The sequence below is a fragment of the Synechococcus sp. HIMB2401 genome, from assembly GCF_042883245.1.
Classification (GTDB): domain Bacteria; phylum Cyanobacteriota; class Cyanobacteriia; order PCC-6307; family Cyanobiaceae; genus Parasynechococcus.
Window position 1 is genome coordinate 446455 of sequence record NZ_JBDJKK010000002.1, and the last position, 55515, is coordinate 501969.

General features: G+C 59.9%; 54 protein-coding genes, 1 tRNA gene, 1 other RNA gene, 1 pseudogene and 1 riboswitch (2 of these 58 cut by a window edge). Of the genes and pseudogenes, 33 read left to right on the forward strand and 24 right to left on the reverse strand.

The window, feature by feature from the left end:
• From AAXE93_RS07145 to thiC, 5 genes are all read left to right on the forward strand, one after another.
• Nucleotides 1-162, forward strand: partial view of a tetratricopeptide repeat protein gene (locus AAXE93_RS07145; protein WP_114988051.1) — the 3' portion only. 606 nt of this gene lie to the left of the window's left edge; the window shows 162 of its 768 coding nt (coding positions 607-768); its start codon lies beyond the left edge, outside the window; its stop codon occupies nt 160-162.
• Nucleotide 163: 1 nt separating this feature from the next.
• Entirely contained in the window at nt 164-1345 is a 1182-nt protein-coding gene (locus tag AAXE93_RS07150; protein ID WP_390129497.1) for an amidohydrolase, read from the forward strand.
• A complete protein-coding gene (locus AAXE93_RS07155; protein WP_115131543.1) occupies nt 1342-1569 on the forward strand; it encodes a DUF3188 domain-containing protein in 228 nt (75 codons plus the stop codon). The genes AAXE93_RS07150 and AAXE93_RS07155 overlap by 4 nt, the downstream gene beginning before the upstream one ends.
• Nucleotides 1566-2180 (forward strand): HEAT repeat domain-containing protein, encoded by a 615-nt coding sequence (locus tag AAXE93_RS07160; RefSeq protein WP_390129499.1) that lies wholly within the window; start codon nt 1566-1568, stop codon nt 2178-2180. Before AAXE93_RS07155 ends, AAXE93_RS07160 begins: the two co-directional genes overlap by 4 nt.
• Before the next feature lie 31 nt (nt 2181-2211).
• A riboswitch (TPP riboswitch) is annotated at nt 2212-2318 on the forward strand.
• Nucleotides 2319-2363: 45 nt separating this feature from the next.
• Nucleotides 2364-3767 carry a phosphomethylpyrimidine synthase ThiC gene (gene thiC, locus AAXE93_RS07165; protein ID WP_114988169.1) on the forward strand — a complete coding sequence of 468 codons (1404 nt, stop codon included), beginning with the start codon at nt 2364-2366 and terminating at the stop codon, nt 3765-3767.
• A gap of 141 nt (nt 3768-3908) precedes the next feature.
• Here the strand turns inward: thiC and tkt are convergent, their stop codons facing one another.
• The 3 genes from tkt to acpP are packed head-to-tail and all read right to left on the reverse strand — an operon-like array spanning nt 3909 to nt 7471.
• Nucleotides 3909-5918, reverse strand: coding sequence for a transketolase (gene tkt / locus AAXE93_RS07170; RefSeq protein WP_390129502.1), 2010 nt, complete (start codon nt 5916-5918; stop codon nt 3909-3911).
• Nucleotides 5919-5972: 54 nt separating this feature from the next.
• Nucleotides 5973-7220, reverse strand: a complete 1248-nt coding sequence (gene fabF / locus AAXE93_RS07175; RefSeq protein WP_390129504.1) for a beta-ketoacyl-ACP synthase II — start codon at nt 7218-7220, stop codon at nt 5973-5975.
• An 8-nt stretch (nt 7221-7228) separates the two neighbouring features.
• Nucleotides 7229-7471, reverse strand: coding sequence for an acyl carrier protein (acpP, locus tag AAXE93_RS07180; RefSeq protein ID WP_011363161.1), 243 nt, complete (start codon nt 7469-7471; stop codon nt 7229-7231).
• A 146-nt stretch (nt 7472-7617) separates the two neighbouring features.
• On the opposite strand from acpP, the gene psaC reads away from it, so the two are divergent.
• On the forward strand, nt 7618-7863 hold the full coding sequence (gene psaC / locus AAXE93_RS07185; protein ID WP_006850103.1) for a photosystem I iron-sulfur center protein PsaC: 246 nt from the start codon (nt 7618-7620) through the stop codon (nt 7861-7863).
• 54 nt (nt 7864-7917) lie between these two features.
• Nucleotides 7918-9807 carry a glutamine--fructose-6-phosphate transaminase (isomerizing) gene (gene glmS, locus AAXE93_RS07190; RefSeq protein ID WP_390129507.1) on the forward strand — a complete coding sequence of 630 codons (1890 nt, stop codon included), beginning with the start codon at nt 7918-7920 and terminating at the stop codon, nt 9805-9807.
• A gap of 3 nt (nt 9808-9810) precedes the next feature.
• Here the strand turns inward: glmS and AAXE93_RS07195 are convergent, their stop codons facing one another.
• Together AAXE93_RS07195 and rimM are read right to left on the reverse strand one after the other, a co-directional pair.
• A complete protein-coding gene (locus AAXE93_RS07195; RefSeq protein WP_390129509.1) occupies nt 9811-11271 on the reverse strand; it encodes a mannose-1-phosphate guanylyltransferase/mannose-6-phosphate isomerase in 1461 nt (486 codons plus the stop codon).
• Nucleotides 11272-11339: 68 nt separating this feature from the next.
• Nucleotides 11340-11873, reverse strand: a complete 534-nt coding sequence (gene rimM, locus AAXE93_RS07200; RefSeq protein WP_390129785.1) for a ribosome maturation factor RimM — start codon at nt 11871-11873, stop codon at nt 11340-11342.
• Between the two features lie 55 nt (nt 11874-11928).
• On the opposite strand from rimM, the gene AAXE93_RS07205 reads away from it, so the two are divergent.
• Both AAXE93_RS07205 and AAXE93_RS07210 read left to right on the forward strand, forming a co-directional pair.
• On the forward strand, nt 11929-12114 hold the full coding sequence (locus tag AAXE93_RS07205; protein WP_114988059.1) for an NAD(P)H dehydrogenase subunit NdhS: 186 nt from the start codon (nt 11929-11931) through the stop codon (nt 12112-12114).
• A 4-nt stretch (nt 12115-12118) separates the two neighbouring features.
• Nucleotides 12119-12946: pseudogene (locus AAXE93_RS07210) on the forward strand (ion transporter).
• Here AAXE93_RS07210 and rnc read toward each other — a convergent pair.
• Together rnc and rnpB are read right to left on the reverse strand one after the other, a co-directional pair.
• Nucleotides 12904-13629 (reverse strand): ribonuclease III, encoded by a 726-nt coding sequence (rnc, locus tag AAXE93_RS07215; RefSeq protein WP_390129512.1) that lies wholly within the window; start codon nt 13627-13629, stop codon nt 12904-12906. The pseudogene AAXE93_RS07210 and the gene rnc overlap by 43 nt on opposite strands.
• Nucleotides 13630-13656: 27 nt before the next feature.
• Nucleotides 13657-14047: RNase P RNA component class A (rnpB, locus tag AAXE93_RS07220), an RNA gene on the reverse strand.
• A 38-nt stretch (nt 14048-14085) separates the two neighbouring features.
• On the opposite strand from rnpB, the gene AAXE93_RS07225 reads away from it, so the two are divergent.
• The 3 genes from AAXE93_RS07225 (at nt 14086) to AAXE93_RS07235 (ending at nt 15084) form a co-directional block, all read left to right on the forward strand.
• Nucleotides 14086-14159: transfer RNA gene (locus tag AAXE93_RS07225), tRNA-Arg, on the forward strand.
• A gap of 93 nt (nt 14160-14252) precedes the next feature.
• Entirely contained in the window at nt 14253-14579 is a 327-nt protein-coding gene (locus tag AAXE93_RS07230; protein WP_025362017.1) for a hypothetical protein, read from the forward strand.
• A gap of 37 nt (nt 14580-14616) precedes the next feature.
• Nucleotides 14617-15084: a hypothetical protein gene (locus AAXE93_RS07235; protein ID WP_390129514.1), complete on the forward strand. Its 468-nt coding sequence runs from the start codon at nt 14617-14619 to the stop codon at nt 15082-15084.
• 63 nt (nt 15085-15147) lie between these two features.
• Here AAXE93_RS07235 and AAXE93_RS07240 read toward each other — a convergent pair whose 3' ends face one another.
• Complete coding sequence (locus tag AAXE93_RS07240; RefSeq protein WP_390129516.1) at nt 15148-17670, reverse strand: glycogen/starch/alpha-glucan phosphorylase; 2523 nt, start codon at nt 17668-17670, stop codon at nt 15148-15150.
• Nucleotides 17671-17881: 211 nt separating this feature from the next.
• Between AAXE93_RS07240 and AAXE93_RS07245 the strand changes: the two genes are divergently transcribed.
• Nucleotides 17882-19258 (forward strand): cation:proton antiporter, encoded by a 1377-nt coding sequence (locus tag AAXE93_RS07245; protein WP_390129789.1) that lies wholly within the window; start codon nt 17882-17884, stop codon nt 19256-19258.
• Between the two features lies 1 nt (nt 19259).
• Here AAXE93_RS07245 and AAXE93_RS07250 read toward each other — a convergent pair whose 3' ends face one another.
• Nucleotides 19260-19610 (reverse strand): hypothetical protein, encoded by a 351-nt coding sequence (locus AAXE93_RS07250; protein WP_390129518.1) that lies wholly within the window; start codon nt 19608-19610, stop codon nt 19260-19262.
• Between the two features lie 20 nt (nt 19611-19630).
• Between AAXE93_RS07250 and AAXE93_RS07255 the strand changes: the two genes are divergently transcribed.
• Together AAXE93_RS07255 and AAXE93_RS07260 are read left to right on the forward strand one after the other, a co-directional pair.
• Nucleotides 19631-20542 carry an alpha/beta fold hydrolase gene (locus AAXE93_RS07255; RefSeq protein ID WP_390129520.1) on the forward strand — a complete coding sequence of 304 codons (912 nt, stop codon included), beginning with the start codon at nt 19631-19633 and terminating at the stop codon, nt 20540-20542.
• 26 nt (nt 20543-20568) lie between these two features.
• Nucleotides 20569-21423, forward strand: coding sequence for a galactose mutarotase (locus AAXE93_RS07260; RefSeq protein WP_390129522.1), 855 nt, complete (start codon nt 20569-20571; stop codon nt 21421-21423).
• Here AAXE93_RS07260 and AAXE93_RS07265 read toward each other — a convergent pair.
• On the reverse strand, nt 21408-22559 hold the full coding sequence (locus AAXE93_RS07265; RefSeq protein WP_390129524.1) for an FAD-binding oxidoreductase: 1152 nt from the start codon (nt 22557-22559) through the stop codon (nt 21408-21410). The two genes, AAXE93_RS07260 and AAXE93_RS07265, sit on opposite strands and share 16 nt — an antisense overlap.
• Before the next feature lie 14 nt (nt 22560-22573).
• On the opposite strand from AAXE93_RS07265, the gene AAXE93_RS07270 reads away from it, so the two are divergent.
• Nucleotides 22574-23920 carry a four-carbon acid sugar kinase family protein gene (locus AAXE93_RS07270; RefSeq protein WP_390129526.1) on the forward strand — a complete coding sequence of 449 codons (1347 nt, stop codon included), beginning with the start codon at nt 22574-22576 and terminating at the stop codon, nt 23918-23920.
• Here AAXE93_RS07270 and AAXE93_RS07275 read toward each other — a convergent pair.
• Together AAXE93_RS07275 and AAXE93_RS07280 are read right to left on the reverse strand one after the other, a co-directional pair.
• Nucleotides 23819-25177, reverse strand: a complete 1359-nt coding sequence (locus AAXE93_RS07275) for a (Fe-S)-binding protein (RefSeq protein WP_390129529.1) — start codon at nt 25175-25177, stop codon at nt 23819-23821. The genes AAXE93_RS07270 and AAXE93_RS07275 overlap by 102 nt on opposite strands.
• 34 nt (nt 25178-25211) lie before the next feature.
• The gene (locus tag AAXE93_RS07280) at nt 25212-26636 is read right to left on the reverse strand and encodes an NADP-dependent isocitrate dehydrogenase (RefSeq protein WP_390129531.1); all 1425 of its coding nucleotides are present in this window, start codon (nt 26634-26636) and stop codon (nt 25212-25214) included.
• Nucleotides 26637-26718: 82 nt separating this feature from the next.
• Here AAXE93_RS07280 and AAXE93_RS07285 point away from each other — a divergent pair, with 82 nt between their 5' ends.
• Nucleotides 26719-26916, forward strand: a complete 198-nt coding sequence (locus AAXE93_RS07285) for a glycosyltransferase (RefSeq protein WP_390129533.1) — start codon at nt 26719-26721, stop codon at nt 26914-26916.
• A gap of 67 nt (nt 26917-26983) precedes the next feature.
• On the opposite strand, the gene AAXE93_RS07290 is transcribed toward AAXE93_RS07285, so the two are convergent.
• Nucleotides 26984-27739 carry a 5'-methylthioadenosine/adenosylhomocysteine nucleosidase gene (locus tag AAXE93_RS07290; protein ID WP_390129535.1) on the reverse strand — a complete coding sequence of 252 codons (756 nt, stop codon included), beginning with the start codon at nt 27737-27739 and terminating at the stop codon, nt 26984-26986.
• Between the two features lie 113 nt (nt 27740-27852).
• On the opposite strand from AAXE93_RS07290, the gene AAXE93_RS07295 reads away from it, so the two are divergent.
• The 5 genes from AAXE93_RS07295 (at nt 27853) to AAXE93_RS07315 (ending at nt 33427) form a co-directional block, all read left to right on the forward strand.
• Entirely contained in the window at nt 27853-28260 is a 408-nt protein-coding gene (locus AAXE93_RS07295) for a hypothetical protein (RefSeq protein ID WP_390129538.1), read from the forward strand.
• 72 nt (nt 28261-28332) lie between these two features.
• Nucleotides 28333-29046 carry a heme oxygenase (biliverdin-producing) gene (locus AAXE93_RS07300; RefSeq protein ID WP_115131557.1) on the forward strand — a complete coding sequence of 238 codons (714 nt, stop codon included), beginning with the start codon at nt 28333-28335 and terminating at the stop codon, nt 29044-29046.
• 18 nt (nt 29047-29064) lie between these two features.
• The gene (locus AAXE93_RS07305) at nt 29065-30111 is read left to right on the forward strand and encodes a glycosyltransferase (RefSeq protein ID WP_390129541.1); all 1047 of its coding nucleotides are present in this window, start codon (nt 29065-29067) and stop codon (nt 30109-30111) included.
• 194 nt (nt 30112-30305) lie between these two features.
• Entirely contained in the window at nt 30306-32138 is a 1833-nt protein-coding gene (locus AAXE93_RS07310) for an ABC transporter ATP-binding protein (RefSeq protein ID WP_390129545.1), read from the forward strand.
• 44 nt (nt 32139-32182) lie between these two features.
• On the forward strand, nt 32183-33427 hold the full coding sequence (locus AAXE93_RS07315; protein ID WP_390129548.1) for an O-antigen ligase family protein: 1245 nt from the start codon (nt 32183-32185) through the stop codon (nt 33425-33427).
• A gap of 22 nt (nt 33428-33449) precedes the next feature.
• Here AAXE93_RS07315 and AAXE93_RS07320 read toward each other — a convergent pair whose 3' ends face one another.
• A complete protein-coding gene (locus tag AAXE93_RS07320) occupies nt 33450-34334 on the reverse strand; it encodes a glycosyltransferase family 2 protein (protein ID WP_390129551.1) in 885 nt (294 codons plus the stop codon).
• Between the two features lie 315 nt (nt 34335-34649).
• On the opposite strand from AAXE93_RS07320, the gene AAXE93_RS07325 reads away from it, so the two are divergent.
• Nucleotides 34650-37034 (forward strand): UvrD-helicase domain-containing protein, encoded by a 2385-nt coding sequence (locus tag AAXE93_RS07325; protein ID WP_390129553.1) that lies wholly within the window; start codon nt 34650-34652, stop codon nt 37032-37034.
• A gap of 71 nt (nt 37035-37105) precedes the next feature.
• Nucleotides 37106-38332: a CCA tRNA nucleotidyltransferase gene (locus AAXE93_RS07330; RefSeq protein ID WP_390129556.1), complete on the forward strand. Its 1227-nt coding sequence runs from the start codon at nt 37106-37108 to the stop codon at nt 38330-38332.
• Between the two features lie 17 nt (nt 38333-38349).
• Here the strand turns inward: AAXE93_RS07330 and selD are convergent, their stop codons facing one another.
• Together selD and galE are read right to left on the reverse strand one after the other, a co-directional pair.
• Complete coding sequence (selD, locus tag AAXE93_RS07335; protein WP_390129558.1) at nt 38350-40377, reverse strand: selenide, water dikinase SelD; 2028 nt, start codon at nt 40375-40377, stop codon at nt 38350-38352.
• Nucleotides 40374-41435: a UDP-glucose 4-epimerase GalE gene (gene galE / locus AAXE93_RS07340; protein WP_390129560.1), complete on the reverse strand. Its 1062-nt coding sequence runs from the start codon at nt 41433-41435 to the stop codon at nt 40374-40376. Before galE ends, selD begins: the two co-directional genes overlap by 4 nt.
• A gap of 84 nt (nt 41436-41519) precedes the next feature.
• On the opposite strand from galE, the gene hisS reads away from it, so the two are divergent.
• The 4 genes from hisS to AAXE93_RS07360 are packed head-to-tail and all read left to right on the forward strand — an operon-like array spanning nt 41520 to nt 46279.
• The gene (gene hisS, locus AAXE93_RS07345; protein ID WP_390129562.1) at nt 41520-42812 is read left to right on the forward strand and encodes a histidine--tRNA ligase; all 1293 of its coding nucleotides are present in this window, start codon (nt 41520-41522) and stop codon (nt 42810-42812) included.
• A 55-nt stretch (nt 42813-42867) separates the two neighbouring features.
• Nucleotides 42868-43827, forward strand: a complete 960-nt coding sequence (locus AAXE93_RS07350) for a UDP-glucuronic acid decarboxylase family protein (RefSeq protein WP_390129564.1) — start codon at nt 42868-42870, stop codon at nt 43825-43827.
• Nucleotides 43824-45260: a nucleotide sugar dehydrogenase gene (locus AAXE93_RS07355; RefSeq protein ID WP_390129566.1), complete on the forward strand. Its 1437-nt coding sequence runs from the start codon at nt 43824-43826 to the stop codon at nt 45258-45260. Before AAXE93_RS07350 ends, AAXE93_RS07355 begins: the two co-directional genes overlap by 4 nt.
• The gene (locus AAXE93_RS07360; RefSeq protein WP_390129568.1) at nt 45257-46279 is read left to right on the forward strand and encodes an NAD-dependent epimerase; all 1023 of its coding nucleotides are present in this window, start codon (nt 45257-45259) and stop codon (nt 46277-46279) included. The genes AAXE93_RS07355 and AAXE93_RS07360 overlap by 4 nt, the downstream gene beginning before the upstream one ends.
• Nucleotides 46280-46379: 100 nt before the next feature.
• On the opposite strand, the gene AAXE93_RS07365 is transcribed toward AAXE93_RS07360, so the two are convergent.
• The 6 genes from AAXE93_RS07365 to AAXE93_RS07390 form a co-directional block, all read right to left on the reverse strand.
• Complete coding sequence (locus AAXE93_RS07365) at nt 46380-46580, reverse strand: photosystem II reaction center protein J (RefSeq protein WP_011363231.1); 201 nt, start codon at nt 46578-46580, stop codon at nt 46380-46382.
• Between the two features lie 10 nt (nt 46581-46590).
• Entirely contained in the window at nt 46591-46710 is a 120-nt protein-coding gene (locus AAXE93_RS07370; protein WP_006852026.1) for a photosystem II reaction center protein L, read from the reverse strand.
• Between the two features lie 8 nt (nt 46711-46718).
• Entirely contained in the window at nt 46719-46859 is a 141-nt protein-coding gene (gene psbF / locus AAXE93_RS07375; RefSeq protein WP_006851435.1) for a cytochrome b559 subunit beta, read from the reverse strand.
• 3 nt (nt 46860-46862) lie between these two features.
• Nucleotides 46863-47111 carry a cytochrome b559 subunit alpha gene (gene psbE, locus AAXE93_RS07380; protein WP_006850675.1) on the reverse strand — a complete coding sequence of 83 codons (249 nt, stop codon included), beginning with the start codon at nt 47109-47111 and terminating at the stop codon, nt 46863-46865.
• Between the two features lie 71 nt (nt 47112-47182).
• Nucleotides 47183-48184, reverse strand: coding sequence for a photosynthesis system II assembly factor Ycf48 (locus AAXE93_RS07385; protein WP_390129573.1), 1002 nt, complete (start codon nt 48182-48184; stop codon nt 47183-47185).
• 9 nt (nt 48185-48193) lie between these two features.
• The gene (locus AAXE93_RS07390; protein WP_390129576.1) at nt 48194-48592 is read right to left on the reverse strand and encodes a rubredoxin; all 399 of its coding nucleotides are present in this window, start codon (nt 48590-48592) and stop codon (nt 48194-48196) included.
• Between the two features lie 83 nt (nt 48593-48675).
• On the opposite strand from AAXE93_RS07390, the gene AAXE93_RS07395 reads away from it, so the two are divergent.
• Genes AAXE93_RS07395 through AAXE93_RS07405 form a run of 3 tightly spaced genes read left to right on the forward strand, consistent with a single transcriptional unit; the run spans nt 48676 to nt 50344 of the window.
• On the forward strand, nt 48676-49038 hold the full coding sequence (locus tag AAXE93_RS07395) for an NAD(P)H-quinone oxidoreductase subunit 3 (RefSeq protein ID WP_038551549.1): 363 nt from the start codon (nt 48676-48678) through the stop codon (nt 49036-49038).
• A gap of 2 nt (nt 49039-49040) precedes the next feature.
• Complete coding sequence (locus tag AAXE93_RS07400; protein WP_390129578.1) at nt 49041-49781, forward strand: NADH dehydrogenase subunit K; 741 nt, start codon at nt 49041-49043, stop codon at nt 49779-49781.
• A complete protein-coding gene (locus tag AAXE93_RS07405; protein ID WP_390129580.1) occupies nt 49778-50344 on the forward strand; it encodes an NAD(P)H-quinone oxidoreductase subunit J in 567 nt (188 codons plus the stop codon). Before AAXE93_RS07400 ends, AAXE93_RS07405 begins: the two co-directional genes overlap by 4 nt.
• On the opposite strand, the gene yvcK is transcribed toward AAXE93_RS07405, so the two are convergent.
• A complete protein-coding gene (gene yvcK / locus AAXE93_RS07410) occupies nt 50338-51693 on the reverse strand; it encodes a uridine diphosphate-N-acetylglucosamine-binding protein YvcK (RefSeq protein ID WP_390129791.1) in 1356 nt (451 codons plus the stop codon). The genes AAXE93_RS07405 and yvcK overlap by 7 nt on opposite strands.
• A gap of 149 nt (nt 51694-51842) precedes the next feature.
• On the opposite strand from yvcK, the gene AAXE93_RS07415 reads away from it, so the two are divergent.
• On the forward strand, nt 51843-52601 hold the full coding sequence (locus AAXE93_RS07415; protein WP_170951471.1) for an ABC transporter ATP-binding protein: 759 nt from the start codon (nt 51843-51845) through the stop codon (nt 52599-52601).
• 5 nt (nt 52602-52606) lie between these two features.
• On the forward strand, nt 52607-53467 hold the full coding sequence (locus tag AAXE93_RS07420; protein ID WP_390129582.1) for an MlaD family protein: 861 nt from the start codon (nt 52607-52609) through the stop codon (nt 53465-53467).
• Between the two features lie 50 nt (nt 53468-53517).
• Here the strand turns inward: AAXE93_RS07420 and AAXE93_RS07425 are convergent, their stop codons facing one another.
• On the reverse strand, nt 53518-55515 hold the 3' portion of the coding sequence (locus AAXE93_RS07425; RefSeq protein ID WP_390129584.1) for a magnesium chelatase subunit D family protein. The gene runs 111 nt beyond the window's last position; only the last 1998 of its 2109 coding nucleotides appear in the window; its start codon lies off the right edge, out of view; its stop codon occupies nt 53518-53520.

The following is a 55515-nucleotide window of genomic DNA, read 5'->3' on the forward strand; positions in this document are numbered from 1 at the left end:
CTCTGGCGTGAAGGATCCAGTGGTGAAGCCGAAAGCCACTGGACCGCTGCGGCCGGGTTGGATCAGCGTTACCGCCAGGCCGACTGGCTGCAACAGGTGCGCCGCTGGCCACCGCAGCCGACGGCGGATCTGATGGCGTTCCTGGCCTTGGAGGCGTCCTGAGATGACCCACGCGGCGTCCCTTGCCGATCGACTCAGCCGTGAGCTGCCTGAGCTGCTGCAGCTGCGCCGGCATCTTCATGCTCACCCTGAACTCAGCGGTGAGGAACACCAGACCGCCGCCCTGGTAGCCGGTGAACTGCGTCAGCTGGGTTGGCGGGTCCGTGAAGGCGTTGGCCGTACTGGCGTGGTGGCCGAGTTGGGACCTGATCACGGCCCCACGGTGGGCTTGCGGGTGGACATGGATGCCTTGCCAGTAGAAGAGCGCACCGGGCTGAGCTATTCCTCCACCCGGCAGGGTCTGATGCACGCCTGTGGCCACGATTTGCACACCTGCACGGGCCTGGGGGTGGCGCGGTTGCTGGCTCAGGAGCCGGCTTTGGGGGCCCGGGTGCGCTTGCTGTTTCAACCCGCGGAAGAGCTGGCCCAGGGAGCGGTGTGGATGCGGGATGCAGGGGCGGTGGAGGGCCTTAACGCGTTGTATGGCGTGCATGTGGTTCCGAATCTTCCGGTGGGCACCGTGGGGATCCGGCGGGGCTGTCTTACGGCAGCGGCCGGCGAGCTGGAAATCCTGGTGCAGGGAGAGGGCGGCCATGGTGCTCGTCCCCATCAGTCGGTGGATGCTGTTTGGCTGGCGGCTCGGGTGATCACGGAGCTTCAGCAGACCATCGCCCGCCGCTTGGATGCGTTGCATCCGGTGGTGATCAGTTTTGGCAAGGTGGAGGGCGGCCGCGCCTTCAATGTGATTGCCGATCAGGTGCGTTTGTTGGGCACGGTGCGCTGTCTGGATCTGCAGCAGCACGCCCAGCTGCCGGCTTGGATCGATGAGACGGTGCAGGGGATCTGTGCCACTGGAGGGGGTACGGCAGTGGTGAATTACCGCTGCATCGCGCCACCGGTGCACAACGATCCGCAGCTCACGACCTTGCTGGAACGTTGTGCGGTGGAGTGTCTGGGGCGCGACAAGGTGCTGCCGGTGGAGCAGCCCTCCCTGGGGGCGGAAGACTTTGCTGAGCTGCTTCGGGATGTGCCGGGAATGATGGTGCGGCTGGGCGTGGCCGGGCCCGAGGGGTGTGCGCCGCTTCACAACGGAGCGTTCGCACTGGAGGAGGATGCCCTCGGTGTTGGTATTGCGGTTCTCACGGCCACCGTGCTGGCGTGGATCTCGGAGAACACCTCGGCATGAACCAACGTCGTGCGGTGATTTGGGTTTCCCTCGGGGCTCCATTGCTGATCCTGCTCGCGTTGCTGGCCACCAACCAGCGCCAGGGCAAGGACCGGGTGCAGGTGTTGCCCGGGATATTGGTTGGTTCAGGTCTGATCATCAGCAGCGCTCTCGGTCGGCAGCGCCGCCGCGCCAGGCTGTTGGCCGATCTTCAACGGGCACGCACCCCTGGCAGCAACCCATGAACGAGCCCGATCCGCAACGCCCTGATCTCGAGGAGGTCCGCCAGGCCATTGCCAGTGGGGATCCGGTTCAGGCGATGCCGGCGATCACAAAGCTCCGCCATTGCTCGGATGCTGAGGCTGTGCCGTTGCTGGTGCTGGGCACGGAGCAGAAGCCCTTTCTGGTGCGTTCTTTGAGCTGCAGTGGATTGGGCTACAAGCGCACCGAACAGGGCTGGACTGTGCTCAGTGCGTTGATCACTGCCGATGAAGACCCCAATGTTCGGGCTGAGGCAGCCAATGCCCTCGCCAGCTACGGGGTCGAGCGGGCCTGGCCTTTGCTGCGTACGGCCTTTGAAGTTGATGCTGCTTGGTTGGTGCGCTGCAGCATCTTGTCCGCCTTGGCGGAACAGCCCGATATTGATCTGGGTTGGTTGCTGGACTTGGCAACCATGGCGATTGCCGATGCTGATGGCACGGTGCGGGTGAGTGGGGCTGAAATTCTCAGTCGGATTGTTCGGGAGGGGGGGACCGATCCCATTGCGGTGCAGGCCAGAGGCCTGTTGCAATCTCTGCAGCAGGACAGCGATCACCGGGTGGTGGCTGCGGTGCTCAATGGTTTGCAGGTCAGCTGAACGGGCCTTTGGGCAACGCTTGCTAGCGTTCAAACATCACTAGGGGTGTCTGGGTTTCACCATTAACTCAGACTGAGATCACACCCTCCGAACCTGATTCCGGGTCATGCCGGCGCAGGGAAGTGCTTGTGCGTGATCTTCGGCCAAACGTCGACCCCTGGGCTGTCCGTCGCACCTCAGATCATGCGCGCTTCCTGGGTTGAGTCCCGCAAGGGTCAGGCCAACGTCTCTCAGATGCACTACGCCCGTCAGGGCGTGGTCACCGAAGAAATGGCCCATGTGGCCAAGCGGGAGAACTTGCCCGAATCGCTGGTGATGGAAGAAGTGGCCCGGGGGCGGATGATCATCCCGGCCAACATCAACCACACCAATCTGGAGCCGATGGCGATCGGCATCGCCAGCAAGTGCAAGGTGAACGCCAACATCGGCGCCTCCCCGAATGCGTCTGATGCGGCCGAGGAGGTGAAGAAGCTGAAGCTGGCGGTGAAATACGGCGCCGACACCGTGATGGATCTCTCCACCGGCGGCGTCAACCTCGATGAGGTGCGCACCGCGATCATCGGTGCATCCCCCGTTCCGATTGGCACCGTGCCTGTTTATCAGGCCCTTGAGAGCGTTCACGGATCGATCGAGAAGCTGGATGAGGACGACTTCCTCCACATCATCGAGAAGCACTGCCAGCAGGGGGTCGACTACCAGACCATTCACGCCGGCCTGTTGATCGAGCACTTGCCCAAGGTGAAGGGCCGCATCACCGGCATCGTCAGCCGCGGCGGCGGCATCCTGGCTCAATGGATGTTGTACCACCACCGTCAAAACCCGCTCTACACGCGGTTTGACGACATCTGCGAGATCTTCAAGCGCTACGACTGCACCTTCTCCCTCGGTGACTCGCTGCGCCCCGGTTGTCAGCACGATGCGTCCGACGCCGCTCAATTGGCTGAACTGCACACCCTCGGTGAATTGACCCGTCGCGCCTGGAAGCACGACGTGCAGGTGATGGTGGAGGGTCCCGGCCACGTTCCCCTCGATCAGATCGAGTTCAACGTGAAGAAGCAGATGGAGGAGTGCAGCGAAGCACCCTTCTATGTGCTCGGCCCCCTGGTCACTGACATTGCTCCCGGCTACGACCACATCACCTCAGCCATCGGCGCGGCCATGGCCGGTTGGCATGGCACGGCGATGCTCTGTTACGTGACGCCGAAGGAGCACCTCGGTCTGCCCAACGCTGAGGATGTGCGCGAAGGCCTGATCGCTTACAAGATCGCTGCTCATGCGGCAGACATCGCCCGTCATCGCCCCGGTGCCCGTGACCGTGACGACGAGCTCAGCCGCGCCCGCTACAACTTCGACTGGAACAAGCAGTTTGAGCTGTCCTTGGACCCTGAGCGGGCCAAGGAATATCACGACGAAACCCTGCCGGCTGACATCTACAAGCAGGCGGAGTTCTGCTCCATGTGCGGACCCAAGCACTGCCCGATGCAGACCAAGATCACTGATGAAGATCTTGAGGGCCTTGAGAAGGTGCTCGAAACCAAAGGAGGAGCCGCCGAGCTCACATCGGTCAAGCTCGACAAAGCTGATTGATTGTGTTGACTAAAGTCAGCAGTTGGCCCGGCGTCCTTTTGGACGTCGGGCTTTTTTGCGTAAGGCCATTGATTGGGTTGGCGGCATAAAAAAAGACCCCCTGTCGATGCAGGAGGCCTTGTTGTTGAAGTGTTCTGGTGATCAGCCGAGCAGAGCCTTGGCTTTGGCCACCACGTTCTCAACCGTGAAGCCGAATTCCTTGAGGCAGGTGCCGCCGGGGGCGGAAGCGCCGAAGCGGTTCATGGTGACGCTGTCGCCATCCAGGCCGATGAAACGGTGCCAGCCGAAGGATTCAGCAGCTTCGACCACCATGCGCTTGCGCACGGTGGTGGGGAGCACCTCTTCCTTGTAGGCGTCGGTCTGCTCGTCGAACAGCTCGACGCAGGGCATGGAGACCACGCGGACCTTCTTGCCTTCAGCGGTGAGCTGCTTGGCGGCCTGGACGCAGAGGTCCAGTTCGGTGCCGGTGCCGATCAGGATCAGATCGGGAGTGCCGGCGCAGTCTTCCAGCACGTAACCACCCAGGGCCACCTTGTCGATCGAGGAGTTGGCCTGGTTGGCCATGCCCTGGCGGCTGAGGCAGAGGGAGCTGGGGCGCTTGCGGTTTTGGATGGCCACCTTGTAAGCGCCGCTGGTCTCGTTGCCGTCGCCAGGACGGAACACCAGCATGTTCGGCATCGCCCGCAGGGAGGGGATGGTTTCGATCGGCTGGTGGGTGGGGCCGTCTTCGCCGACGCCGATGGAGTCGTGGGTGAGCACGTAGATCACTCCCAGCTCACTCAGGGCTGACAGGCGCATGGAACCGCGCATGTAGTCGGCGAACACCAGGAAGGTGCCGCCGTAGGGGATCAAGCCGCTGTTGTGATAAGCGATGCCGTTGAGGATGGCGGCCATGGCGTGCTCGCGCACACCGAAGTGCAGGTAGCGCTTCTCAGGGCTGCTGGCCTGATAAGAGCCGGTTTCACCCTTGATGTCCGTGTAGTTGGAGTGGGTGAGGTCTGCGGAGCCGCCGATCAGTTCGGGCAGGTTGGGGCCCAGCGCACCCAGGCAGATCTGGGAGTGCTTGCGGGTGGCCAGGCCACCGTCTTCGGGGGTGTAGGTGGGCAGGTCCTTGTCCCAGCCCTGGGGCAGCTCACCGCGCAGCATCCGCTCGAACTCGGCGGCCTCGATGGGGTACTTGGTGCGGTAGGTGGCCAGGGTCTGGTTCCACTCGGCCTCGAGGCTGGCACCGCGGTCGATGGCCTGGCGGAACTGGTCGTAGGCGTCCTGGGGTATTTCGAAGGGTGCGTAGTCCCAACCCAATTGCTGACGGGTCAGGGCTGCTTCCTCTTCGCCAAGAGCTGCACCGTGAACACCGGCGGTGTCGGCCTTGTTGGGGGAGCCGTAGCCGATGGTGGTGGTCACCTTGATGATCGACGGCTTGTCGGTCACGGCCTTCGCGGCTTCGATTGCCTTGGCAATGGCATCCACGTCGGTGTTGCCCTCGGCCACGTGCTGCACGTGCCAGCCGTAGGCCTCGTAGCGCTTCAGCACGTCCTCGGTGAAGGACACATCGGTGCGTCCGTCAATGGTGATGTTGTTGTCGTCGTACAGGGCGATCAGCTTGCCCAGCTTCAGGTGTCCAGCCAGGGAGGCCGCTTCAGAAGACACACCCTCCTGATTGCAGCCGTCGCCCATGATCACGTAGGTGTAGTGATCCACCACGGTGGCGTCGGCCTTGTTGAACTTGGCCGCCAAGTGGGATTCAGCGATGGCCAGGCCCACAGCGTTGGAGATGCCGGCACCCAGAGGGCCGGTGGTCACTTCAACACCAGGGGTCTCGAAGGTTTCGGGGTGACCGGGAGTCTTGGAGCCCCACTGGCGGAACTGTTTGATGTCCTCGATGGAGACCGAGTCGTATCCGGTGAGGTGCAGCAGCGCGTAGAGCAGCATGCAGCCGTGGCCGGCCGACAGCACGAAGCGGTCGCGGTTGAACCACTTGGGGTTCTTAGGGTTGTGCTTGAGGAACTTGTCCCAGAGCGCATAACCCATGGGTGCGCAGCCCATCGGCAGGCCGGGGTGGCCGCTGTTGGACTTGTTGATGGCGTCGACAGCCAGCATCCGAATGCTGTTGATGCAGAGCGTGTCGAGTGACGCGGGCGCAGCGACCATGGTGTTAAGAGGAAAAGTTGAAGCGATTTTGACGCACGACGTGAGCGCGAAGGCTCAGCTGGCGCGTTTGAAAGCCAGGCAGACGTTGTGGCCGCCGAAGCCAAAGGAGTTGGACAAGACGGTTCCAAGTGTCTGATCCCGTGCCTCGTTTGGCACGACATCCAGATCACAGTCGGGATCCGGGGTGGTGTGATTAATCGTGGGGGGCACGACGCCGTGTTGTAGCGCCAGCACACAGGCCACCGCTTCGATACCACCGGAGCCACCCAGCAGGTGACCAGTCATCGATTTGGTGGAGCTCACCGGAATCTGCAGCGCCCGCTCACCCAGGGCGCTTTTGATCGCCGAGGTTTCGTTTTTGTCGTTCGCTGGAGTGCTGGTGCCGTGGGCATTGACGTAGTCAATCTCAGAAGGATCAATGCAGCCATCGGCCAGGGCTTGGCGCATGGCCTCGGCACCGCCGACGCCGCCCGGTGTGGGTGATGTGATGTGGTGGGCATCGCAGGTCATCCCGTAACCCACCACTTCGCCGAGGATCGTGGCGCCACGGGCCTGGGCGTGCTCGAGGGTTTCAAGCACCAACACACCGGCACCTTCGCCGATCACAAAGCCATCGCGTTCCTTGTCGAACGGACGGCTGGCCGTGGCCGGATCATCGTTGCGGAACGACAGGGCCTTGGCGCTGGCGAAGCCGGCCACCCCCAAGGGAGTAATCGCCGATTCGGCGCCACCGCACACCATGGCGTCAGCCTTGCCCAGCTGCAGCAGCCGGAAGGCATCGCCAACAGCATTGGAGCCGGCAGCACAGGCGGTGGCCACCGCGGAGCTGGGCCCCTTGGTGCCCAGGGCAATGGCGGCTAGGCCTGTAGCCATGTTGGGGATCATCATCGGCACCGTGAACGGACTCACCCGTCCAGGCCCTTTGCCCTCCAACACATGGGCCTGCGTCTCCATAGTCAGCAGGCCACCGACGCCGGAACCGATGATCGTGCCGATCCGATCCGCATTGGCGTCGTTGATCTCAAGGCCGGCATGGGCCACAGCCTGTTTGGCTGCAACAACGCCGAACTTGCAGAACCGATCCCAGCGCTTGGCTTCCTTCGGTTCGATGAAGCCGGACGGATCGAAATCCTTCACCTCCGCTGCAAAGCGGCAGGCGTGTGCGGATGCATCGAACAAGGTGATGGCGTCCACTCCGTTGGTGCCGGAGGTGAGGCCCTTCCAGTAGTCCTGAACCGTGTTGCCGATCGGTGTGACCGCGCCGAGGCCGGTGATGACGACGCGATGGAGACCATCCACCATTGCGTTGCTCAGGCCTGCTTGTCTTCGATGTATTTGACGGCGTCACCAACGGTGGTGATGCCCTCAGCTGCTTCGTCAGGAATCTCGATGTCGAAGGCCTCTTCCAGGGCCATCACGAGTTCCACGGTATCCAGAGAATCAGCACCCAGATCGTTCTGGAAGTTGGATTCGGGCTTCACTTCGCCGGAGTCAACACTCAGTTGCTCCGCAACGATTGAACGCACCTTTTCGAGAATCGCTTCCTGGGACATAGCCGTGGCAACGGGACGCTGCATCTTACGGGCACGCCTTCAGTGTCTCCTCATCAACAACTGTGCCGTTAACAACGGTGACGGCATGGCCATGGACCGGCGAAGGACGGGTACGTTTGCCGCAAGCCTTCGTATGCATCGGGCACATGTCCCACGCCGTCAAGATCTACGACACCTGCATCGGCTGCACCCAGTGTGTGCGTGCCTGCCCTCTCGACGTGCTTGAGATGGTTCCCTGGGACGGTTGCAAGGCCGGCCAGATTGCGTCTTCTCCTCGTACTGAAGATTGCGTTGGTTGCAAGCGCTGCGAAACTGCCTGCCCTACCGACTTCCTCAGCATCCGCGTTTATCTCGGAGACGAGACAACGCGCTCCATGGGTCTGGCCTACTGATCTGGCCAGTTTTACCTCATAAGCTCGGCCCGGCTTCAGCCGGGCTTTTTTTGTATGTGCGGAATCGTTGCCCTGGTGGGTGCCCGAGAAGCGGCGCCTCAGCTCCTGGAAGGCTTACGGCAGTTGGAGTACCGCGGTTACGACTCCGCTGGGATCGCCACGGTGGCTGCTCAGGGGCAGCTGACCTGCCTGCGGGCCAAAGGCAAGCTGCGCAACCTCACCGCTTGTTTTGAGGCAGAAGGTGCCCCCGGGCAATGCGGCATTGGCCACACCCGCTGGGCCACCCATGGCAAACCGGAAGAGCGCAATGCCCACCCGCACCGCAGCAATGACGGGGCGGTGGCTGTGGTGCAGAACGGAATCATTGAGAACCACCGGGCCCTGCGGGAGCAGCTGGAGGCCTTAGGGGTGGTGTTCCAGTCGGAAACCGACACCGAGGTGATTCCCCATCTGTTGGCTGCAGAACTGCAGCAGCTGCAATCTGCGGGTGGAAGACCAGGCGGTGGGCTGTTGCTGGAGGCCCTTCAGCAGGTGCTGCCCCGGCTGCAGGGGGCCTATGCCCTGGCGGTGATCTGGGATCAGGCGCCGGGGGCATTGGTGGTGGCCCGTAAGGCGGCACCGCTGTTGATCGGTCTGGGGGAAGGCGAATTCCTCTGCGCCAGCGACACGCCGGCCCTGGCGGGCTTCACCCGCACGATCCTGCCGATGGAAGACGGCGAGGTGGCCCTGCTCTCCCCCCTCGGGGTTGAGCTCTACGACGCGGCAGGGGTGCGCCAGCAACGCATGCCCACCCAGCTCAGCGGAGTGGATCACGTTGCCGACAAGCGCGAATTCCGCCACTTCATGCTCAAGGAGATCCATGAGCAACCGGAGACCGCAGAGTTGTGGGTGGCGCGCCATCTCCCCCAGGGACTGCCGCCGGAACAGCCGGTGGCGCTGCCGATGGACGATGCCTTTTACGCCGGGATTGAGCAGATTCAGATCCTGGCCTGTGGCACCAGCCGCCACGCCGCGATGGTGGGGGCCTACCTGCTGGAACAGTTCGCCAGGATTCCCACATCGGTGTACTACGCCAGTGAGTTTCGCTATGCGCCGCCGCCGCTGGCTCCCCACACCCTCACCATTGGGGTGACCCAGTCCGGAGAAACGGCCGACACCCTGGCTGCCCTGGCCATGGAGGCGGAGCGGCGTCTGGCCCATGGGGATCCAGCATTTGCCCCCCGCCAGCTGGGGGTGACCAACCGTCCGGAGAGCTCCCTGTCACGCCAGGTGCCCCACATCCTCGACATTGGGGCCGGCATCGAAGTGGGCGTGGCGGCCACCAAGACCTTCCTCGGTCAGCTGCTGGCCTTCTATGGCCTGGCCATGGCCTTTGCGGTTCGCCGTGGTGCTCGCCCCGCGGCTGAGATCAATGCTCTGGCGGACGAACTGCGCGGTCTGCCCCAGCAACTGCGCCAGCTGGTGGATCTGCACGATCAGCGTACTGAGGCATTGGCTCCTCGTTTTGCCGACACCCAGGATGTGATCTTCCTGGGCCGGGGCATCAATTATCCGATCGCTCTGGAGGGAGCCTTGAAGCTCAAGGAGATCAGCTACATCCACGCCGAGGGCTATCCGGCCGGGGAGATGAAGCACGGTCCGATCGCCCTGCTCGATTCCCGGGTGCCGGTGGTGTCGATCGCTGTGCCCGGTGTGGTGTTTGAGAAGGTGCTCAGCAACGCCCAGGAAGCCAAGGCCCGCGACGCCCAGTTGATCGGTGTGGCGCCCCAGGGGCCCGACACTGAACTCTTTAATGAATTGCTGCCTGTGCCCACTGTGAGCGAGTGGATCAGCCCTCTGCTCACAGTGGTGCCGATGCAGTTGCTGAGTTATCACATTGCCGCCCATCGGGGCTTGGACGTGGATCAACCCCGCAACCTGGCCAAGAGCGTCACGGTGGAGTGAGCCTCAGCTTGCGCTGATGTTGAGGTCGCTACGGCCATAGCGATCCTGGAAGCGCACGATGTCATCCTCACCGAGATACTCCCCGCTTTGCACTTCAATCAGCTCCACAGGGATTTTCCCGGGATTACTGAGCCGGTGTTTGCATCCCAGGGGGATGTAAGTGCTCTGGTTTTCACCCAGCAGTTGCTCCTCTCCGTCGCGTTCGACGATCGCAGTGCCATGCACAACGATCCAGTGTTCGGCGCGATGGTGGTGCATCTGCAGCGAAAGGCTGGCGCCAGGCTTGACAGAGATTCGTTTCACCTGCCAGCGGCTGTCATTCACCACACTGGTGTAGTGGCCCCAGGGGCGATAAATCTTGCGGTGGGCCTTGCCCTCTGGGCTGCCGGCGGCCTCCAGCTGCTTCACCACTTTTTTGATGTCCTGGGCTTTGGAGCGATCCGCAATCAATACGGCGTCGTCGGTTTCCACTACCACGAGGTTTTTAACCCCTAGCCCCACCACCAGGCGGTGTTCGCTGCGTAGGTAGCAGTCGCGACTGTCTTCGCTTATTACGTGGCCCTGCAACACATTGCCTTGGGAATCCTTGTGCTCTGAGGTTTCCCAGAGGGCGCTCCAGCTGCCGACGTCACTCCATCCCGCATCCAGCGGCAGCACACTACCCAGTTCCGTTTTTTCCATCACGGCCACGTCAATGGCCACGTTGGGGCACTTAGCAAAGGCCTCTCGCTCCAGCCGCTGGAATTCCAGGTCAGCCGTGTCCTGCTCCAGAGCTGCCCGGCAGCAGCTCACCACTTCCGGGGCCAGTCGCTCCAGTTCCGCCAGCATGGCGCTGGCGCGGAACAGGAACATGCCGCTGTTCCAGGTGAAGCGGCCGGTGGCCAGGAATTGCTCCGCCGTGGCCTGATCGGGCTTCTCCACGAAACGCTTGATCGGCAGATGGGCCGGTCCCCCAAGGGAGAAAGGTTCGCTGGCTTCGATGTAGCCGTACCCGGTTTCGGGGGCCGTCGGCACGATTCCAAAGGTCACCAGTCGCCCTTCTTCGGCAGGCTGACGACCAGCGTCGATGACTTGGCGGAATTGGGAGCCCTCGCGAATCAGGTGATCCGCCGCCAGCACCAGCAGTAGGGGATCACTTCCATCTGCGGTGGCCTGCAGTGCGGCCACCGTCACCGCTGGAGCGGTGTTGCGGCCCATCGGTTCCAGCAGGATTGCGTTCGGCTCGACCCCGATCTGCCGCATCTGTTCGGCCACGATGAAGCGATGGTCCTCGTTGCAGATCAGCAGGGGAGCCTCCAGGGCATCCAGGCCTTGGAGCCGCTGTTGGGTCTGCTGCAGCAACGTTGCCTCGCCGTTACCGCTCAAAGGCCAGTACTGCTTGGGGTAACTCGCCCGCGAGAGCGGCCACAGCCGTGTGCCGGTTCCTCCGCAAAGGATCACAGGAATCAGCGGTGTGGCGGCCATCACGTCCTGAAAACGGTGACTCAGAATCGCTTGCCCCAGGGGGTTCTGTCGATGCCCAGAGAAATCTTTCAGAGCTCCAGCAGGCCCGGCGGTGGGGTGAGCAGCAGCCAGCCGTCCTCCAACTGCACCTCTGGCACGATCTCCTCCACAAAGGGAATCAACAGCTTGCGGCCTTCCGCTGTGGTGATTTCCAGCAGGTCGTTGCCGCCGCTGATCAAATCGCTCACGGTGCCAACGGCAGGTCCATTGGCTGCGAGACGTGCCTCCAGGCCCAGCAGATCGAGCAGGTGAAATTCCCCCTCGTCCAATTCGGGCCGGTCATCCGCTGACACCAGCAGTTCCTGGCCCACCAGAGTTTCGGCAGCGCTGCGGCTGTCGATTCCTTCAAGCCGCACCACGAAGAGCGACTTGCCGGGCAGTTGCCGGCCTTTCTTGAGTTGGATCTCTGTCGGCTCAACCCCCTTGCGACTGCGCAGCCAGCGGGGCCCCGGCGCTGTGAAACGCTCGGGAAACTCGCTGGCGGGGTTCACCCTTAGTTCCCCTTGCAGCCCCTGGACCCCCACGATTTTGCCGACGCTGAGCCAGTCGTCGCTCTCCGCCATGCCATCCGCCACGCACTCTGCCGATAATGGCGCCAAACCCGTCTGTGAACGAGCCATGGCGCCTGCAACCGCTCCGATCCTCCCCGGCTCCACCGTCACCGTGGCGGATGCCACCTCGATCTACAACGGTTACACCGGCTTCGTGCAGCGAATCAGCGGCGACCGTGCGGCTGTTTTGTTCGAAGGTGGCAACTGGGACAAGTTGGTGACCCTGCGGTTGAAGGACCTCCAGCCGGCCTGAGGCGATGGAGATCCACCGAAGCCTGCGACAACGGCTGCAGTCCACGGTGCTGGAAGCCAGCACCCCGGCGGGCAAGACCTACAACGTCGTCATTTTCGGGGCGATTCTGCTGAGTGTTTTGGCGCTGCTGCTTGAACCCGACCCCCTGGGCAACTCAGCCCTGCGCCAAACCAATGTGCCCTGGATCGATCTGGTTCAGAAAGTTTGCTTGGCGGTGTTTGCGGCGGATTTCGTTCTTCATCTGGCCTTGGTGGAGAGGCCTCGCCGTTACCTGTTCAGCTTCACCGGGCTGATTGACGCCTCGGCAGTCCTGTTTTTCTTCGTGCCGCAGGTGCGCAGTGAACTGCTGCTGTGGGTGTTCAAGTTCGGCCGCATCCTGCGGGTGTTCAAGCTGCTCAAGTTCATCTATGAAGCCCGCGTGCTGGGGCAGGCCCTGCGGGGAAGCGCCCGCACCATCAGCGTCTTCTTGTTCTTTGTCTTCCTGCTGCAGGTGGTGCTCGGCTACAGCATTTTTGTGATCGAGAGTGCCCGGCCTGATTCCCAGTTCCAGACGGTGGCGAGCGGCGTCTACTGGGCGATCGTCACCATGACCACCGTGGGTTATGGCGACGTGGTTCCCCAGACGGAATTGGGGCGGCTGCTGGCCTCAGTGGTGATGCTCTTGGGTTTCGGCATCATTGCCATTCCCACAAGGATCCTGACGGTGTCGGGGGTGCGCCATCACCAGTAGCGGTCGGCTGAGCTGGTCTGCAGCAGCTGTGGGCGTCAGGGGCACCGCAGGGATGCCCGTCACTGCGATGCTTGCGGTGAGTCGCTGCCCTCCAGGGCCTGAAGAGCGGCTGTTGCCGCGTTCTGCTCAGCCTCCTTGCGGGATCGGCCTTTGGCCTCCGCCAGATCTTGGCCTTGGATGCTCACCCGGCAGCGGAAGCGTTCGGGGTCGCCGTGTTGGCGGCTGCATTCTTCGGTGGTGTAGCTGGGCAGTCCCAGTCCCTGGCCTTGGCTCCACTCCTGCAGGGCTGTTTTGCCCGCGAACTGATGGGGAGTCGCCAGCACCGCTTCGGCAGTGGCGCACCAGTGCGGGGTGAGCCAGCGGTGAATCGCTTCAACGTTGCCGAGGGCGCTATACAACGCACCGATCAGAGCTTCGGTGGCATCGGCTCGCAGCCTGGATTCTGCGGAACGATCCCCCTGGGCGTGCCGCCCCAGTAGCAGATGCTGTTCGATGCCAAGTGCTGCACCCACGTCCGCCAGCCAGCGATCGCTCACCAGCTGGGCCCGCAGGTTGGAGCAGGCACCCACCGCCAGATCGGTGTGGTGGCGATCAATGAATTCGGTGGCGGCGAGCCGCAGCACCGCATCACCAAGGAACTCCAGCCGTTCCAGGTTGCGGGCCCGGCCGCTCGACACGTGGGTGAGGGCCTGATCCACCAGAGCGAGTAGCTCAGCGTTGATGGGGATCTCAGCGTCGAGCTGCTGGATGAAGTCGGTGAGCTCTGCGGCGCGGGATGGATCCATCAGGACTCCTGAGCAACGCTGAAAAAGGGGTGAAAGCAGGACATAAGCCGGGTTCTGTTCACGCCCCACAGAGGTTGGTCTGCAGAGGGTGGGTGGTTATCTATCTGGGACCGCCGTTGCCGACGGCCTCAAGCGGCGCGTTCAAGCGGAACGGGGCCAATGGCCAGCCGTCGTTCCTTGGCCTTGCTCCCAGCCGGGGTTTACCGAGCCAGCACCTCTCGATGCTGCTGGTGCGCTCTTACCGCACCTTTGCACCCTTGCCTGTGCCGGCGAACCGGCCATCGGCGGTGTGTTTCTGTGGCACTCTCCTCACGGTCACCCGCACTGGGCGTTACCCAGCAAGCCTGGCCATCAGGGAGCCCGGACTTTCCTCAGCCGACACTCAAAGAGATCGGCCGCAACCACCTCGCCTGCTTTCAGATCTCATCATGCCTCGTGGGCATAATTCAGAGGTCTGGGGCTGTAGCTCAGCTGGATAGAGCGGCGGTTTCCTAAACCGTAGGTCGTGGGTTCGAGTCCCGCCAGCCCCGTGAGACTTGCTCAAGAGGTAGTGAGCGCTACATCTGGTGGGGTGTTCAGATTGTTCACCACCGCTAGGGTTAGTGCAACCGGGTTTGGGTGCCATGACCCAGCTTCACGATCTCCGTCTCCGGCTGTTGGTGCAGCAGGAAAGTGAGCGGATTGCGGAATCCCAGCCCACGGATCTGGATTTATCCGTGGTGCAGGCCCGCTGCCTTTGTTGGCTTGCTCTCCTGGCGGAAGCCCACGAAGACCAGGCCAGTGACGCGGAACGTCGCGGCGACACGGAACAGGCCATGGGCTGGTTCGCCGATTCGATGCGGCTGCGGGATGTGATTGGTGTGGTGTCGTCCATTGAGATCCCTCTGCCCGACACCGCTGGTGAGGATGGCCCTCAGGCCGAGGAGGATCTGGGGCCACAGGCGGCTTGATCGGTGGCATAGTGGGGAATGACCGCGAGGGACTGCATTGCCGGAAGAGCCCTGCCAGTGCCCGGATTGCCAACGGTTTTACCGGGAGCATGACCGGCTGATCCGGGAGTCCCCCACGCTTCGTCAGCAACAGGAGCTCAACTGGGCAGCACTCCAGTCGTTCCGCACCCTGTCGGGCCGGGTGCTCGAGGATCTGCAGAAGCAGCATGGCTCCCGCCAGACCGCCGATGCAGGCGCTTCGAAGCCCGCAGCATCCGGCACGCCTGTGCCGGAGGATTCAGGTGATGGCATCCAGCAGGCCATTGCCGATCTGGAGAACATCAACGCCCATCTGTTCTCGATCGAGGCGTTGATGGAGCGGGTGTTTGATGTGCGCGTCCCGGAAGAAATCGAGCAGAAATTCCGTGAACTGGCCGGTGAGCTGGCTCCAGACCCCTTGAACGTGGACCGTCTGCGGCTCAACCGCCTGTTGCACCAGACGCCGGACTTACCCGATCGAAGCTGACTGAAGTACTTGCTTTTTGGTTTAAGCCCTGGACATGAATCCAGGGCTTTTTTGTGGTCGTTTTCAGCGCACGTCGCAGGTGATTTCCACGTTGAGTGGATCCACGGCCCAAATGTTCTTGCAGTACTCGCCGATGGAACGGTCGGAGGAGAAGAACCCGGTGCGGGCCGTGTTCAGCAGTGACATCCGATTCCAGTGCATCCGGTCGCTCCAGGCACGGCTCACCGCCTCCTGGGCCCGCAGGTAGTCGGCGTAGTCGGCCATCACATAGAAGGGGTCGTTCCCGGTGAGGTTGTCGAGCAGGGGGCGGAACAGTTCGCCGTCGCCGTTGCTAAAGTGCCCCATCTCGATCAGCCGCAGGGCCTCCTCCAGTTCCGGCAGTGCGGCGATCACATCGCCAGGGCGGTAACCGTCCTGCTGCAGGGCCGTGATCTCTTCAACGGTCTTGCCGAACAGGAAGAAGTTCTCGCTTCCCACCAGCTCGCGGATCTCCACATTGGCCCCATCAAGGGTGCCGATGGTGAGGGCCCCATTCATGGCGAACTTCATGTTGCCGGTGCCGGAGGCTTCCTTGCCGGCGGTGGAGATCTGTTCGGAGAGGTCGGAGGCGGGATACACCTGTTCCCCCAACTTCACGTTGTAATCCGGCAGGAACACCACCCGCAGCAGGCCATCCATGTCCGGATCGGCATTGATGGTGTCGGCGATGCCGTTGAGGAAGCGGATGATCAGCTTCGCCATGTAATAGCCGGGAGCGGCCTTGCCGCCGAAGATCACGGTGCGGGGCGCCATGCCGTCGGTCTGGCCGTTTTTGATCCGCAGGTATTGGGTGATCACCTGCAGGGCATTGAGGTGCTGACGCTTGTACTCGTGGATGCGCTTCACCTGCACGTCGAACAGGCTGGCGGGGTCCACCAGCACACCGGTGTTGCGGTGGATGTAGGTGGCCAGCTTGCGCTTCACCGACAATTTGGTGTTGCCCCAGAGCTCGAGGAAGCCCTGGTCGTTCTGCCGCTCCTCCAGCTTGCGCAGGCTCTCCATGTTGGAGATCCAGTCGGGGCCAACGTGCTGATGCAGCAGAGCCGACATCTCGGGGTTGGCCAGGGCGACCCAGCGGCGCGGGGTGACGCCATTGGTGACGTTGGTGAATTTCTCCGGCCACAGCGCCGCGAACTCAGGCAGCAGATCGGTTTTCACCAGATCGGAGTGCAGCGCAGCCACACCGTTCACATGGTGGGCACCGATTGTGGCCAGGTGGGCCATGCGCACGGCCTTGCTGCCCTCTTCATCGATGATCGAGAGCTTGCGCTGGATCGCGTCGTTGCCGGGGTAGCGCAGCCTCACCTGCTGCAGGAAGCGCCGGTTGATCTCGTAGATCAGCTCCAGATGGCGCGGCAGCAGACTGCTGAAAAGGTTGAGGTCCCACTTCTCCAGCGCTTCGGGCAGCAGGGTGTGGTTGGTGTAGGCCACGGAGCGGGAGGTGATGTCCCAGGCCCGGTCCCACTCCAGATGCCGATCGTCGATCAGCAGTCGCATCAGCTCCGCCACGGCGATGGCCGGGTGGGTGTCGTTGAGTTGAACCGTCCAGTAGTTGGGGAAGTCCTCGACGGACAGTCCGCGGTTGTCGAGGCTGCGCAGCATGTCCTGCAGCGAGCAGCTGACGAAGAAGTGCTGCTGCTTCAGGCGTAGACGCCGGCCTTCGTCGGTACCGTCGTTGGGGTACAGCACTTTGGAGAGGGTTTCGCTGCCCACCTTTTCCTCAACGGCGCCGTAGTAGTCGCCGATGTTGAAGGCATAGAAGTCGAAGCTTTCGGTGGCATCGGCACGCCAGAGCCGCAGCCGGTCGCAGATGTTGACGCGATAGCCCAGCACCGGCACGTCATGGGGAATGCCGATGGCGTGTTCCGCCGGGATCCAGCGGGAGCGGTAGTTGCCCTTGTCGTCGATGTAGCTCTCGGTGCGGCCGCTGAAGCCCACGAAGCAGGCCTCATCGGGCTGGGGCAGTTCCCAGGGCCAGCCTCCCTTGAGCCATTTGTCGGTGATCTCCACCTGCCAGCCGTCGCGGATCAGCTGATCGAAGATGCCGAACTCGTAGCGGATGCCGTAGCCGGTGGCCGGGATCTTCAGGCTGGCCAACGACTCCATGTAGCAAGCGGCCAGACGGCCGAGGCCTCCATTGCCCAGGCCCGGTTCCTCCTCCACATCCAGGATCTGCTGCAACGACTCGATGCCGAAATTCTTCAGTGCCTCTTCGGCTTCCTTCTGAATTCCCAGATTCAGCAGGTTGCTGTTGAGCTGTGGGCCGATCAGGAATTCCGCCGACAGGTAGGCCACCGATTTCTGCGGGCGGGCCCGCATCGCTTCAGTGGTGGCTAGGTAGCGCATCATCAGCCGATCACGCACCGCATAGCTCAGGGCCATGTAGAGGTCATGGCGGCTGGCGGTGGGGGCGAGCTTGCCGAGCGTGAAGAACAGGTGTTCCGTCATGCCGTCGAACACGCTCTTGGCATCGAGGCCGGCGCGTTCTGGGTCGTTGTGACAGCCGGGGGTCGGCAGACGCAGATCGAACGGTTGTGACGTGGTCATGGGGGTTCAGCGAGCCATGGAGCGTGGAATCACCGTCAGGCCAGGGGTGCTCGGAGCCCAACTCAATGAATTACCCGGACCGTAGCCATCACAACTGGGGCTGCCTGAAAAAAAGCGCTTAATACAGCATTCCCGGTCAATTGGGATCATCCAGCGAACAGTTCAGCGGCGGAATCACCATTAAGGTTCGGCGTGAGACATGCCCGGCTTGATGCTGTTGCCCACCCTGCTGAGCGAAATCAGCAGTCACGACCTCGAATTGGCGGAAACGCTGATCGGCGTCCTTCGCTTCATGCTGATCTTCGTGGCGGCCCGCACCCTCGCTGAGGTGCTGGTGCGCTTTGAGCTCCCCACGATTCTTGGGGAACTCCTCGCTGGCGTGCTGATTGGTGCTTCGGGCCTTCACCTTCTGGTGCCACCGGAGACCCAGGTGCAACTTTCCGGAGCTTTCTCCGAGGTGGTGGCCGGCCTTTCGCATGTGCCAGTGGATGAGATTCCGGCCCTCTACAACGAGAGCTTCGGTGCCTTGCAGGTGGTGGCCACGCTGGGGCTTTATTCCCTGCTCTTCCTCACGGGTCTTGAAAGTGAGCTGGAGGAACTGATGGCGGTGGGGGGCCAGGCCTTCAGTGTTGCCGTGGTCGGCGTGGTGCTGCCCTTCGCCCTCGGCACCCTTGGCTTGATGGCGATCTTCCATGTGGATGCGATCCCGGCCATCTTCGCCGGTGCTTCGATGACAGCCACCAGCATCGGCATCACCGCCAGCGTTTTCGGTGAACTGGGCTATCTGCGCACCCGAGAAGGCCAGATCGTGATCGGCGCCGCCGTGCTTGACGACATCCTCGGCATCGTCATCCTGGCCATCGTCGTGTCCCTGGCGGCCGGCGGAACTCTGGAGATCGGGCCCATCGTTCAGCTGGTGGTGGCGGCCGTTCTGTTTGTGGTGGTGGCCTTGTTTTTGAGCCAGAAAGCTGCCCCAGCTTTCGACTGGGTGATTGACCAGCTCAAGGCTCCCGGTGACAAGCTGATCGGCTCCTATTTGCTGCTGGCCGTCAGCTGTTTCGTCGCTTCAGCCATCGGACTGGAGGCAGCCCTCGGGGCCTTCGCTGCCGGCTTGATTGCCAGCACATCCAAACACCGCCACGAGATTCAAGCGGCGGTCACCCCCATCGTTGGGTTGTTCGCCACCGTCTTCTTCGTGTTGGTGGGTGCAGGAATGGACCTCTCAGTGATCAACCCCTCTGATCCGGGGGCCCGTTCCGCCCTGGTGGTGGCAGCCTTCCTGTTTGTGGTGGCGATCATCGGCAAGGTGGCTGCAGGCTGGGCCATCTTCAGTAAGGAAAAGACCAACAACCTGGTGGTGGGGCTGGGAATGATGCCCCGCGGCGAAGTTGGCCTGATCTTTTTGGGCCTGGGCACCGCTTCAGGGCTGCTCAGCCCTGGCCTTGAGGCGGCGATTCTGCTGATGGTGATCGGCACCACGTTCCTCGCACCGGTGCTGTTGCGCATCGTCCTCAAAGACAAGCCCCCTGAAGACGGCAATCAGGTTCCCGACGAATTCGCTGCCGATCCCCTGGCGGGTGCTTCCTGAATCAGTCGTCTTTTCCAGCATTGGCGAGGACGATCAGAACACTCCAGCCCACGGCCACAACACCAAGGCTGGAGGCCCAGCTAGGACCCAGCACCCAACTGAATCCGAGCTGGGTGACGATGCCGGTGCCTACTGCAAGCATCAGGCTGCTGATCACCAGGACTGGTTGACGCACCGCTTCGGGGAGCCCACCCTCCTCCAGGCTGGATTCCAATGTGCTGAGCGGTGCGCTCAGCGGCACGTAAAGGGCGATGGCCCAGAGCAAAGTTCCGCGCCAGACGGATGCGTCCGCCAGCGGTCCGCCCATTACCTCGTAGCTCACCATCCAGGCCGCTTCAGTGCTGCTTAGCATCGCGTCCTTCGCAGCCGGCTGTGGATCGCGTCACCTGGAGCCATCTCGGCCACGCCGTGCATACGGTGCAGCAGCATCCCGAGCAAGACAGCACCGATCATCCGGCGCTTCTTTTGGTGCATGGGTTCGGGGCATCCACCGATCACTGGCGCCACAACATTCCTGTGTTGGCCCAGACCCATGCCGTGCATGCGATTGATCTGCTGGGCTTCGGCAGAAGTGCCAAGCCGGCGGGTCTGAATTACGGCGGCGCTCTGTGGCGCGATCAACTGGTGGCCTATGTGCGCGAGCGGATCGGCCGTCCGACGGTGATCGCGGGCAATTCCCTCGGTGGTTTTGCGGCCCTTGCTGCCGGGGCCGCGTTGGGATCGGACTGTGCGGGCGTCGTGCTGCTCAATGCCGCCGGTCCTTTCAGTGATGAGCAGAAACCGCCGCAAGGCTGGGGCGCCATCGCCCGCCAGAGCATCGGCACGGCCCTGCTGAAGAGTCCGGTGCTGCAGCGGTTGCTGTTCGAAAACCTGCGCCGACCCGCCACGATCCGCCGCACCCTCAATCAGGTGTACGTCGACAAGACAAACGTCGACGATTGGCTGGTGGAGTCGATCCGGCGCCCCTCCCTCGATCCCGGCGCCTTCGGGGTGTTCCGCACGGTCTTTGATATCCCTCGCGGTCAGCCCCTCGATGAGCTTTTTGCGGAACTGACGGCGCCGCTGTTGCTGCTCTGGGGCATTCGTGATCCCTGGATCAACGCCCCCGGTCGCCGCTCCACCTTCCAGCGCCATGCTCCTGAGGCCACCACTGAGGTGGTTCTGGAGGCCGGGCACTGCCCCCACGATGAGGTGCCGGATCAGGTGAATGCGGCGTTGCTGCAATGGCTGGAGAGCCTCAAGTTGGCCCCGGCACCGACAAATGCGGATCTGCTGGCTAAGTGAATGGATGAGCCACCCCGCATCGGCGGATGCCCATGACCCTCACCCAGCAGTCGGCCCCCTACGCCCACTGGGACTTCGTGCATCCCAGCAGCGGTGATCGGTTGCGAATCATTCCCGAGCGGGGTGGTTTGGTGAGTGGTTGGTCTTGCGGGGGGCGGGAGATCCTGTATTTCGATCAAGAGCGTTACGCCGATCCCAGCAAAAGCATTCGCGGCGGCATTCCGGTGTTGTTTCCGATCTGCGGCAATTTGCCCGGAGATGTTCTGCCGGTGGATGGCGTCGACTATCCCCTCAAGCAGCACGGCTTCGCCCGGGATCTTCCCTGGCAGCTTCAGTTGTTGGAGGATCAGTGCGGTGTGTGCCTCAGCCTCTCCAGCACCGACGAAACGCTGAAGGCCTATCCCTTCCCCTTCCGTTTGGAGATGGAGCTGCGCCCGGTGGCCTCTGCCTTGCAGATCTCCACCACGGTGCACAACTGCGGTGATACCGCCATGCCGTTCAGTTTCGGCTTGCACCCCTACTTCAACGTGAGCGATCTGGCCCAGACCCGGCTCACGGGTCTGGCAGAGCGCTGCCTCAATCATCTGGAGATGGCGGAGGCCGCCACCGCCGATCAGCTCAAGCGCTTGCCCGAAGGGGTGGATTTCCTCTGCCGGCCTGCGGGTCCTGTCAGCCTGATCGACGACGCCACCGGCGTGACGCTGCAGCTGCAGCATCAGGCACCGCTGGACCTCAGTGTGGTTTGGACCGAGCCCCCGCGGCCAATGGTTTGTCTGGAACCGTGGACCGGTCCGCGCCAGGCCCTGGTGAGTGGTGATCGAAAACTAGTGCTCGAGCCCGGTGCAATGCAGACCCTCGCCTGTCGCTACAGCGTCTCCTGATTCACCCCCGGCAGGCGGCCGCGGCTGAGCTGCAGCTTGGGGTCGAACTGGCGTTTCACCGCTTCGATCAGCGGTCGGGAAGGACGGTCAAGCCAGACCGGCACTGTTGATCCGGCCGCCCGTTTCAACAGCGTCATTTCGCCGCCGAGGCTGATCACGCTGCGGCGTAGCGCCTCCAGCTGGTGATCCGCTGTCGCCGCGTCGCACCAGCCATCACCGCAGCCGGCTCCTGCGGCCAGCTCCCAGGTCCATGGTTTGAGGGCCCTCATCGCCTCATCCCGCAACAACCGGTGCAACTGGGCCGGCGGTAGCACCAGCCGCACCAGCTGCGCAGAGGGGCTGGCATCGAAGGGTGTGGTGAGGGCATCGGAACATGTCTGGCGTTCGGAGCTGAGCTGTTGGTTCAGCGCCAACGCCTCGAGCTGCTTCAGCTGATCGTTCACCGCCTGCTCCGAGACACTGCTCACCACCAGCCGCAGCCGCCAGGCACCATCGCCGCCGTTGATCCAGTCACAGCGTTCCGGCGTCAGGCTGGAGCGCAGCAGTTCGCTGCGAAAGGCCTCCTGGGCCTTCAGGTCGCCTTCCACAAGCAGGCCGCTCCGGGCGGGCCGCAGCGGTTGCAGCCGCAGGGTGAGTTCGGTGATCAGCGCCAGGCTTCCCCAGCTGCCGCAGAGCAGCCGCATCAGGTCGTAGCCCGCCACGTTTTTCACCACCCGTCCACCGGCGTGGGCTTCGACGCCATCCGCTCGCAACAGGCCGATGCCAATGATCTGATCGCGCACCCCCAGATGGCGCTGCCGCAGTCCCCCCGCCAGTCCACGGGCCACCAGGCCGCCGATGCTTCCGGCAGCGCCGGCTCGTGGCCAGTCAATGGGCAGCCATTGCCCCTGCTCCGCCAGCAGATCCTGCAGGTCCTGCAATGGCATGCCGGCTTCCACCGTGATGGTCAGATCGTCCACGGCATGGTCGATCACCTGGTTGAGCTGCCGGCAGGAGAGCACCTCATGGCGGGGATCCAGCGGCGGACCCCAGTCCAGGCGTGTGCCCAGGCCACTGGGACTCCAGGGGGTGCCGCTCTGGTGCCACTGGCGCACTAGATCAATCAGGGCACTGCGGCTGGCGGGGGAATGGCTCACGGCACGATGGTGCCATGAAGGTTGTTGTCATTGACGACGATCCCACCGGCTCGCAGACGGTGCACAGCTGTCCGCTGCTGCTGCGCTGGGATGTCGACACTCTGCGTAAGGGGCTGCGTCATGCGTCGCCTCTGTTGTTTCTGCTGGCTGACACCCGGGCGCTGATGCCCACGGATGCCGCGGAACGCAACCGCGGTATTGCGGTGGCCTTGGATCAGGCGCTGCAGCTGGAGGGATTGGCCCGTGATCAGGTGCTGCTGGTGAGTCGTGGTGATTCGACCTTGCGCGGCCATGGGGTGCTGGAGCCTGAGGTTTTGCAGGCGTCCTTCGGGCCCTTTGATGCCACGTTCCATGTTCCGGCGTTCTTGGAAGGGGGCCGCACCACCGTGAACGGGGTGCATCTCCTCCACGGGGAACCGGTGCACACCACGCCGTTCGCTCAGGATCGGCTGTTCGGTTTCACCAGCAGTGATCTGGCCCGCTGGTTGGAGGAGAAGAGTGATGGGTCCATTGCCGCGGCGTCCGTGCAGCGCATCTGTGGCCGGGAGCTTGATGCCGCCTGCGCAGCAGGCCTGCCGCTGTTGATCGAGCGTCTGCGTGGGCTCCAGGGCAATGCCTCTGTGGTGGTGGATGCCGAGCGGCAGGAGCAGCTCACCGCTCTGGCAGCAGCGGCGCGCGCCCTTCAGGGGCAGAAACGCTTTCTGTTCCGTTCCGCCGCCAGCATGGTGAAGGCCCTGGCGGATCCAGGCCCGCCGCCGCTTGATCCCAAGGGCTTAGCGGGGTTGCGACGGTTGGCTGACGATGGAACGCCTCTGCCGGGCCTGGTGATGGTGGGCTCCCACGTGCCCTTGGCGGATCAGCAGCTGGAGCTGTTGCTGCAGGAATCGGGTTGCCAAGGGGTTGAACTGCCGGTGCCGCGCATCGCTCGGGTGCTGGAGGGGCCGACACCCGATCTGTTGCTGGCGGATCTTGAGCGGGTCTGGTTGCAGCAGCTGCGGGCACTGCTGGATCAAGGTCTGACGCCGGTGTTGTTCACCAGCCGCGGTGAGCTGCGTTGTGCTTCCGAACAGGAGGGCCGGCGCTTGTCCTGCGCTCTGGCCGAGTTGATGGGGCGACTCGCGTCAGCCCTGGCTCCTGATCTGGGCTATCTGCTCAGCAAAGGTGGCATCACCACCCAGACGCTGCTGGCCCGGGGTCTGGCCCTCGAGTCGGTGCAGCTGGAAGGGCAGCTGCTGCCGGGTCTGTCGTTGGTGCGTCCGTCAGCGGGACCCTTCAGCGGACTGCCGATTCTCACCTTCCCCGGCAATCTCGGCGTTGTTGGCACGTTGAGGGACGCCTGGCAGCGGATGGAGGCCGGCTGAGGCGGCCAGCAGTTCCATCGGATGCTGCACCTGGGCCCGATCGCCTAGATGGCGCCGCAGCTGCAGGGTGCAACCGATGTTGGCGCTGGCCACCAGTTCAGCGCCTGTGCTGCTGAGGTCGTCGGCCTTGATTCGGCCCAGTTCGGCGGCTTCCTCTGGCTGCACCAGGTTGTAGATGCCGGCGCTGCCGCAGCACACCCCCGCCTCGGTTGCTTCCCGCAGCTGAACGTTGGGGATGGCCCGCAGCAGCTGGCGGGGCTGGGCCTGGATGCCCTGGCCATGGATCATGTGGCAGGCGTCATGCATGGCCACGACGCCGGGAAGTGGTTGCAGTTGGGCGCGGAACGACTCCAAAAGGCCGCGGTCCGCCAGGAATTCCTGCACATCCAACACCGGAGCGCGGAAGGCCGCCTTGCCGTTCAGGAGCTCGCCGTAGGCCTTCATCGTGTGGCCGCAGCCCGAAGCAGCCACCAGCACCGCATCCAGATCTCCCTCAACGGCATTCATGCTCCGAACCAGATCCGTTGCCAATTGGCGCGTGAGTTCCAGCTCCCCCTGGTGATGGCTCACCGCCCCGCAGCAGCCCTGGTCTGCTGGGATGACCACCTCAAGTCCGTTGGCCTGCAGTACTTTCACCGTTGCGGTGCTGACGCTGGGATCGAAGCAGCGCTGCACGCAGCCCAGCAACAGCGCCACGCGGCCGCGGCGTTTGCCGGAGGCGGGATTGATCTGGGGCAGTCGGTCGCTGAAGCTCTCCGGCACCAGGGGTGGCAGCAGTTGCTCCATCGCTTCGATTTCCGGCCCGAACAGACGGGTGAGCCCGGAGCGGCGGGCCAGCTGTTGCAGCGGTGTGCCGGCATAGGCCCGCAAGGGTTGCAGCAGGGCCCGCAGGCGCTTGGGGTAGGGCAGCACCTGCAGCAGCACCTTGCGGAAGCTGGTTTGCCAACTGCTGCGCTGGTTGGCCTGATTCAGCTTGGGCCGGGTGGCTTCGATCAGCTGGTCGTAGCGGACTCCCGAAGGACAGGCGGAAACACAGGCGTAACAGCCCAGGCAGGTGTCGAAATGGCTGGCCACCGTGGCATCCAGCTCCAGGTCACCGGCTTCGATCGCCCGCAGCGCATGGATGCGGCCGCGGGGTGAGTCCATCTCACTGGCCAGCACGCGGTAGCTGGCACAGGTGGGCAGGCAGAAGCCGCAGTGCACGCAGGGGTCTGCTGCACCTGCGGGAAGCCCGGGGAGCTGGGTTGGAGAGGCCATCGCCTGAGTCTGGCGTGAATGGCAGCTCTGGTGATCAGAAGCGCTGGATGATCGCTTCGGCGAAACCGCTGCAGCTCACCGGATCCACCTGGGGCTCCATCAGTCGGGCCAGGTCGTAGGTGACCTGCTTGTCGGCAATGGCGGCACTGAGGCCCTTGGTCACGAGATCAGCAGCCTCCTGCCAGCCGAGGAACTCCAGCATCATCACGCCGCTGAGGATCACCGAACCGGGGTTGATCCGGTCGAGGCCAGCGTGTTTCGGGGCGGTGCCGTGGGTGGCTTCGAAGATGGCGGCGTTCTCGCCGATGTTGGCGCCAGGGGCCATGCCCAAGCCACCGACCATCGCGGCGGCGGCGTCGGAGATGTAATCGCCGTTGAGGTTCAACGTGGCGAGGATCGAATACTCCTGGGGCCGGGTTTGGATTTGCTGGAAAATGCTGTCGGCGATGCGGTCATCCACCAGCACCATCGACCTCCACTTGCCGCCACCATGGCTGCTGCCGATGGCGTCGATCACCGCCTGTACCTCGGCGTCGATGTCGACTTTCTTCTCTGGAGTGAGGCTGTCATAGCCAGGCTCGATCATGCGGGCGTTGGCCTGCACGCTCAGGTTGGGATCCTTCTCGAGGTTGCCGAGGATCCAGCTTTCCCGCTCGGTGATGCACACATCGCGGAATTCGGTGGTGGCCAGTTCATAGCCCCAGTCGCGGAAGGCTCCTTCCGTGAACTTCATGATGTTGCCCTTGTGCACCAGGGTCACATGGCGCTTGTCGCCCTGAAGACGCAGGGCGTGCTGGATGGCCTTGCGGATGTGGCGCTGGCTGCCGGCTTTGCTCACCGGCTTGATGCCGATGCCTGACCCTTCTGGGATCTGGCGCTTGCCCAGTTTGCCGTTGGCAGGGATCACAACCTCGTTGAGGTGCTTGCGCAGCTCCTGTCCAACGGCGTCATCGGCTTCCCATTCCACCCCCATGTAGATGTCTTCGGTGTTCTCCCGGTAAACGATCACGTCCAGATCCTGGGGACGCTTATGGGGGCTTGGGGTGCCCTCGTAGTAGCGGCAGGGCCGCACGCAGGAATACAGATCAAAGATCTGGCGCAGGGCCACGTTCAGCGAACGGATGCCACCGCCCACGGGTGTGGTGAGGGGGCCTTTGATGGCTACGCCGTAGGTGCGGATCGCCTCGAGGGTGTCCTCCGGCAGGTACTGGTAGGTGCCGTAGAGGTCGCAAGCTTCATCGCCGGCGTAGACCTTGAACCATTCGATGCTCTTGCTGCCGCCGTAGGCCTTGGCCACAGCCGCATCCAGCACCTTTTGCGTTGCGGGCCAGATGTCCACGCCGGTGCCATCGCCGCGGATGAAGGGGATGATCGGGTTGTCCGCCACCACGGGCTGGCCGTTCTCGAAGCGGATCGGGGTGCCCTGGCTGGGGGCGGTGAGCTTCTCGAACTGGGCCATGGCGGTTGGTCGGGCGTCAGCAGGCTGAGCCTATGACTGAGCCGGTAGCCCTACGGTTCCAAACAGTGCAGACCGCGCATTGATGGCCAGCGAGCAGGTGTCGGTGGTGGCGGCCTGCTTCAACGAAGCCGAGGTGATCAGCGTCTTCTTAGAGCGGGTCATGGCCTTGCCGGATGTGGATCATCTGCTGCTCATTGATGACGGTTCGTCCGATGCCACGGAGGCGATGGGGTTGGCCAGGCTCAGGCGCATCTTTGCGCCCAGCAGCAGCACACGCTGATGTGAACGGCTGCGGCCGTGCCCCTCCACCATCAGGCCAAAGCGCAGCAATCAGTTGAGCAGAGGCATCATGCGCAGTGTCGGGGCGTGTTGTTGCAGCGCTGAAGCAGGGCCTCAATGAGCCGCCAGGCCTGTTGTTCGTAGAGTTTGACGAAGTCTTCAAAGCTTTGGGCCGCCGCCGCATCGGCACCATCGGAAATCACTCGCAGCACCAGCCAGGGGACGCCTTCTTGCTCAGCCACTTGTGCGACGGCCGCGCCTTCCATCTCAACGGCCCGCAGGTCGGGCAGGGCATTTCGCAGCGTTTGCAGCACGGCTGGATTGCTGATGAAACGATCTCCAGTGGCTATTAGCCCGCTGCTGGGCTGAGCGAACCCGTCCAGATCGCCTGCGCTATGAGCCTCACGCAGGGCGGTCTCGGCCCAGTTGAACCAGGCCGGCTGCGGTTGGAGCTGGTCCTTCTTCAGTGCTGGCACCGTGAAGCGCGGGAACAGGGGTCGGGCATCCATGTCGTGCTGCACCACGGCATCGGCCAACACCACATCCCATTGGCGGAGGATTGGATCTGCAGCGCCGGCAACGCCAGTGAACACCAGTAGATCGATGCTGGGATCGCTGGCGAGCAGGCGAGTGGCGGCCCGCGCAGCGCTCACCTTGCCCCAGCCGCTCCAGGCCAGGCTCAGGCGCACCTCGTCGCCCCACGATCCCCTGTGGATTTTCAGATCGCCGTGGTCGCTGCAGCTCAGATCCTTGAGGTGGCTGAGATCTGAGCCGATCTCTTCCGGCATGGCGCCCAGCAGGCCCAGGTGCAGCGGTTGCGTCATGGTTTCGTGAACCTCGCGCAACCGTAACGGCGACCTTTTTGATCTCCCCCCACACTGTGCGGAGTGACGAGGTTGCAGTGAACGCGGGCGAATCGGTACATAGCGTGGCCCGGATGCGAGCGCTTGCATCCACGATCACGCTTGTGCGTCGCCAATTTCCTGCTGCACAGGTCAACCTCAGCCCCTGGCGGGACGACCCGCAGACCCGACAGTGGACTGAGACGGAATCGCTCGACCTCTCGTTTCACTTCCCTGGTTGGAGTCCACGCCTGGAATGCCGCAGTTTGCTGATGCAATTGCGCATCAGCACGGACCGTGGTGATGACCAGTGGCGCCTGCTGGGGGTGTTGATGCGGGGCATGACCTACGACGGCGAACGCTGGCGCCTCGCCACGGTTGGGGAATGGTTGCCGGAAGGCCCCCACCTGCCTCAGCAGCAGCAGGTGAAGCAGCTACAGCAGATCTGTCGCGAGCTGTTCGAGCTCTTTGATGGAACCGCTGCTTCTGAACCAGCGGCGTAACCCTTCGCAACGCATACAGCCGTTCTGCCTTGAACTCCTTTTAAGTTCGAGGTCAGGCCATTTCTCGCAATCATGTCTGTCGCCCTTGCTGCCCAGCTCCGGGAAGGCACGAAAAAGTCGCACACCATGGCCGAGAACACGGGCTTCGTGAGCTGTTTTCTGAAGGGAGTTGTTGATAAGGCCAGTTACCGCAAGCTGGTGGCTGATCTCTACTTCGTTTACTCCGCGATGGAGGAGGAGATCACCAAGTTGGCGGACCACCCGGTTGTTGGTCCTGTCGCGATGGCTCAGCTGAACCGTCGTGAGGCGTTGGAGCAAGACCTCACCTATTACTTCGGTGAGAGCTGGAAGGAAGACATCAAACCCTCGCCCTCAGCAGCGGCTTACGTGGAGCGCATTCACGCTGTGGCCCAGGAGTCTCCTGAGCTGTTGGTAGGCCATCACTACACCCGCTATCTCGGTGATCTCTCCGGTGGTCAGATCCTCAAGAACATCGCCCAGAAGGCGATGAACATGGAGGGGGATGACGGCCTCCGCTTTTACGTTTTCGACGACATCGCTGACGAAAAAGCGTTCAAGACGACATATCGCTCTGCCATGGACACGCTGCCGATTGATCAGGCAATGGCCGATCGCATCGTTGAGGAGGCCAACCACGCCTTCCACCTGAACATGAATATGTTCAAGGAGCTGGAGGGCAACTTGGTCGCCGCCATCGGCAAGGTTCTGTTTGGCTTCCTCACTCGCCGTCAGCGGGCCGGCAGTACTGAAGCTGCCGCTGCTTAGAGTCAGATTGGTGACTCTTTGATTTCCTTGCGTGAAATTCGGGTTCTAGTTCCAGGCACTGGCCCACGCTTTCGTTGTGGAGGTCTCAATGTCGCGAAGCAGACAGCGGGTTTACTTTCGCAAATTCGAAGCACAACAATTGTTACTTATAGAGAGCGAAGCGATAAATACCCTTTTTTTGACACCCTCCTGTCTAGTGAACGATCTATATATGATGATTCGATATGGATAGTTAGTTGGGGATTTGATATTCCTAAATTGATAAGACGTCTTCGCGGAAGAAGAGTTGTTTACCAAGCCCATAGCACTGGATATGGATTCACTCTTCCTCCGAGTGTTCCTATTGTCGCTGTTAGTAGAAATACAATGGGCTATTGGGGGCATCGTGCACCAAGGAATCCCTTATTCCTAATTCCTAATGCACTTGAATCTCAATGGTTAGCAAGAGGAGATCGTATAGGAGATCTATCGAGTCGACCAATCGATGTTCTTGTTCAAAAAAGAAAGAGTAGTAATTATCTATTGTATGAATTAGTCCCGGCTCTGCGTGCCAAGGGTCTTCATGTAGAGATACAGAGTGATTGGGTGGAGGATTTAGTGCATTTGTTTAATAGCACTAAAGTTTTTTTGTATGACTCTACTGAACATTGGAGTAAAGCTGGTGTGAGCGAAGGATTTGGTTTGCCTCCTTTGGAAGCCATTTCTTGCGGTTGCATTGTATTTAGTAGTTTGAATCATGCCCTTGCAGACACCTTTACACCTGGCGTAATGGGGCATCAAATTGGTTACGGATGTTTATCAAATGATGTGGACAGAGTGGCTGCAGCAGTTGCAAATCCTGATGAGTGGAAGCCATCAGAATCTGCTTTGGACTTTGCATTGAGAGATTTTTCAGAGCCCCTATTCATTCAGAGATGGCGTGCTGTTTTGACAGAACTAGATTCTCTTATGCCTATTTTAATTAATAATCCTCGCCTTTTATTGAGGCCAAACTTTGGATTGGCTTTACTTCTTAAATATTTTAAGCAAGCTCTAAGGAGAATTTTAGATTTTTTTGGTTATTGAGTGTAATTATATTCCACAAAAATCCAGTTGTTTCGAGTCAATCTCTGCCTCCTCGACTTCTATTTGCCAAATTCTTTGCTTCGCGCATATTTTTTTGTTTTTTTAGGCACATTGGCCAATCGGTTGATTAACTGTCTATCAAATGTAAAAGGAAAGGCAATATAGCGTAAAATACATTTATTAGTGTTGTCGCTGTGTTAAAAATATTTTCTAGCGAGACGCTTTATGAGCTAAGAAATCTATTTAGGTATGTTGAAAAACAAAGTTTAATTAGGCTATGGATAATTATACCAGTCTCTATTTTTTCTGGCTTTCTTGATATTGCTACTGTCGCAGTTATAGGTAGGCTTACTGGAACGCTTGTTGGCACTGATCTCATTAACTTGTTGCCTGGCGTAAAGGTATTTGGGGCCAGTCCATACATACAATCTTTGTGGTTAATTGCAATTTTTGTCTTAATTAATTGGCTGCAGTCTGGGGTCCGACTCTTACTTCGCTTTATGCAGGAGAATCTTGCAGGAGAATTGTGGCTGGACTTGTCTAGTCGAATCTTTAAGCAGACACTGGGTCAGCCTTATGAATATCATTTAACGGGGAATATATCAGCACTTGCTTCGGATCTACTATCAAATCTGGAGTGTCTGTTGAGGGATATTCTAACTCCGGCTTTGAGGGCAACAAGCTGTCTAATTAGTATCACATTTCTGGTTGCAGGGATTTTGTATGTTGGCGGAAGTTCTGCATTTGTATTGATACTATCGATGTTTATTCTTTATATTCTTATTGGCTATTTGATAAATCCTGCCTTGCGTAAAGCCTCAAGGCAAAAGATTGTTACGAGAGAGAGATACACCAAAGGATTCTTCGAATCTTTCCAAGCAATAGTTGACTTGAAGCTTGGTCTTAGCGAGCCCTACTTTTCAAGAAGATTCAATCGATCTACATCGATATACAAAGGATCAGTCGTGAATGCAACAGTTCTACCCGAAATACCGAGGCTACTTATTGAGCCCCTTGGTATCTCAATGATCTTTCTAATTGGAGTCGTTCCACCAGTTTTATCTGGACAACAAGAAAAAATTATCGAGGTTCTTCCCTTTTTATCTATATTGTCTGTAGGAGCTTTGCGCCTTGCAAAGCCACTTCAAGACTTTTTCTCTGCGATATCCATTTTGAGAGGGGGGTTGCCTGAAATCATGAATATAACGTCATTGCTTGATAATACTGTAAATTTTCAAGCCTCTTCGCTGCTTCTTAATAGGACTCCAGAAGGAATTTTCCCTCTTAGATCAATAGGCCTTCAAAACGTTACTTATAGATATCCAGATGCAACTAAGAATGCACTGGATAATGTGTCACTAAGCATTCCAGTGGGATCTCGTGTGGCATTTGTAGGTCCTACAGGTAGTGGAAAAACTACAGCTGCAAATGTTTTGCTCTCACTGTTAACTCCACAACGAGGAGATTTGATTCTCGATGGCATCCCTGTTCTAGTCGATGAAATAACTTCTTGGCATTTATGTTGCGCTCAAGTTCCTCAGTCTATAAATTTGCTGTCTGACTCTATTATTTCTAATGTCGCTTTTGGTGTTAGTTTAAATAATGTCGATGAGGACAAGGTTTGGGATGCGCTTGAAGCCGCACAATTAGATGTTGTGGTATCCGATCTTCCTTACGGTTTACACACACCCATTGGTGATAATGGTATTAGCTTGTCAGGAGGGCAACGTCAAAGATTAGCTCTAGCTAGAGCCTTTTATAGGTCTGCAAAATTTTTAATTCTAGACGAAGCTACGAGTGCTTTAGACAATAAAACGGAATCCGAAGTTATACAGTCTCTAGAGATCATTGGAAGAAGATGTACTACTTTAGTTATCGCTCATCGTCTTTCTACTATTCAGAAATGTGATCGTATATATGAGTTTGATGCAGGTAAAATTGTTGCAAGTGGTAACTTTGATGAGCTTAAAGAGCTGTCATCGAGCTTTAGGCAAATGATTAACCTGCAATCTTGTGCCAAGCATTAACTTGGTATTTGCTTTGCTGTATATCACTTATATGTGATGCAATCATGGAAAGAATTTTACAGTTTACGCGAAAAAATTCTGTAGAGATCGCAGCCGTAGTCCTTTCGTTTGCTCTTTTTGGTCAAGTATTCTTTTCTTCTATCGTCAACGTGTTGTCTTTAGACAACCGTTCGGTGATGCTTGCTTTTCGTCTGTGCCTAATGCTTATAAATGCTTGTTATATTCTATATCTCTTTTTTCAGAATAAAGTTTTTTCGATTACTATCAAGTCATGGATTAATGTAATTGTAGTTTTTTGGACTCTGTATACGATCAGGCTGTTTTATGATGTGTTCCTAGAGAAAGTTAACCTATCTGTTCCTCTCTGGGAACTTTTGGCATGGGGTTTGGGTAGTTCATTGGTTAGCGGTGTAGCCGCCTGTCTATTCGCGCCATTTATCAACCTTTGCAGAGTTTTGTACAAAGCAATTGAGTATGGTGTTGCTTTGCTTGGCATTTCGGTTATTTGTTTTGCGCTCAAGCCAGGATTTGATCAAGGTGGTTTTTATTTAGACCATTTAAATGCAATTACTGCTGCCAATGCTGGCTGTTCTCTATTCTTACTGAGTTTGTCCAGCCTTATTGCAAGAGACTATTATTTGAAATCTTATTGCTATTCTAAGTATGTGTCATTTCTTGGAATAGCAATTGGTTCTTTTATAGTAGTTTTTAGTGCTACGCGGGGCGCAATTTTGGCAATGATCATTATTTCGTTGTTTGGTATATGGTCTGCAAAACGCTCTTCGCCTTCCCTATTTTCCTTCACAGCTCCTAGTCTCTTGACAACTTTTTCTTTGGGAATACTCGTTGTTATAGTCCTATCTTATTCTGATCTTTTGCTTGACAAAATTTTTACTAGTAGGCTATGGGATACGGTTTTTACAAGAATTGAGTTCTGGCAAGTTTGCTTGAGTGAATTTTTAACAAGTCCACTTTATGGCGTTGGTTTCAATATACAGTCATTACTGGGAAGCCTTGAGATTGAACAGGGTATTTACTTCCCTCATAATTATATTTTTGAATCCTTGGCTATTGGAGGCTTATTATTGACTCTACCATTGTTAGCTTGCTTTTTAATTCCAATAGCTAGAATCTTTGCTTTTAAACGCATGGATTTTTTACATTTTTCCCTCTCTTTTTTGGCCTTTCAAGTAATAATATACTCCATGCATAATGGCCACTTGGGCGAGTACCCTGCTTTTTGGCTTATTCTTGGACTTGTTGCAGGGAGGGAAAAGGGAGTTAATTAGTAATTATTTGCCTTGTTCTGGCTTATTTATTTTGTTTTCTGGCAGAAAGCAAAATGTTAATGAGACCAGATCTTCCGATTATTGTCATAAAGCATGTCGGAATATACTTGAGTCGTGGCTTAAGAATGAGCCGCACAATTGGCTGTAAAAGATTTATAAAGTATATAAAAATACCAAGATTATTTCTCCTGATTAGTTCATATCTGCCCATCCCGTACTGTAGTGTTTTCTTTAGTGAGCCCTGGCAAGAATGATGAATGATTCTGATTGTTTCGTCTTTCGCTATGAGTACATTATTTTGTAGCAATCTTACCAATAAATCTGTTTCTTCATTTGAAGCCCATTCTGTAGCTTTCCCTGGGCCAATACTGGCATCAAAAACATATTCTAATTTTTTCAATACTCTTTTTCGTGCAAAAATATTGGATGTTTCCGCCTTGGCCTTGAATAGATCCAAGACAGTATGTATTTCTGTCATTGTATTTCCCCCCTGATTTTTGACTTTAGGGGTAGCATTTAAAATTTCGTCTTTTCCTGCTATTAGTACTCCAAGCTCGTCATCTCGTTCGAATCTGCGTATGACATTTTTTATTGTATCTTCTCTATAGATGCAATCGTCGTCGGGGAATGCAATCAGATCACTTGTGGCGATGCTCGCTCCAAAATTTCTTGCTTTTGAGGCCCCAGTGAATGCGACTCGTTTGTGAACAATATTCAGTTTGCCTGTGCAATCCTCTAGTAAGCCGTCTAGGAATCCGGGCGGATTTTGATCTACGATTATAATTTCTTTTGGCGCCACTGATTGACATCTGATTGATTGAATAATCTCTCCCAATTGTTTTATTCTGCCATATGTGCATATTACTAATGATAAATCGACTTTGCCTGTAGGCTTCTTGGGAGCCATCGTTTCGGGCTATAGATGGTCAGAGCCTAATTCATTTGCGCCATGATCATGAGCGAATTTGTTTTTAATATGAATTCGTTGCCTAATTGTGTCTGCTTGCGGCTTTAGATTCAGTTTGTATGGTTGCTTCTTTTTCGAATGTCTTTGGAGCGTTCTTAGGTTTCTTGTTGCATGCTGCAATTCCCTAGTGGTTTCTTGGCAAACTGCGTGTATCTGGTGTGGGAATTTGTGCTTGCATATCGATTCTGCGGTCGCGACAAAACTTCTTGCGCAGTTATCGATCGTCTCTTCTCATTATGCCTAGAATAATTCGCTATGAGCTTCTTAGATGGCCTCAACGATGCCCAGCGTAGGGCTGTCGATCACCATCAAGGTCCCATGTTGGTGGTTGCCGGCGCCGGCAGCGGAAAGACGAGGGCCCTCACCCATCGCATAGCCCACCTAATAGGTGAGCACGGTGCAGATCCGGCGCAGATTCTGGCTGTTACTTTCACCAACAAAGCTGCTCGAGAGATGAAGGAGCGGCTTGAGCTGCTCTTGGCTCAGAGGCTGGCACAGAGTCAATACGGCCAGCCCTGGAGCACCCTGCCGCCGGTGGAGCAGCGTCAGTTGCGTTCGCGCATCTACCGCGAAGTCACCAAAGAACTCTGGATCGGTACCTTCCACGCGTTGTTTGCGCGGATGCTCCGCTACGACATCGACAAATTCCAGGACTCCGAAGGACTCACTTGGACGAAGCAGTTTTCGATCTACGACGAAGCGGATGCCCAGAGCCTGGTCAAAGAGATCGTCACCCAGGAACTGCAGCTGGATCCCAAGCGCTTTGACCCCAAGAAGACCCGTTGGGCGATAAGCAACGCCAAAAACCAGGGCTGGCTTCCCGACCAGCTCGAGGCCAATGCCGATGGACAGCGGGGCAAGCTCACGGCTGATGTTTACCGGCGTTATCGAAAGGCGCTTGCTGCCAACAATGCCCTCGATTTTGACGATTTGCTGCTCCTCCCTGTACAGCTTTTGCAGCAAAACGAGCAGGTGCGCAGCTACTGGCACCGCCGCTTCCGTCATGTTCTGGTTGATGAGTATCAGGACACCAATCGCACCCAGTACGACCTGATCAAGCTGCTGGTGACCGATGGCAAGGATCCGCAGGATTACGACGATTGGGCCGGGCGTTCTGTGTTTGTAGTGGGTGACGCCGACCAGAGCATCTACAGCTTCCGGGCTGCAGATTTCACGATCCTGATGGGTTTTCAGGACGATTTCGGTGATCAGGCTCCGGATGAGGCCACGCGCACGATGGTGAAGCTGGAGGAGAATTACCGCTCCACCGCCACGATCCTTGAAGCGGCCAACGCGCTGATTTCCAACAACAGCGAACGGATCGACAAGGTGTTGCGACCCACACGTGGTGAGGGGGAATTGATCTCTCTCACCCGCTGCGATGACGAAATCGCTGAAGCGGAATCCGTGGTGCACCGGTTGCGCACGATGGAAGCGGCCAATCCCGAGCTCAGTTGGGGTGACATGGCCGTGCTTTATCGCACCAATGCCCAGTCCCGTGCGATCGAGGAATCGCTGGTGCGTTGGGGAATTCCTTACATCGTGGTCGGGGGACTGCGCTTCTACGACCGGCGTGAGATCAAGGATCTTCTGGCATATCTCCGGCTGCTGATCAATCCGGCGGACACCGTCAGCCTGCTGCGGGTGATCAATGTGCCCAAGCGCGGCATCGGCAAGACCACGATCCAGCGGCTCACCGATGCGGCCAATCAACTGGGCATTCCGCTGTGGGATGTGGTGACTGACCCTGAAGCGGTACGTTCCCTGGGCGGTCGTTCCGCCAAGGGGCTGCTGCAGTTCTGCGATCTGGTGAACGATCTCCAGTCGCGCAGCCGTGAGGTGGCTCCCTCAGAACTGATTCAGCAGGTGATGGAGAAAAGCGGTTATGTCAGCGAGCTGATCGCTGATGGCACCGATGAGGCCGAGGAACGGCGTCGCAACCTGCAGGAATTGGTGAACGCCGCTCTTCAGTACCAGGAGGAGAACGAGGAGGGAGATCTGGAGGGATTCCTGGCCAGTGCTGCACTCTCCAGTGATGCCGACAGCAAGGACACCGCTGCGGACCGTGTCACCTTGATGACACTGCACAGCAGCAAGGGATTGGAATTTCCTGTGGTCTGCCTGGTGGGTTTGGAGCAGGGACTCTTCCCCAGCTATCGCTCCCTCGACGATCCGGCATCACTGGAGGAAGAACGACGTCTTTGCTATGTGGGCATCACCCGGGCGAAGGAGCGTTTGTTCCTATCCCATGCCAGTGAGCGGCGTCTTTGGGGTGGCATGCGTGAGGCGGCGGTTCCGTCGGTGTTTCTTTCGGAGCTGCCGGAGGCCCTGGTGCAGGGGGACATTCCCCAGAGTGGTGGTGCAGCGCTTCGGCGCGAGCGGCGCCTGGAACGGCTCACCCGTGTGGATCGGGACAAACCGTCATCGGCCCCCGCGAATGCGGTGCGGCGACGTCAGGCAGGGCCAGCTCCCGGTCGGAGCTGGCAGGTGGGTGACCAGGTGTTGCATGCCAGCTTCGGTGTTGGCGAGATCACCCATACCTTCGGTAGTGGCGAAAAGGTGTCTATCGCGGTCAAGTTCGTAGGGATGGGCCCCAAGATCCTTGATCCGCGCCTCGCCCCAATCGAGCCTGTTGGTTGAGGCGATTGATCGCAAGCGGTCAATCCCATGCAGATGCGTGATGATTGAGCTGCCGACCGAAGCACCACGCATTGGATCTGCCGGGTGTGCCGCCATCGTTAGCGTCTGAGTTTCGTGGTGCTGCTCAAGACGCAGGAGTGACGCGGCTGGCCCTCGTGGGTGGCGTGGTCCGAGACCTGTTGCTGCATCAGCTGCATGGTGTTCCATGGGCCGGTGTTCCCGATCTGGATTGGGTTGTTGAGGGGGATGCTCTGGCCCTCACTGACGCGCTGTTGCAGCGCTGTGGTTCGCAACGGGTCACGGATGTGCAGCATCACGGGGCTTACGGGACAGTTGCACTGCGCTTCGATGGAATCCCCGTTGATTTGGCATCAGCCCGGCGGGAGATCTACCCGGTTCCCGCTCAGAATCCCAAGGTGGAACCCGGCACGTTGCAGCAGGATCTTCTCCGGCGGGATTTCACGATCAATGCCATGGCCATTGATCTCATGGCGGAGCAGTTGGTTGATTCCCATTCGGGTCAACGCGGGTTGACCGACAAGCAATTGACACTGCTGCATGACCACAGCATTCGGGATGACCCCACGCGCGTGATCAGGGCAGCGCGCTATGTCGCTCGACTGGGCTTCACGTTGGATGAACAAACGGAGGATCAAATCACCCAAACCATTCAGGCCTGGCCCTGGGCTTGGACCACCAGCGCTTCCGCAGAGGCGGCCCCACCGGCCCTCTCGACCCGTCTGAGGATGGAGCTCGACCGCTTGTTTCAAAATGAGCCATGGGCACAGGCCATTGCTTGTCTGCAGCAATGGCGTGCTTTGCCGTTGGTTGATCCGAGTCTTCAGGATGATCCGCGGCTGATGCGTCGTCTGCACTGGGCTCAGCGCTTGGAGCTCCCCCTCTTGCCGGCTTTGCTGTCTGGTGCCAGGCATCCGCTGCGCGTTGCGCAGCGACTTCAGCTTCCTGGTCAGCAGCAGCAGTGGTTAAGCCAGATGTTGGATTTGAAGCAATGGCTTCTCGCGGATGGCCCAAGGGTGTCGTCGCTCCCGTCGGTCTGGTCAGAGGCCCTGGAGGAGCGTGGTGCGAAGGCTGAAAGCGTCGCTCTGCTGATCTGTCTGATGCCCCTTCAATGGAAGCCTCTTTTGCGCTGGTGGGGGCGCTGGCGGAAGATCAAATCGCCGAAAACCGCCCGTCAGCTTTTGGACTCCGGCTGGTGTCCTGGCCCTGCATTGGGACAGGAGTTGAACAGGCTCCGCCGTGAGGCTCAGGACAAGTCGTGCAGGCGGGTACCACTGTGAACAACGTGCGAACGACCTCAGTCATGCGCGGCTGTTGCGTTGCCGATCTCAAGCCATGGGCCGTCCCGAGTGAGTTGAGCGGCGGCTTCGCTGGTGCAGGCCAGCAGCAAGGGGCCACAGGTCTGTGGGTCCACCAGCAGTTCGAGCAAGGCCGGGGACGCGTGGTCTCTTAGCTGAACCGGGCCTTCGAGCCATCGCCAGGCAGCACGGTTCGAAGGGGCCAGCGTGCTGGAGATGCCGCGTTCGAATAGCTCAAGTGCACCGGGGTACGCCGGGATGGCAGAACCCTCCAGTTCGATGGTCAGTCCTGGACTGTTCTGGAGCATTTCGCCCAGATGCCCAAGCAGGCCGAAACCGGTGATGTCGGTGCAGGCGTGAATGTCCCCTCGAACTGGTTGAAGCTGCTTCAGAAGCTTGTGCTGGCTCGTGACCATGCTTTTGATCGCAGTATCCAGATCAGCAGCCTTAGTGGCACCGCTCATGGCTCCCGCAAACAGCACCCCGGTGCCCAGTGGGCGACTGATCAGTAAGGCATCACCAGCCCGAAGCCCCGATTTCAGCCAGGGGGATTCGGTGCTGTTGCCGTTCACCGTGAGGGCGACCTGAACCCCGAGGCTTGCAGGCACGGGTGAAGCGCTGCGGGACTCCATCGTGTGTCCACCGATCAGCTCTGCGCCCTGTTCATCCAGAACCGAGCGGATGCCGCCCAGAGTTTGCGCCAGCAACTCCTGCTGCTCACTGGCAGAGACCATCGGCAATGTGATTGTTGCCATGGTGCTGGAGACTGTGGCACCACAGGCCCAGAGATCAGAGCAGGCGTGCAGGGCCGTCAGACGGCCGTTGAGCCAGGGGTCACTCATTAGGGCCGGAAAGCCGTCCATGCTTTGCAGCAGCCCTGGATGCTCATCGAGATGAGCAGCGTCTTCGGGCTGCCCCCCAAGCCCCACCTGTTCCAGAGCTGCGGCAAGAGGTTGTGCCGGCAACTTGGCAGCACAACCTCGGCAGGCCATCGGAGCGGCATCGGTCATTGCTGCTGGATGCCGAAAGCCAGCCATGAAAGCGCGATCGATGCGTTGCTTCAGGTGCCATAGCAGTGGAGAAGGCCCCACCCTCCAGCGCCCCCAGCGAGCCCAGGCAGCCTCCCGATAGCTGCCAATCAGCTGCAGTGCCTGCTGCTGCGGATGCCAGGGCCGCAGGGGGGTTCCCTGGCAGGCCGCTTCCAGATTGGTGGCTAAGGGGCGTCCGGCGCGCACCGCCCACACCCCTGACGCCGGGCGGGGTGAGGCGCTGATCACGGCACAGTCGCCGCTGGCGAATAGGCATGGATGGCCTTCGACCCTCAGGTGGCGATCGGTGCGGACTCGACCATCGGGATCCAGCGGTAGGCCGGTGGTTGATAGCCAGGCGGCCCCCTGGCTTCCCGTGCAGAGCAGGCTGGGTCCGGTATGGTCGCCGTTGTCTTCGATCAAGGTGATGCGGGCCCGTTGCAGCACCTTCTGGATGGCTGAATCCAGCTGTCCCTTGCGCTGTTGCAGCTGAAGCGCCCGCCGCGGCCAGCGGCGTCGCAGCGCCAGGACGACTTCCAGGCCGGCTGCTCCCGCTCCGATCACCCGCAGTGGCTGGGGGTCGCTGGGGTCTTCGCTTTCGAGGAAGGCGAGCGCGGCTTCCAATGGCTTGATGGGAATCCCCCTGCTGCTCGGTCGACTCACAGCTCCTAAATCCAGGCTTAGCCAGTCGAAGTGGAGTGCAGGACGGTCGCGAAGGTGCAGACAGTTTTGTTCGATGTCTAATCCGGTGATTTCCGCTTCAACAAAGGCGACCCCGGCCCTGTCACAGAGCTGACGCAGGTCGATGGAGAGCTCGTCTTGTTGATAGATGCCGGCGATGAGGCCCGGGACCATGCCGGAATACAGGGCTGTGCTGCTGCGGTTGATCAGGGTGATGCTCTGCTGCGGGCGCCGCTCTGGTCGCATTGCCCAGCGTTTGAGCAGGAGTGAATGGCTGTGGCCGCCGCCGGCTAAAAGCAGTGTCCCGCCGACCGTCATGCGGATTGTCGGTAGCCCATGGGATTGGCCTGCTGCCAGGCCCAACCATCGCGACAGATGTCGGTGAGGGTGCGCTTCGTTCGCCATTGGAGAAGGTCAGCGGCGCGTGAGGGGTCGGCGACGGTGACAGCGGCATCGCCAGGCCGTCGGTCAACGAGGGCATAGGGAATGTCTTGTCCGCTGGCGGCGGAAAAGGCGTTGACCACGTCAAGAACACTGGCTCCGGCCCCGCTGCCGAGGTTGCAGGTGAGGTGCTGTGGCCCCTGATTGAGCAGGGTGGTGAGGGCGGCTTTGTGGCCTTCTGCCAGATCCATTACGTGGATGTAATCGCGAACGCCCGTGCCGTCATGGGTTGGCCAGTCGCTGCCGAATACCCGGAGCTGATCACGGCGGCCGACAGCGACTTGGGTCACGAAAGGAAAGAGGTTGTTGGGGATTCCCAGAGGGTCTTCTCCGATGCGACCGCTGGGATGGGCGCCCACGGGGTTGAAGTATCGGAGGGATGCGATGCGCCAAGTGTTTGGAGCGCTGCTGTTGAGATCCGTGAGCATCTGCTCAACAGCGGCTTTAGAAAAGCCGTAGGGGTTGTTGGGTTGGATGGGTGCCGATTCAGGGGTCGGAACGGTTACGGGGTATCCGTAGACGGTGGCGCTGCTGCTGAAGACAAGGGTGCGGCAGGCATGGGCATCCATGGCCGCGAGCAGAGTTCGTGAGCCCGCGACATTTATATCCCAGTAGAGAAGCGGCTTTTCAATAGATTCGCCAACCGCTTTGAGCCCGGCGAAATGTATAACGGCATCAAAGGGACGACCGTTGGCGGCAGCCGCTGAAAAGAGCCCATCGAGGGTGATGGGATCGCGGATGTCCCCTCGCTGGATCTGCAGCCGTTGGCTGCCTAGAGCAACGTTGGCGACAGCGGCCACCCTGGTTAGGGCTTCTGGAGAGCTGTTGGCAAAGTTGTCCAGGATCAGCAGGTCGTAACCGGCCTCGAGCAGAACGAGGCAGGTGTGGCTGCCGATGAAACCGGCGCCGCCTGTGACCAAAACGCGGCTGCCCATCTTTTGCAGGATTCACAACACAGTCTGATTTTGAAGCAACTGCCGCCAGCGGGCAGACTGAGTCGCTGTACTTGAATCCCGTACGTGAGTCAGCTCCAGAGCCTCAGGGGCATGGTGGATCTGCTGCCGGAGGCGCTTCAGCGCTGGCAAGCGGTGGAGGCTGTGGCGCGGGAGCATTTCCAGCGTTCTGGGTTTGGTGAGATTCGGACGCCGCTTCTGGAGACGACGGATCTGTTCTGCCGTGGCATCGGTGCAGCCACCGATGTGGTGGGTAAGGAGATGTATAGCTTTCAGGATCGCGGCGATCGCTCCTGCACGCTGCGGCCGGAGGGCACGGCCTCGGTGGTGCGGGCTGCACTCCAACATGGACTGCTGAGCCAAGGTGCGCAGAAGCTTTGGTACGCCGGTCCGATGTTTCGCTACGAGCGGCCTCAGGCTGGTCGGCAGCGACAGTTTCATCAGATCGGGGTGGAGTGGCTTGGCGCGGAAAGCGCCCGCAGCGACGTTGAGGTGATTGCTCTTGCCTGGGATTTGTTGGCTCGCCTCGGGGTGGGTGGCCTGGAGCTGGAACTCAACAGCCTCGGGTCATCAGAGGATCGCCAGGCCTACCGAGCGGCGCTGGTGCATTGGCTGGAGCAGCGGTCTGAGGCTCTCGATCCCGATTCCCAGGCCCGGCTCAGTACCAATCCTCTGCGCATCCTGGACTCGAAGAACAAAGACACGCAGGCTCTGCTGAAGGATGCGCCAACCCTGGCTGATGCCCTCAGCCCTGAGAGCCGTCAGCGCTTTGAAGCGGTGCAGCAGGGCTTGACTGCCCTGGAGATCCCTTTCCGATTGAACCCCCGACTGGTGCGGGGCCTGGACTATTACAGCCACACCGCCTTTGAGATCACCAGCGATCGGTTGGGTGCTCAGGCCACCGTCTGCGGTGGTGGTCGCTACGACGGCTTGATCGCGCAACTCGGCGGGGCAATGACGCCCGCCATCGGTTGGGCCTTGGGAATGGAAAGGCTGCTCTTGGTGCTTGAAGCCTCGGCTGAGGTTGACCCCGAAGGCAGGGCGGCTGGCCTAGTGGCTGCCTCGCTACCTGATGTCTTCATTGTCAATCGTGGCGTGCAGGCTTCGGCTGCCGCTCTGGCGCTGGCACGCGATTTGCGGGGCAACGGCCTGGCGGTGGACCTCGATGACTCGGGTTCAGCCTTCGGGAAGCAGTTCAAACGTGCGGACCGCCGTGGAGCTCGCTGGGCCCTGGTGCTAGGCGATGACGAAGCGGAGCGGGGTGAAGTGCGTTTAAAGCCACTTCAGCAGTCTGGTGAGGAGCGTTGCATTCGGCTCGATGACCGGGAAGCACTTGTTGCGATTCTCAAGTCCCTGTAAGGGAAGTGAACCAAGACATGCGTGGTAATTTTCCCCGATATACGGGAATTGGGCGTTGATCAATCTGGTGACTGGAGGGGCTGGCTTTGTTGGCTCACATCTGGTTGATCGCCTGATGCAGGCCGGGCAAGAAGTGATTTGCCTCGATAACTACTTCACGGGGCGTAAAAGCAACATCAGCCAGTGGATCGGTCATCCCAGGTTTGAACTGATCCGGCACGACGTTACCGATCCGATTCGGTTGGAATGTGACCGCATCTGGCATCTGGCATGCCCAGCATCGCCCGTTCACTACCAGTTCAATCCGATCAAAACTGCGAAGACCAGCTTTCTCGGCACCTACAACATGTTGGGTCTGGCTCGCCGTGTGGGTGCTCGTCTGCTTCTGGCCAGTACGAGCGAGGTGTATGGCGATCCAGAGGTGCACCCACAGCCGGAGAGCTACCGCGGTTGCGTGAACACTATTGGAATCCGCAGTTGTTACGACGAGGGCAAGCGCATCGCTGAAACCCTGTGTTTTGACTACCAGCGGATGCATGACGTGGAAATCCGCGTCATGCGGATCTTCAACACCTATGGCCCGCGGATGCTTCCTGACGATGGCCGTGTGGTCAGCAACTTCATTGTTCAGGCGCTCAAGGGAGAGCCGCTGACCTTGTACGGCGATGGTTCGCAGACCCGCTCCTTCTGCTTTGTGGATGACCTTGTGGAGGGAATGATTCGCTTGATGGATGGGTCTCACACCGGTCCGATGAACATCGGCAACCCCGGTGAATTCACAATTCGGCAGCTGGCCGAGCTTGTCCGTGCGCGCATTAATCCGGACCTTCCGCTGATTGAGAAACCTCTGCCTGCAGATGATCCACTTCAGCGACAGCCGGTCATTGATCTGGCGCAGCGGGAACTGGGTTGGAGCCCGACCGTTTCATTGGAAAACGGTCTGATTCCCACGATCGAATGGTTCCGTAAGGTCCTCGACCAACAGGCCTCGCAAACTCAGGGAGTTCGGGCATGACCGTTCAACGCATCTGTTGTATAGGTGCCGGATACGTCGGCGGTCCGACAATGGCGGTAATTGCCGACCGCTGTCCTGACGTGCAGGTCACGGTTGTTGATCTGAATGAACAGCGCATTGCTGCTTGGAATGATGCAGACCTGAGCCGCTTGCCTGTTTACGAGCCCGGTTTGGATGCAGTGGTGGCTCGAGCGCGGGGCCGCAACCTCCACTTCTCGACTGATGTGGATGGTGCGATTGCAGCCGCCGACATGGTGTTCATTTCGGTGAACACGCCCACCAAGGTGAAGGGTCTTGGTGCCGGTCAAGCAAGTGATCTGCGTTGGGTTGAGGCCTGTGCCCGTCAGGTGGCCAAGGCCTCCAGTGGTCACACCATCGTGGTGGAAAAAAGCACGTTGCCGGTGCGCACTGCCGAAGCAATCCGCACCATTCTCGAGGCAGCTCAAGAGCCCGTTGAGAATGGTGAAGAGCCCCGAACCTTTGCGGTGCTCTCCAATCCGGAATTTCTGGCTGAAGGCACCGCGATTTCTGATCTGGAGAATCCAGACCGTGTGTTGATCGGTGGGGAGGACGATGCATCGATCGATGCCCTCGCCGGCATCTACGGGCAGTGGGTGGCGAAGGACAAGATTCTCCGCACCAATTTGTGGAGCAGTGAGCTCTCCAAGCTCACTGCCAATGCATTTCTGGCCCAGAGGATCAGCTCGATCAATTCCGTCGCCGCACTTTGTGAGTCCACGGGGGCTGATGTGCAGGAGGTGGCCCGGGCGATTGGAACCGACAGTCGTATTGGACCGAAATTTCTGCAGTCAGGCCCCGGTTTCGGTGGTAGTTGTTTTCAGAAAGACATCCTCAACCTGGTGTACCTCTGCCGTCACTTCGGCTTGCCCGAGGTGGCCGATTACTGGGAGAGCGTCGTTGCGCTCAACACCTGGCAGCAGCATCGGATCGCCAGGCTGATCGTGCAGCGGTTGTTTGGCACGGTGACCGGGAAGCGGTTGGCGATTCTCGGTTTTGCATTTAAAGCCGATACCAACGACACCCGTGAAGCTCCTGCGATTCGGATCGCTTCAGATCTTCTGGAAGAAGGCGCTCAGTTGGCCATTCATGATCCCAAGGTTGAGCCCTCTCAGATCTCTCGGGATCTTAAGTTGGATTCGATAGCACCGGATTCAGAAACAGGGCCAACGGCGCAGGCCTTGAGTGGTCAGGGCAGCTGGTGGAGTGCGGGGAGCGTTGAGGAGGCTGTGGCTGGTGCTGATGCGGTGTTGATTCTCACGGAGTGGGAGCACTACAAGGCTTTGAACTGGCGTGATCTGGCGCAGCGGATGCGACGCCCTGCTTGGCTGTTTGATGCACGTTCTGTGGTCAATCCGGCAGAGATTCGTGCGGCCGGCTTGACCCTCTGGCGTATCGGCAACGGAGCATCGTGACATGCACCATCCTGGTAACGGGTGCCGCCGGATTCATCGGTGCAGCCCTGTCGATCCGCCTGTTGCAGCGCGGAGATCGGGTTGTCGGCCTCGATAATCTCAACGATTACTACGACCCGTCTCTCAAGCAGGCGAGGTTGCGTCAGATCCAGGCGGTCGCCAGGGAGGGTGCTTGGCGCTTTGTGGAAATGGCCTTGGAGGACGGCGATGACCTGATGGCGTTGTTTGCTGCCGAGAAGCCGACAGTGGTGGTCAACTTGGCGGCTCAGGCCGGGGTCCGTTACTCCCTGGAGAATCCGGCGGCTTACATCCAGAGCAATCTTGTGGGCTTTGGCCATCTGCTGGAAGGTTGCCGCCACCACGGCACTGAAAACCTTGTCTATGCCTCGAGCAGTTCGGTGTACGGCGGAAACCGCAATCTGCCCTTCGATGAGCGCCAACCGGTGAATCACCCAGTGAGCCTCTATGCCGCCAGCAAGAAGGCCAACGAATTGATGGCCCACACCTACAGCCATCTCTATGGGCTGCCGGCCACGGGCCTGCGCTTTTTCACCGTGTATGGCCCCTGGGGCCGGCCCGACATGGCACCGATGTTGTTCGCCAAAGCGATCCTGGCGGGGAACCCGATACGGGTGTTCAACCACGGCCAGATGCAGCGCGACTTCACCTACATCGACGACATCGTGGAGGGGGTGCTGCGCTGTTGCGATAAACCAGCCACCGTAAACCCCGACTTCGACCCCCTGGCCCCTGATCCCGCCACGGCCGCGGCACCGCACCGGGTGTTCAACATCGGCAACAGCCAGCCCACGCCTTTGCTGCGCTTCATCGAGGTGATGGAGGAGGCCCTGGGTTGCGAAGCCATTAAGGATTTCCAGCCCATGCAGCCGGGCGATGTGGTGGCCACTGCAGCCAATACCGCAGCTCTGGAGGCGTGGGTGGGCTTCAAGCCTTCAACGCCGATCGAAACTGGCGTGCAGCGTTTCGCTGATTGGTATCGCTCCTTTTACGGCGTCTGATCGCTTGCCGTCAGGCTGCAGTCGTCGCAGCGTTGTTGCATTAAAAAAGCCCGCTGGACAGAGACCAGTGGGCTTTTTTAATTTCGTAAGTGGTTTCCGATCAGGCGGAACCGACACCGGTGTAGGAGCCATAGAAGAACAGACCCACAACGAACAGAACGGCCATTCCACCTGCAGTGGCCACCAGCCAGAGGGGAAGGACGCCTTCGGTCCAGCGGCTTCTCCAGGGAACAGCCGGTGTGCCATCGGGATTGCGATCGGGAATTCGACCGTCGGGATAGGGAGATTTTTTTCCGCTCATCGAATAATCCTCAGTTGAAGAAGTAGCTGGACATGAGCACGCCGGTCACGAAGACAAACAGCAGACCGAGATACAGGCTGGTGCGGTTGAGCTCAACCGGCAGGTTGTTGGGATTGGGATTGCGTTCCATGGTTCGGATTAGCGGCGGATGAACTGCATCGCGGCAAGGGCGCCCAGGAAAAACACCGTCGGGATGCCGAGGGTGTGCAACGCCAGCCAACGCACCGTGAAGATCGGGTAATTGCGTGGCGTTGTGGCGACAGGAGGAGCTTGAGTCATGGCTTATTTCAGACGGATGTCGAGTTCTGATTTGCCCTCGTAGCGCTGGCTCACCACAGGAGCTTTGCTTTCCGAAGCCTGGAAATAGGCGTCGGGACGAGGTGTTCCGAAGGCGTCGTAGGCCAGGCCGGTGGACACGAACAGGAAGCCTGCCAAAAAGATGGAAGGCAGTGTCACGGCGTGGATCACCCAGTAACGGATGCTCGTGATGATTTCGAAGAACGGGCGTTCTCCTGTTGAGCCGGCGGCCATGGCGTTGGGCGTGTCAGGAAGATGATCTTAGGAGGTGGCTCAGGTGAGCTGAGGCTGAGGCGTTGCCGCAGTTACACAGCGTTGCCCACCCAACGCAGCAGGTTGCCCCGCTCACCCAGCACAAAGGCGTGCTCTCCGTCGAAGACCATGCGGGTGAAGTTGCTGGGTTGACGGTCCGCGACGGGGTCGTTCTCCCAGCTGTCACCGCCGTCCCGGCTCACCAGCAGGGTGCCGTTGCCACCGCCGGCCCAGATGGCGCCGTCGTCATCCCAGGCCAGATCCATGTAGCCGTAGCCGTTGGTGATCGGGATGATGGCTTTGCTCCAGCTGTCGAAGTTGCCTGGCTCATCGTTAAGGCGGATTTGTGCGCCGCGGGCCACCATCCAGAGATTGCCGTCGGGTTGGAAGCCGATGCTTTGCAGCCGCTGGCTGCTCACGCGTTGGTGCACCTGCCAGACGGAATCACCCGGTTCCCATGTGGCGTAGAAGTTGCCGAGGCCACTCACGCTCACGTAGCTGCCGTCCTTGCTGCGACGCAGATCCCGCACCGCACCCGCCGCATCGGTCACCTTGGCTTCCCAGCTGCTGCCGTCGTTATGGGTCTCGTAAACCGCGCCCACGTTGGTGGCGAGCTCTGCGGAATGGCTGCCCAACGCTGTGATCAGGTAGGGCTCGCCGGGCAATTTGGTGTCGAGGAACAGGCGGGTCCAGTTCTGGCCGCCGTCGTCGCTGTGCATCAGTAGCCCGGGTTGACCGGCGATCCAGCCTTCATCGCCAGTGAAGTCGATGCTGATCAGACGGAAGTTCTCTTCATCGGGCAGATCAAGGCTGCGCTCATTCCAATGGGCACCCCCGTCGTTGGTTTCCCGGATCATCCGGTTGCTGCCCACCAGGTAGCCGTGGCGGCTGTCGGTGAAGGCAACATCCAGCGGGTTGGCCTGGGTGTCGAGATCCATGGCCTGCCACGGACTCGTGCTGGCCGTGGGCACGTGGGTGGTGACGCAGCCGCTGAGGCTCACCCCCAGCACAAGCACCAGCAGAAGCTGGCTGACAGTGTTCAACAGGCGTTTCATGGGTGGGCCTCAGCGCAGGGAATAAAGGGACAGGAAAAAGGCGAAGCCGAGGGCAAGGCTGCCGAAGATCAGAACATTCTTCTGCCCGGGGGTCATCCGGTTCACCCCAAGGCCGAAATCGAGGTTCTCCTCGAAACCGCTGGCCTTGGCGCGCGGACCGATGTCGCGGAAGGCGGCCACCTTGCTGCGGCAGACCGGGCAGCGGAAGGCCATTGCGTCGAGATCCTCGAAGGCCGTGCCGGGTTCGATCCCAACCTTCTTGACCCCTTCGTCGGGGTCATAGACGAAGCCGCAGCTGCGACATTCGAAACGGTGGGTCCGTGAGTCGCTCTCCGGAGCGGTCTCAACCGCTGGTTCCACCGCTTCGGTGGTTTCGACCGGCTGGACGGACTGTTGTTCGTCGCTCACCGCTGTGTTGCTGGGCCAATCGACTCTATCGACGACAACTCCAGTCGGTGAATGCCAGACTGGCTCGGTCTACGGGGACCTCCATGTTTGCCCTGCCCGGCTACGACGCCTTTCTGGGGTTTCTGCTGATTGCGGCTGCAGTGCCTGCCTTGGCGCTGATCACCAACAAATTGGTGGCGCCGAAAAGCCGTGCCGGCGAGCGCCAGCTCACCTATGAATCCGGTATGGAGCCCATTGGCGGGGCCTGGATTCAATTCAATATCCGCTACTACATGTTTGCGCTGGTCTTCGTCATCTTCGATGTCGAGACCGTGTTCCTTTATCCCTGGGCTGTGGCGTTCAACCGTCTCGGCTTGCTGGCCTTCATTGAGGCTCTTATCTTCATCGCCATCTTGCTGGTGGCATTGGCCTACGCCTGGCGCAAAGGCGCCCTTGAGTGGAGCTAGTTATGTCTGAGAACACATCCCCCTCCATTGCTGCTGTTCGCGATCTGCGCGAAGCCAGCTGCGGTCCGATTGGTGCCCCAACGGTCACCAATGATCTCAGCGAGAACGTCATCCTTACCAGTCTGGATGACCTGCACAACTGGGCTCGGTTGAGCAGTCTCTGGCCTCTTCTCTATGGAACGGCCTGCTGCTTCATTGAATTTGCTGCTCTTCTTGGGTCCCGCTTCGATTTCGACCGTTTCGGTCTTGTTCCCCGCAGCTCGCCGCGTCAGGCCGATCTTCTGATTGTGGCGGGCACCGTGACCATGAAGATGGCACCCGCCCTGGTGCGGCTTTATGAGCAGATGCCCGAGCCGAAATACGTGATCGCCATGGGTGCATGCACCATCACAGGCGGCATGTTCAGCGCTGATTCCACGACTGCAGTGCGCGGCGTCGACAAATTGATTCCGGTGGATCTCTACCTGCCGGGCTGTCCGCCCCGCCCCGAAGCGATCTTTGATGCCGTGATCAAACTGCGCAAGAAAGTTGGCGATGAGTCGCTGGCGGAGCGGCGCAAGCACCAGCAGACCCATCGCTACATGACGGTCTCCCATCAGATGAAGCGCGTTGAACCTGTCGTGACAGGTTCTTACCTTCGGGCTGAATCTCAGAAAGCTGCCCTGGCTGCAGCGCCGGCCGGTCAGAGTTTGTCCACCGATGCCGCCGTGCTCACCCCTGCTGCTGAACCTGTCGAGTCATGAGCGAAACCCCTTCCAAGAAGACAGCCGCCTCGGATGACGCGGGTGCGGTTGTTGTTCCCGAGCCTGGTCCGGTGAGCCAATGGCTGAACAAGCAGGGCTTTGACCACAACAGCCTCGAGCCTGATCATCTCGGTGTTGAACAGATCGGCGTTGACGCTGCGGTTCTCCCGATGATCGCTGCGGCGCTCAAGAGCAACGGTTTCGACTATCTCCAGTGCCAAGGGGGCTACGACGAAGGCCCCGGTGAGCAGCTGGTCTGCTTCTATCACTTCCTGGCGATGGCGGAACAGGTGGAAGCCATGGCGGCCGATCCCTCAGCCAAGCTGCGGGAAGTGAGGATCAAGGTCTTCCTCGATCGTGAAGGCACCCCCTCGCTGCCGTCGATCTATGGACTGTTCCGTGGCGCCGATTGGCAGGAGCGCGAAACCTTCGACATGTACGGCATCCAGTTTGAGGGGCACCCGCATCCCAAACGCTTGTTGATGCCAGAGGACTGGAAAGGATGGCCGTTGCGTAAGGACTACGTCCAGCCTGATTTCTATGAAATGCAGGACGCCTATTGATCGCGTTCTCGTCGATGGGTTCGGTAGAAGCGCATCACCGCAAGGGCAAGGCTGCGAGAGTCGTGGCGCAGCGTTGCTGTTGGCCTCACCCCCTGCAGTGGTGTTTGAGTGACGTCGTAGCCGTCTGAGCGGAGTCCTTCCGCATCGCAACGCACCGGATCAGCGCCGCGGCTTTGGTAGTACCGCACCAGGTCTGAATCGGGCAGGTCGTCCTGGGCCAGGACGGCATTGAACAGTCTGGGCTCAATGCCGAGGGTGGCGAGCTGTGCCTCGATGGCCCGGATGTGACCGCGCACATCCAGGCCATCGGTCTCGCCGGGTTGCGTCATCAGGTTGCAGATGTAGAGCCTAGGGGCCTTGCTGCGTTTGATGGCGCCCACCAATTCCGGCACTAGCAGATTGGGGAGCAGGGATGTGTAAAGGCTGCCCGGTCCGAGCACGATCAGGTCGGCATTGGCGATCGCTTCGAGTGCCCGTGGCAGGGCCGGCGGTCGTTCAGGACTGCAGCCCAGGCGAACAATGGGGCTGGGGGCGTGGCCGATGTTGCTTTCGCCTTCGATCCGTTGGCCGTTTTCAAGTTCGGCCCAGAGCCGTACATCCACGTTGGTGGCGGGCACCACTTGACCTTGTACGGCCAGCACACGACTTGATGCGGTGATGGCTGTTTCCAGATTGCCCGTGATCGCTGAGAGGGCAGAGAGAAACAGATTGCCGAAGCTGTGCCCCTCCAAACCGCTCCCGGCGGCAAAGCGGTATTGGAACAGGCGTGTGAGCAGTGGCTCTTCGGTGGACAGGGCGGCCAAGCAGTTGCGGATGTCGCCCGGGGGAAGCACCCCCAGTTCCCGGCGGAGCACCCCGCTGCTGCCGCCGTCGTCAGCGACGGTGACGATGGCGGTGATGTGGCTGCTGTAACGCTTCAGACCGCTCAGCAAGGTTGATAAGCCTGTCCCTCCGCCGATGGCCACGATGTTGGGCCCCCTGTTCAAGCGGCTTTTGGCCCGCAGGGCATCCACCAGCACGGTGTCTTTGTCGGGAGCGAGAGCCTGTTGAATTGAGCCGAAGCTGCGGCTTTGCCCCCAGAGCAAAAGACCGCTGCCGATGAGCACCACCAGCGGGCCAGTGATCTCCCGGGGTAACACGGTGGTGAGGCTGCTCAGCAGCCAGCTCAGTGTTTCCAGAATCCAGTAGATCGGCTTCAGGTCGGCCCAGACGGCGGCCCCCAGCAGCGCCATCAACAGACCCAGGCCGGAGGTGAGCAGCCAGCGTTTGACGACCAGGCCAGGTTGCAACCAGCGCACGGCCCGTTGGGATCGGGTCATCAGATCCCGTCGCCGCTGATCGCGCATCATCCGGGCTTGGCGTCTGCTTGTTGGGGGCTTCAGCGCCAAGGAACGGCTTGATTCGCAAGTTCACCGAACTGTACGGAGCTTGTGGAAAGGCGGCAGGATGTCTTTGTACTTCGGCCCAGACCGTGCCGCAGCTTCAAACCGTCGTGGAGATGCGGGACCTCACGATGCAGTGGGGGCCTCGGCCTGTTCTGGATCGGGTCAACCTGACCCTGCATGCAGGGGAGCGCTTGGCCGTGGTGGGCCCATCGGGGGCTGGCAAGTCAACGGTGTTGCGCCTGCTGGCAGGTTTGCAGTTGCCCACCAGTGGTGAGCTGCGCTTGTTCAACAAAGCCCAGACCTACCTGCGGCTGGACCAGACCGATCCACCGGACGTGCGGCTGGTGTTTCAAAACCCCGCTCTGTTGGCATCGCTCACGGTTGAGGAGAACGTTGGCTTTCTGCTGCGGGAACGGGCACAGCTGTCGCGGCAAGAGATTCGCGATCGTGTGCATGCCTGCCTGGAGGCGGTGGGGCTCTATGACGTGGCTCACCTCTATGCCGGTGAGTTGAGTGGAGGGATGCAGAAGCGGGTGAGCTTTGCCCGTGCCCTGATTGATGATCCTCAGAGGGGGGATCAATCGATGCCCTTGCTGTTGTACGACGAGCCCACCGCTGGGCTTGACCCCGTGGCGTGCACGCGGATCGAGGACTTGATTGTCAAAACCACCACCGTGGCTCATGGATGTTCAGTGGTGGTGAGCCACGTGCGCAGCACGATCGAACGGTCTGCGGAACGGGTGTTGATGCTTTACGACGGACAGTTCCGGTGGGAGGGGTCGGTGGAGGCGTTTCGCACCACAGAAAATCCCTATGTCGTCCAGTTCAGGACGGGTAGCCTGCGCGGACCAATGCAACCGGCGGAGCACTGATCACCATGCGACGCAGCGTTCGTGATGCCATCGTCGGATTCACGTTGATCGGCGGCATCATCGGATTCTCCTCCACCGCCCTCTGGCTTCGCGGGGTTCGTTTGGGATCAAGCCATTGGACGCTGACCGCCCTTTTTAACGATGCGGCAGGTTTGGCCGAGCGTTCTCCTGTCACCTATCGGGGCATCCTGGTGGGTTCAGTGCGCTCGATTTCGGTCACATCTGAGTCGGTGGTGGCCGAGCTCGAAATCAACAAAGCTGATCTGCGCCTGCCGCTGCCCGTGACCGCCACGGTGGGCTCGGCTTCCTTGTTGGGGGGGAGCGCCCAGGTGGCCTTGGTCAGTAGCGGAACCCCGCTTCCTCCGGATGCACCCCTCCCTCAAGAGCCTGGCTGTCAGCCAACGCGACAACTTTGCAGCGGTGGAACTGTTGTGGGGCAAGAGGTCCCCAGCCTTTCCACCGTGACTGCAACCATGCAGGAGCTGCTTGCACAGGTTCAGGACGAGCGGGTGATCCCCAATGTGGTGGCCTCGATTGAGCAGATTGAGGCCACCACGAATTCATTTGAGCTGCTGACGGTGCTGCTTCAGGATGAGCTGGTCAAGGCTGCTCCCGTGATCCGCAATCTGGAGTTGGCAACGGCTCACTTGAACAACATCGTGGCTTCCCTCGACAACCCCCAGACGCTGAGTGAGCTCAAACAGACGGCTGCCAATGCCGCTCAGCTCACCGCCACGATCGATGCCGTGGGTGGCGACGTGGCTCGACTCACAGGTGATCCCGAGTTCATGGAGGGCGTGCGCAATCTCACCATCGGCTTGGGTGAATTGTTCGGAGAGATCTATCCGGCGCAAACCGCTCAGTAAGCAAGATATCGTTTCAATATTGGTGCGAGTCAGGCTCGATATCGTGCCTTTTAAATGCTGCTGATGGCGTCCATCGCAACCGCTGCGATCGCTTGATCGCTGGCCTTGGGTAGCTGTACGTATTTGCCGCCTGCGGCTTCAGCCAGGTCTTTGCCCATGCCGCTGCCGATGAACTTGCGCTCGGTGTCGATCACCAGCAGCTTGATCCCGAGCATCCGGTAGCGGGCAGCCACATCCAGCACCTCTTGCTTGAGATCGGGCTTCTCTTCGCCCTCCAGTTCTGGTTGGCCCAGAGAGGTGCTCAGGGGCACGTTGCCGCGACCGTCGGTGATGGCCACCACCACCACCTGGCCGAGATCCCCAGTGGCCAAGGCATTGGCGCCAACGCGGGCCGCCTGCGTGAGGCCATGGGCCAGGGGCGAACCGCCGCCACAGGGCATCGATTCCAGCCGGCGCCGGGCCGCCGTGATCGAGCGGGTTGGAGGCAGCAGCACTTCGGCCTGATCCCCGCGGAAGGGGATCAGAGCAACTTCATCGCGGTTTTCGTAGGCCTCGGTGAGCAGGCGGATCACGGCGCCTTTGGCGCTCTGCATTCGGTTCAGGGCCATCGAGCCGCTGGCATCCACGAGGAACACCACCAGAGCACCAGCCTTGCGCTGCAGCAACTTGGCCCGAAGGTCGCCCTCTTCCACGATCACGGAGCGGCCCGGTTCCCGCTCTCGGCGAATCTTCTGGTAAGGCGCCGCTGCCCGCAGGGTGGCATCCACGGCGATGCGGCGCACCGGCCCTCGGGGCAGCATCGGTTTCACGTAGCGACCACGGCTGTCGCTCAGCACCACGGAGCGGCTGCCGCTGTTGCCGCTTTTCGCCTTCGCGGCATTAAACAGCAGCAGATCCGGGTCCACCTCGATCGCTTCGGGATCGAGCATGAACTCCTCGGGCACCGCCGGTGGAGCCTGATCCTCCTCGCCGTCACCCTCGTCATCGTCGCTGGTGTCGTCTTCGCTGTTGTCCTCCGGCGGGTCGTTGTCCTCGTCGCCGGATCCCTCCGGTGGTGGTGGCGGGTTGTCCTGCTGCTGATCGCCCTGATCCTGGGGCGGCGGCGGCGGTTCCTGGTCCTGCGGTGGCGGTGGCTCCATCTGCTGATCCGGAGGGGGCATCTGGGACGCCCGCGGTGCGATCACCAAGGCGACGGCCACCTGAAGGTCTTCGGCTTCCACCTGATCCCGGCCGCTGAGGGCGGCATGGGCCTTGGCCACCCGCACCGCGTAGAGCTCGGAGCGGTGCCCTTCAACGCCACCGCGGATGGCCTCAGTCACCAGGTACTCGATTTGTTCGCCGCTGATCTGCACATCCGGCAGCCACTGGCGGGCCAGCAGCAGTTGGGTGGCTAGGGCGTCGGTCTCCTCTCCCCACTTTTCGGCAAAGCTGCGGCTGCATTGGCCATGGCTGATCACCGCATTGGTGATTTCCACCCGCTGCTCGGTGCTCACAAGCTGATTGGCCGAGAGTGCGATGGCAAAGCGATCCAACAGGTGATCGCGGACGTTGCCCTCCTCAGGGTTGTAGGTGGCGATTAGCAGCGGCCGACAGGGATGGCTGAGGCTGAGACCTTCGCGTTCCACACGGTTCTCGCCGCTGCCCACGGCCGCCAGCATCAGGTTGACGATGCCGTCATCCAGGAGGTTGAGCTCGTCCACGTAGAGCACGCCGCGGTGCGCATCCGCCAGCAGGCCTGGCTGAAACACAGCGCTGCCGCTGGAGAGCGATGCAGCCACATCAACGGCACCCACCAGGCGGTCTTCGGTGATGCCCAGGGGAATCTGGACGAAGGGGGCGGGGATCACTGTGGACGGTGCTTCGCCTGTGATCCGCTCACGGGTGGCGTCGTCCCATTCCTCCGGCTTCTGGGGATCGAGGTTGCGTCCCACCCCCCCCTCTGAATCGAGGATGTCGATCGGGGGCAGCAGAGCATGCAGGCCCCGTGCCAGAACTGATTTGCCGGTGCCGCGTCCCCCCGCGATCACCACACCGCCCAATCCAGGATC

Bases quoted from the DNA above. Each gene is read 5' to 3' on its own strand.
- AAXE93_RS07150 (WP_390129497.1), top strand. From the start codon at position 164: ATGACCCACGCGGCGTCCCTTGCCGATCGACTCAGCCGTGAGCTGCCT.
- AAXE93_RS07155 (WP_115131543.1), top strand. From the start codon at position 1,342: ATGAACCAACGTCGTGCGGTGATTTGGGTTTCCCTCGGGGCTCCATTG.
- AAXE93_RS07160 (WP_390129499.1), top strand. From the start codon at position 1,566: ATGAACGAGCCCGATCCGCAACGCCCTGATCTCGAGGAGGTCCGCCAG.
- thiC (WP_114988169.1), top strand. From the start codon at position 2,364: ATGCGCGCTTCCTGGGTTGAGTCCCGCAAGGGTCAGGCCAACGTCTCT.
- tkt (WP_390129502.1), bottom strand. From the start codon at position 5,918: ATGGTCGCTGCGCCCGCGTCACTCGACACGCTCTGCATCAACAGCATT.
- fabF (WP_390129504.1), bottom strand. From the start codon at position 7,220: ATGGTGGATGGTCTCCATCGCGTCGTCATCACCGGCCTCGGCGCGGTC.
- acpP (WP_011363161.1), bottom strand. From the start codon at position 7,471: ATGTCCCAGGAAGCGATTCTCGAAAAGGTGCGTTCAATCGTTGCGGAG.
- psaC (WP_006850103.1), top strand. From the start codon at position 7,618: ATGTCCCACGCCGTCAAGATCTACGACACCTGCATCGGCTGCACCCAG.
- glmS (WP_390129507.1), top strand. From the start codon at position 7,918: ATGTGCGGAATCGTTGCCCTGGTGGGTGCCCGAGAAGCGGCGCCTCAG.
- AAXE93_RS07195 (WP_390129509.1), bottom strand. From the start codon at position 11,271: ATGGCCGCCACACCGCTGATTCCTGTGATCCTTTGCGGAGGAACCGGC.
- rimM (WP_390129785.1), bottom strand. From the start codon at position 11,873: ATGGCGGAGAGCGACGACTGGCTCAGCGTCGGCAAAATCGTGGGGGTC.
- AAXE93_RS07205 (WP_114988059.1), top strand. From the start codon at position 11,929: ATGGCGCCTGCAACCGCTCCGATCCTCCCCGGCTCCACCGTCACCGTG.
- rnc (WP_390129512.1), bottom strand. From the start codon at position 13,629: ATGGATCCATCCCGCGCCGCAGAGCTCACCGACTTCATCCAGCAGCTC.
- AAXE93_RS07230 (WP_025362017.1), top strand. From the start codon at position 14,253: ATGACCCAGCTTCACGATCTCCGTCTCCGGCTGTTGGTGCAGCAGGAA.
- AAXE93_RS07240 (WP_390129516.1), bottom strand. From the start codon at position 17,670: ATGACCACGTCACAACCGTTCGATCTGCGTCTGCCGACCCCCGGCTGT.
- AAXE93_RS07245 (WP_390129789.1), top strand. From the start codon at position 17,882: ATGCTGTTGCCCACCCTGCTGAGCGAAATCAGCAGTCACGACCTCGAA.
- AAXE93_RS07250 (WP_390129518.1), bottom strand. From the start codon at position 19,610: ATGCTAAGCAGCACTGAAGCGGCCTGGATGGTGAGCTACGAGGTAATG.
- AAXE93_RS07260 (WP_390129522.1), top strand. From the start codon at position 20,569: ATGCCCATGACCCTCACCCAGCAGTCGGCCCCCTACGCCCACTGGGAC.
- AAXE93_RS07270 (WP_390129526.1), top strand. From the start codon at position 22,574: ATGAAGGTTGTTGTCATTGACGACGATCCCACCGGCTCGCAGACGGTG.
- AAXE93_RS07275 (WP_390129529.1), bottom strand. From the start codon at position 25,177: ATGGCCTCTCCAACCCAGCTCCCCGGGCTTCCCGCAGGTGCAGCAGAC.
- AAXE93_RS07280 (WP_390129531.1), bottom strand. From the start codon at position 26,636: ATGGCCCAGTTCGAGAAGCTCACCGCCCCCAGCCAGGGCACCCCGATC.
- AAXE93_RS07285 (WP_390129533.1), top strand. From the start codon at position 26,719: ATGGCCAGCGAGCAGGTGTCGGTGGTGGCGGCCTGCTTCAACGAAGCC.
- AAXE93_RS07290 (WP_390129535.1), bottom strand. From the start codon at position 27,739: ATGACGCAACCGCTGCACCTGGGCCTGCTGGGCGCCATGCCGGAAGAG.
- AAXE93_RS07295 (WP_390129538.1), top strand. From the start codon at position 27,853: ATGCGAGCGCTTGCATCCACGATCACGCTTGTGCGTCGCCAATTTCCT.
- AAXE93_RS07300 (WP_115131557.1), top strand. From the start codon at position 28,333: ATGTCTGTCGCCCTTGCTGCCCAGCTCCGGGAAGGCACGAAAAAGTCG.
- AAXE93_RS07315 (WP_390129548.1), top strand. From the start codon at position 32,183: ATGGAAAGAATTTTACAGTTTACGCGAAAAAATTCTGTAGAGATCGCA.
- AAXE93_RS07320 (WP_390129551.1), bottom strand. From the start codon at position 34,334: ATGGCTCCCAAGAAGCCTACAGGCAAAGTCGATTTATCATTAGTAATA.
- AAXE93_RS07325 (WP_390129553.1), top strand. From the start codon at position 34,650: ATGAGCTTCTTAGATGGCCTCAACGATGCCCAGCGTAGGGCTGTCGAT.
- selD (WP_390129558.1), bottom strand. From the start codon at position 40,377: ATGACGGTCGGCGGGACACTGCTTTTAGCCGGCGGCGGCCACAGCCAT.
- galE (WP_390129560.1), bottom strand. From the start codon at position 41,435: ATGGGCAGCCGCGTTTTGGTCACAGGCGGCGCCGGTTTCATCGGCAGC.
- AAXE93_RS07355 (WP_390129566.1), top strand. From the start codon at position 43,824: ATGACCGTTCAACGCATCTGTTGTATAGGTGCCGGATACGTCGGCGGT.
- AAXE93_RS07365 (WP_011363231.1), bottom strand. From the start codon at position 46,580: ATGAGCGGAAAAAAATCTCCCTATCCCGACGGTCGAATTCCCGATCGC.
- AAXE93_RS07370 (WP_006852026.1), bottom strand. From the start codon at position 46,710: ATGGAACGCAATCCCAATCCCAACAACCTGCCGGTTGAGCTCAACCGC.
- psbF (WP_006851435.1), bottom strand. From the start codon at position 46,859: ATGACTCAAGCTCCTCCTGTCGCCACAACGCCACGCAATTACCCGATC.
- psbE (WP_006850675.1), bottom strand. From the start codon at position 47,111: ATGGCCGCCGGCTCAACAGGAGAACGCCCGTTCTTCGAAATCATCACG.
- AAXE93_RS07385 (WP_390129573.1), bottom strand. From the start codon at position 48,184: ATGAAACGCCTGTTGAACACTGTCAGCCAGCTTCTGCTGGTGCTTGTG.
- AAXE93_RS07395 (WP_038551549.1), top strand. From the start codon at position 48,676: ATGTTTGCCCTGCCCGGCTACGACGCCTTTCTGGGGTTTCTGCTGATT.
- AAXE93_RS07400 (WP_390129578.1), top strand. From the start codon at position 49,041: ATGTCTGAGAACACATCCCCCTCCATTGCTGCTGTTCGCGATCTGCGC.
- AAXE93_RS07405 (WP_390129580.1), top strand. From the start codon at position 49,778: ATGAGCGAAACCCCTTCCAAGAAGACAGCCGCCTCGGATGACGCGGGT.
- yvcK (WP_390129791.1), bottom strand. From the start codon at position 51,693: ATGATGCGCGATCAGCGGCGACGGGATCTGATGACCCGATCCCAACGG.
- AAXE93_RS07415 (WP_170951471.1), top strand. From the start codon at position 51,843: ATGCGGGACCTCACGATGCAGTGGGGGCCTCGGCCTGTTCTGGATCGG.
- AAXE93_RS07420 (WP_390129582.1), top strand. From the start codon at position 52,607: ATGCGACGCAGCGTTCGTGATGCCATCGTCGGATTCACGTTGATCGGC.